This window comes from Micromonospora sp. WMMD998 (genome assembly GCF_029581235.1).
Lineage (GTDB): Bacteria > Actinomycetota > Actinomycetes > Mycobacteriales > Micromonosporaceae > Micromonospora.
On the sequence record NZ_CP120740.1, the window covers coordinates 470,001 to 527,671 of the forward strand.

Here is a 57,671-nt window from a genome sequence, read left to right on the forward strand (position 1 = left end):
CGGCTGCACCAGCGCTACGAGAGCTTCTTCATCATCGCCGACCTGCACATGCTCACCACCAGGAACACCCGCGCCGACATCGAGCAGGTCGCCGGCAACGCTCGCGAGATGGTCACCGACGTCCTGGCCGCGGGCGTCGAGCCGGAGCGCGCCACGTTCTATCTCCAGTCGGCGATCCCCGAGGTCGGTGACCTGAACACGCTGTTGCAGAACCTGGTCACGGTGCCCCGCCTGGAACGGGTGCCGTCGCTGAAGGAGATGACCCGGGACGCCGGCAAGGACGAGATGCCGTACGGCCTGCTCGGTTATCCGGTCCTCCAGGCGGCCGACATCCTCTGCGTGAAGGGGCAGGTCGTGCCGGTGGGGAAGGACAACGCGGCGCACGTCGAGGTGACCCGGGAGATCGCCCGTCGGTTCAACCACCTCTACGGCGACGTCTTCCCGGTGCCCGACCTGATCATGTCGGAGACGCCGACGCTCGCCGGCACGGACGGCGCCGGAAAGATGAGCAAGAGCAGGGGCAACGCGATCGCGCTCTCCGACGACGCGGCGACCGTGCGGCGCAAGGTGATGGGGATGTACACCGACCCGAACCGGGTCCGCGCCGACGTGCCCGGGACGGTCGAGGGAAACCCGGTCTTCGCCTACCACGACGTGTTCAACCCGGACCGGGCGCAGGTCGAGGAGTTCAAGACGCGCTACCGGGCCGGGCGGGTGGGCGACGTCGAGGTCAAGGAGGCGCTCGCCACGGCGCTCAACCGCTTCCTCGACCCGGTCCGCGAGCGCCGGGCCCGCTTCGAGGCGCAGCCCGGCCTGGTCGACGAGCTGATCGTCGCCGGCACCGAACGGACCCGGGCGCAGGTGCACGCCACGCTCGTCGAGGTCCGCCGGGCGATGGGCCTGACCAGCGCGTACACCCAGGTGCGGCGGCGGGCCGAGCGTTACCGCAAGACCGCCGCCACGCCGGCCTGACGATCGGGGTACGCCGACGGCCGGTCCGGGTACGCGCTTGCGCCGGACCCGGGCCGGCCGGTTACGCTGCCGGCATGAGCAGTTCGCAGGCGTACCCGACGGCGTACCCCGACGTCCGGCTCGGCGCGCTGCGACGCCGGCGGTCCCGCGACCGCCTGCGCTGAGCTTTCCTCTCCTGCGACCGGCGGATCGAGCCGCCGGTCGTCGTCGATCGTCCTCGCTCCGCCGCCTTCCCAACCGGTGATCCGCGCGGCGGATCGAGCGAGATCGGCGTACCCATGGATCTTGAGAAGTTGCTTGCCGACCGGCTGGCGCCGGCGTTCGCGGCGGTGGCCGGCGGACCGGTGGACCCGGTCGTGCGGCGCTCACAGCACGCGGACTTCCAGTCCGACGCGGCGCTCGGGCTGGCCCGGCGGCTCGGCCGGCCGCCGCGGACGATCGCCGCGGAGGTACGGGACCGCGCGGAGCTGGCCGACCTCTGCGCGGCGGTCGAGGTGTCCGGGCCGGGTTTCCTCAACCTGACCGTCGCGGACGGGGCGCTCGGCGGTCTGGTCTCCGCGCTTGCCGCGGATCCGCGGCTCGGGGTGCCGGTGGCCGCCGGGCCGGAGACCGTGGTGGTCGACTACTCGGCGCCGAACGTGGCGAAGGAGATGCACGTCGGCCACCTGCGGTCGGCGGTGATCGGGGACGCGGCGGCCCGGGTGCTGGAGTGGCTGGGGCACCGGGTGGTGCGCGCCAACCACCTCGGCGACTGGGGCACGCCGTTCGGGATGCTGATCGAGCACCTGGCCGACCTCGGTGAGGCGGAGGCGGCGCAGGAACTGTCGATGGGTGACCTGGACGGGTTCTACACGGCGGCGCGGGCGAAGTTCGACGACGATCCGGGGTTCCGGGACCGGTCCCGGCTGCGGGTGGTGGCGTTGCAGGGCGGCGACCCGACGACGCTGCGGCTGTGGCGGCTGCTTGTGGCGCAGTCCGAGAGCTACTTCCTGACCGTGTACGACCTGCTGGACGTGACCCTCTCCCGGGACGACTTCCGGGGCGAGAGCAGCTACCACGACCTGCTCGCGCCGACGGTCGACGAGCTGGACCGGCTCGGGTTGCTGCGGCGCAGCGAGGGCGCCGACTGCGTCTTCCCGCCCGGTTCGGTGGGGCGGGACGGCGAGCCGCTGCCGCTGATCGTGCGCAAGTCCGACGGCGGGTACGGCTATCCGGCGACCGACCTGGCCGCGCTGCGCCACCGGACCGGCACGCTCGGCGCGACCCGCCTGCTCTACGTGGTCGGGTCGCCGCAGCGGCGGCACTTCGAGATGGTCTTCGCGACCGGCGCGCAGGCCGGCTGGTTGACCCCACCGGCCCGGGCCGAGCACGTCGGGTTCGGGTCGATCCTCGGGCCGGACGGGCGGATGCTGCGCAGCCGGGCCGGCGGGGCGGTGAAACTGGTCGGGTTGCTCACCGAGGCGGTGGAGCGGGCCACCGCGCTCGCCCGCGAGCGCAACCCGGAGCTGGGCGAGGCGGAGGCGGCCGAGGTGGGGCGCGCGGTCGGCATCGGCGCGATCAAGTACGCCGACCTGTCGAGCGATCGGCACCGGGACTACGTGCTGGACTGGGAGCGGATGCTGTCGCTCGACGGCAACACCGCGCCGTACCTCCAGTACGCGCACTCCCGGATCCGGTCGATCTTCCGGCGGGCCGGCGCGGCGGCGCGGCCGGAGGCGGACATCTCGCTCGCCGAGCCGGCCGAGCGGGCGCTCGCGTTCGAGCTGGTCGGCTTCGCGCCGGTGGTCGAGGAGGTCGCCGGCAGTCTGGAGTTCCACCACCTGGCCGGGTATCTGCACCGGGTCGCGGTCGCGTTCAGCGCGTTCTACGAGCGGTGCCCGGTGCTGCGGGCCGAGGAGCCGGTCCGGGACAGCCGGCTGGCGTTGTGCGACGTGACCGCTCGGGTGCTCCGGCAGGGCCTCGATCTGCTCGGCATCCGGACGCCGGAGCGGTTGTGAGCCCGCCGGTCGTGCCCGGTCAGCGGGGCAGCCAGGACTGCACCTCGACCAGGTTGCCCTCGGGGTCACGCAGGTAGGCGGAGCGGACGCCCCAGCCGGGTCGGTCGGCGGGTTCGACGACGACCGTCCCGGCGGGCAGCGCGGCCACCGCGGCGTCCACATCGGGCACCGGCACGACGACGAGCACGCCGCCGTCGCCCCGCCCGACCGGGAGCACGGCTTCGGCCGCCCGCCGGCCCAGCAGCGCGAGCACGGTCCCGCCGGCCGCGTCGAAGCCGGCGTACTCGAAGTCGTCGACCACCTTTTCCGGCTCGCCGAGCAGCGCGGTGTAGAAGGCCAGGGTGGCCGGGAAGTCGTCGGCGACCACGCGGGGATGCACGCTCATGACCGGACCCTAGCGGGCCGGGGTCGGCCGGATGGCCCCGTAGCGCGGGCACGGGACCCCGGCGGCGCGGTCGAGCGGCTAGCGTGACGTCCGGCGGGGTGGGAGGGAGGCGATCATGACGGATCGGCGGGCGGTGCTCGCCCCGGGACGCGGTTACGACACCCGGGGCCCGCTCTTCGTCTACGTCGGGGAGGCGCTGCGCCGGCTCGGCTTCGACGTGCACGAGGTGAGCTGGCAGCGGCTGGACGAGCTACGCCTGGACGCGGCGCCCGGCTGGGTGGCCGAGCAACTGACGCCGGTCCTCGACGCCGGCGTCGACCTGCTGGTCGGCAAGTCGCTCGGCAGCTTCGCCGCTCCGCTCGCCGCCGACCGGGGCATCCCGGCGGTCTGGCTGACCCCGCTGCTGCACGAGGCGGCCGTACGCGACCCGCTGGGCCGGGCCACCGCGCCGTTCCTGCTGGCTGGCGGCACCGCCGACCCGTCCTGGGACGCCGAGGTGGCGCGCCGACTCAGCCCGTACGTGGTGGAGGTGGCCGACGCCGACCACTCGATGATGGTGCCCGGCCCGCTGGCCCGCTCCGCCGACGCGCTCGGCCGCGTCTGCACCGGGGTGGAGGAGTTCGTCCGGCGCCCCGACCGCTGACCCCTCCGAACGGCGCCAGCCTGTCTGCTGGCCGATCGGCCAGCGGTGCCGACCCGACCGTCCTGATCGGAGGAGACGGGTGTCCTCGATGCCGGCCACCCGTGCGATCCTTCCTCGGCGGGCGCTCACCGTGTTGCCCGCCATCATCACGGGGAGGACGTCATGCGTGCCCACGCGCGCGCTTTTCGGCGTATTTTCGCTATCACCCTGACTCTCGCGGTCGGCTGCGGCACGGCGGTCGGCGTACACGCCGCCCCGGCCGCCGCCGACGTTGGCGGGCCGACCGCACTCACCACCGCCGGTCAGGCCTGCGCTCCGCAGGCGCCGGGGCCCTACCTGAGCCCGGTGCGGCTCAACGACGCCAACGCCGTGGTGCTTCAGGGCACCTACAGCGGCACTCCGAGCAGCACCGACCCGCAGGCCGACTTCCAGGTGTGGGACGTCACCAGGCCGGACGAGCCGCAGCAGTGGCGCGACGGGGTCGACCAGCGGAACAACCGGGTGTACATCCAACTTGAGGACCCCGCGCGCCAACTGGACGGTGTCACGTACGCCTGGCGGGTCCGCGTCCTCGACGGCGACGACACGTCGCCGTGGAGCGACACCTGCTACTTCACCGTCGACCGCACCGGCGGTCCGGCGCCGGCCGTCGCGTCGGCGAAGTATCCGACCGGGGACTGGGACAACGCCGGCGGCGCGGTCGGCGACACCGGAAGCTTCACCTTCACCTCGTCCTCCGACGACACCGTGAGCTACCAGTACCGGTTCTACTCCGGCGAGGCGGGCGGCGGCGACGACTACGCCACGGTCCCGGCGACGGGCCTCGGTGGGCCGGCGACCGTCACCTGGACGCCGAGCAGCGCGAGCTACCACGCGGTTACCGTGTACGCCGTCGACCGCGCCGGGAACTGGTCGGAGTCGACCCACTACGAGTTCTGGGTACGGGAGACGAGGCCCTCGGTCTTCTCCGCCGCGTACCCGGACTGGGGCACCAACCTGGACTACGGCGTCGGCGTACCCGGCGCGTTCGAGTTCAGCGCCAACGTCGCGGGCACGGAGTCGTTCGCCTGGCGCATCGACGACGACGGCCCGTCCGGCTCGATTGCGGCCGACGCCGACGGCAAGGCCACCGCGATGATCGCCCCGACCCGGACCGGGCGGCAGACGCTGTACGTGCGGAGCGTCACCGGTGACGGCACGACGCACCCGGAGCGGGCCTACACGTTCGTCGTCGACAACGCGCCCCGGGTCACCGGCGACGTCGACCGGGCCGTGATCATCGGATCGTCGCTCCGGTTCCACCTGGCCCCGCGCATGCCCGACGTCGTGGCCTACCTCTACTGGGACCGGGACAGCAGCGGCGACGAGCCCGACCAGAAGAACGTCCTGTCGGCCCGCGCGGACGGCACCGCGGACCTGACCTGGACCGCCACCAACGAGAACATGAACACGCGGGCGCTGATGGTGCAGAGTCGCAGTGCCGACGGCACCCTGTCCGAGCCGAGGTTCGTCTCCATCTCGGTGTGGGACGCCAAGCCGTGGGTGACCCGCACCGGCGGGGAGGTGGTGGGTTCGACGGCCACCTTCACGGCGGGCACCGAGATGGCGAATGCCGTGGAGTACGAGGTGGTCCTCAACAGCGACCCGGCGACCCGGCAGGTGCTGCCGGCCGCCGCCGACGGCACGGTGGCGTTCCACTACACGCTCACGAAGCGCGGTTACACGTGGGTCACGGTGGTCGCCCGGAACGCGGCCGGCGTGCGGACCGGCGAGGGCAGCACCACCTGGTCGGTCACCGACTCCCCGGTGGTCGTCTCCACCGACTTCCCGTCGTCGGGCTCCGGCCGGATCGCGCCGGGCACCTTCACCTTCAAGCCCCGGCAGCCGGGCGCGGTGAAGTACGCCTACCAGCTTCCGGGCGCGGAGGGCACCGTCGCGGCGGCGGCGGACGGCACCGCGACGATCACGTGGACGCCGCCGAACTCGGGCTACCACACGCTCTACGTGACGAGCCTGACGGCGGACGGCGTCGCGTCGTTGCAGACCTACTACTCCTTCTACGTGGCCCCCGATCCGCTGACCGTGATGTCGGTGTCGCCGACGTCGGTCGCGGCGGGCGGGGTACGCACCATCACCCTCACCGGCACCGGTTTCCACGAGGAGGACCGGGTCACGGTCACCCCGGCCGGCGGCACGGCGCTGACCGCGACCGTGCGGAGCGTCTCCGCCGACCACCGGACCCTCACCGCCGAGGTGGACCTGACCTCGGCCGCCACGGGCAAGGCGTCGGTCTCGGTACGGCCGGACGACTGGAGTGACGCGGTGTCGCTCGCCGACGCCTTCACCATCACCGGCTCGCAGGCCGTCCGGCCGGTGACCGCGCCGAAGATCACCGGCACGGTGGCCGTGGGGTCGACGGTCCGCGCCTCGACCGGGCGGTGGAGTCCGGCCGCCACCGCGTACACCTACCAGTGGGCGGCCGACGGCACCGCGATCAGCGGGGCGACCGGTGCGTCATACGTGATCCCGGCGTCCCGCCTGGGCAAGCGGTTGACCGTGACGGTCACCGCGACCAGGTCCGGCTATGCGCCGGGCCAGGCGACGTCGACGGCCACCGCGCCGGTGGCCAAGGGCGCGGCGCCGCGGGCCACGGCCAAGCCGACGATCACCGGTACGGTCCGGGTCGGTCAGACCGTGCGGGCGGGCACCGGCACGTGGACGCCGGCTGCCGACTCGTACCGCTACGAGTGGCGAGTGGGCGGGGTGGCGAGCGGCACGACGAAGACGTTGAAGCTGACGGCCGCGATGCGCGACAAGGCGGTCACCGTGACCGTGATCGCGGTGAGGGCGGGCTACGCCGACGGTCGTGCCACGAGCGCGCCGGTGACGGTGCGCGCGTAGTGCGACGGCTGACCGCCGCCACCTCGTCGGCCCGTCCCGTGGGTCGGCGAGGTGGCGGCGGTCAGAGCTCGATGATGGTGTTGCCCGCTCAGGCCCACCGCGGCCAGGGCGATCATGATTCGGGTTGGCATGGGGAGAATCCCGGCCGCACCCGCCGTCCGTACGCATACTCAGTCGTTGGGGTGCAGCAGCACCTTGGTCCAGCCCTGCTCGCGCCGGTCGAAGCGGGCGTACGCCTCGGGCGCCTCCGCCAGCGGCAGCTCGTGGGAGACGAGGAACGACGGCCGCGCCCGGCCGGCGATGATCAGGTCGCGTAGCTGCCGGTTGTAGCGCATCACCGGGGCCTGGCCGGTGCCCATCCGCTGACCCTTGGTGAAGAACGTGCCGTACTGCCAGCCGATCCGGCCCTCCCGCGCCTGCTTGTCCGGACCGTTGGGGTCCTGCGGCACGTAGACGCCCACCACGCCGATCCCGCCGGTGGAGCGCACGACGTCGACCAGGTTGTCCAGCACCAGCTCCGGGTGCTCGTCGCCGGACGGGTCGTGGGCCTGGTAGCCGACGGCCTCCACGCCGCAGTCCGCGCCGACGCCGTCGGTGGCGTCCATGATCTGCTGCACCGGGTCGCCCTCGGCGAAGTTGATCGGAATCGCGCCGATCTTGTCGGCCATGGCCAGGCGGTCCGTCTCCTTGTCCACGACGAACACCCGGTCCGCGCCCTTGATCAGCGCGCTGTGCGCGGCCATCAACCCGACCGGACCGGCGCCGAAGACGGCGACGGTGTCACCGGGGCGCTGCCCGGCCAGCTCGGTGCCGTGCCAGCCGGTGGGGAAGATGTCCGACAGCATGGTGAAGTCGTTCTCGTGCTCGGTGCCCGGCGGCAGGCGCAGCAGGTTGAAGTCCGCGTACGGCACGCGCAGGAACTGCGCCTGCCCGCCGTCGTACGGGCCCATGTTGGCGTAGCCGTACGCCGCGCCGTCCATCCCCTCGGTCGGGTTGGTGCGCAGGCAGAAGCTGGTCCAGCCGTGCAGGCAGTTGCGGCAGGTGCCGCAGGCGATGTTGAACGGAGCCGAGACCCGGTCACCGACCTTGATCCGGGTGATCGCGTCGCCGACGGCCTCGACGACGCCCATGTTCTCGTGGCCGAGGATCTTGCCTTCCTCGACCGAGGTGCGGCCCTCGTACATGTGCAGGTCGGAGCCACAGATGTTGGTGGTGGTGATGCGGATGATCGCGTCGGTGGGACGCTGGATGGTGGGGTCGGGCCGGTCCTCGACGGCGACGTCGCGCGGACCACGGTAGACAACAGCCTTCACGGTGAATCTCCAGATCGGTCGGAGGCGGATCAGCCGAGGGCGCGGAGGCGGTCGGCGAGGGTGTCCCGGTAGAAGTCGATGAAGCCGTCCGGGTCCGGGCCGGCGTTCTGCAGCACGAGGTGGTCGAAGCCCGCGTCGACGTACTTCCGCAGGGCCGCGACGTGCGTGTCCGGGTCGGGTCCGACCGCGAACTGCTGCCGGATGTCGTCCTCGGTGACGGTGCGGGAGGCGGCCTCGAAGTTGACCGGGTTGGGCAGTTCGCTCATCACCTTCCAGCCGGTCACCGCCCACCGGCTGGTGTCCCAGGCCGCCCGCACCGCCTGCTGCTCGTCGGGCGCCCAGGCCACCGGCACCTCGGCGTAGCGCGGGCCGGCGCCACCGCCGGAGAGGTACGCCTCGACCAGGTCGGGCTTCGGCTCGGTGGCGAACAGTCCGTCGCCGAGTTCGGTGGCGATGGCCACCGACGCCGGACCGCTCGCGGCGACGGCGATCACCGGCGGCTCGTCCGGCAGGTCGAACACCCGCGCGTCCTCCAGGTGCAGGTGCCTGCCCTCATAGGACTGGTAGCCACCCCGCCAGAGCAGACGGATGATCTCCAACGCCTCGCGTAGTCGCTCGTGCCGTCCGCGTACGCCCGGGAAGCCCCGACCCACGACATGCTCGTTGAGGCGTTCCCCCGCGCCCACGCCGAGTGTGAACCGGCCGTTCGAGACGATCGCCAGGGTGGCCGCCGCCTGCGCGATGATCGCCGGGTGGTAGCGCACGGTCGGGCAGGTCACGCCGGTGGCGAGGCCGATCCGCTCGGTGCGGGTGGCGATCGCCCCGAAGACGGTCCAGGTGAACGGGGAGTGCCCCTGACCGTCGAGCCAGGGGTGGAAGTGGTCGCTCATCTCGACGAAGTCGAAGCCGGCCTCCTCGGCCCGTACGGCCTGCCGGATGAGGTCGTGCGGCCCGAATCCCTCGCTGGAGAGCTTGTAACCGATCTGCATGACGTTTCCCGACTCTGCGGAAGTATTTCCTTCTTCTGACCTTTCCATCCAGGCATGGCGGAAACCGCCGGATCGGAAAATCTCTCCACCGCTCCACCCGGACGCATGTGCGGGACAGAAGTCCCTCCCTCTCCGCAGAAGCGATGCAATATCGCCCCTTTGCCCGGCAGGTGCGTCCAGGTAGGGTGCGCGGTATGACGGTGTTTCGGATCGGGGAGGCCGCAGAGTTGCTCGGCGTGAGCGCGGACACCGTGCGCCGCTGGGTCGACGCGGGCCGGCTGGCCGCCGCGCGCGACGAGCAGGGCCACCGGGTGATCGACGGGGTCGAGTTGGCCGGGTTCGTCCGCGAGCAGGCGGGTGAGGCGAACGGCCGGTCGGAGGATTCCTCGGCGCGTAACCGCCTGCGGGGGATCGTCACCGCGGTCGCCAAGGACACCGTGATGGCGCAGGTGGACATCCAAGCCGGGCCGTTCCGGATCGTCTCGCTGATGAGCCGGGAGGCGGTCGAGGAGTTGGGCCTGCGGGTCGGGTCGGTCGCGGTCGCGGTGATCAAGTCGACCACGGTGGTGGTGGAGCGGTCCGCCCCGACCCACCGGGCACGGGTCGGCGCGTGACCGCGATCCGGGTCCCGGGAGGCGTACGTCTCGTCCGCGCCGCGCTGGCCGGCGTGACGGCCCTGGCGGTGGCGGGGCTGGCCGGCTGCGCGGGCGGCGGCACCGACGCGGCCGGTTCCGCGCCCGGCGGCTCGGCCTCCGGTTCCGGGCCGACCGGGACGGTGACCGTGTTCGCGGCGGCGTCGCTCACCGAGTCGTTCACCCGGATCGGCAGGGACTTCGAAGCCGCCAACCCGGCTGTGCGGGTGACGTTCAACTTCGCCGGCAGTTCCGCGCTGGCCAACCAGATCAACCAGGGCGCTCCCGCCGACGTGTTCGCCTCCGCCGCGCCGAAGAACATGCGGTCGGTCGCCGGCGACGGCCCGCCGACCACGTTCGTGAAGAACCAACTGGTCATCGCGGTGCCCAAGGGCAACCCGAAAGGCATCGGGGCGTTGGCCGACCTCACCGGGCCGGGCCTGAAGGTGGCCCTCTGCGCCGCGCAGGTGCCCTGCGGCGCGGCGGCCATCCAGGCCCTGACCGCCGCGCGGGTGAAGCTCACCCCGGTCACGCTGGAGCAGGACGTCAAGGGCGCGCTGTCGAAGGTGAAACTCGGCGAGGTGGACGCGGCCCTGGTCTACCGCACGGACACCCGGGCGGCGACCGCCGACGTGGACGGGGTGGAGTTCCCCGAATCCGCCGGCGCGATCAACGACTACCCGATCGTCGTGCTGAAGAACGCCCCCAACCGGGCCGCGGCGCGGGCCTTCGTCGCCCACGTGCGGTCCGACCAGGGCATGGCCGTCCTGACCGCCGCCGGCTTCCAGGCTCCGTAGTGGCGATGACCTCGACCGGCGGAAGCGGCACGGCGGTACGGCCCGAGCCGGCCGGTCCGTCGCGCCGCGGCCGGGGGCAGCGGGTGCCGGTGGGTCTGCTGGTGCCGGCCCTCGTGGGCCTGCTGTTCCTGGTGCTGCCCCTGGCCGGGCTGGTGGTCCGCGCCCCGTGGGCCAGCCTGCCGCAGCGGCTCGCCGAACCCGGTGCGCTGACCGCGCTGCGGCTGTCGTTGCAGACCGCCACCGCCGCCACCGCCGTGTGCCTGCTGCTCGGCATTCCGCTGGCGTGGCTGCTGGCCCGCGCCCGGTTCCCGGGCCGCCGGTTGGTCCGCGCGCTGGTCACGGTGCCGCTGGTGCTGCCACCGGTGGTGGGCGGGGTGGCGCTGCTGCTGGTGTTCGGACGCCGCGGCCTGGTCGGCGAATGGCTGGACGCCACGTTCGGGTTCACGCTGCCGTTCACCACCACCGGGGCGGTCGTCGCCGAGGCGTTCGTCGCGATGCCGTTCCTGGTCATCGCCGTGGAGGGCGCACTACGCGGGGCAGACGCCCGCTACGAGGAGGCCGCCGCCACCCTCGGCGCCGGACGTTGGACCACCTTCACCCACGTCACGCTGCCCCTGGTCGCGCCGGGCGTGGCCGCCGGAGCGGTGCTGTGCTGGGCGCGCGCGTTGGGCGAGTTCGGCGCCACGATCACCTTTGCCGGCAACTATCCCGGCATCACCCAGACCATGCCGCTGGCCGTCTACCAGACCATCGAGGGTGGGGACCTGGACGGGGCGGTCGTGCTCAGCCTGATCCTGCTGGCCGTGTCGGTGACCATCCTCGCCGGCCTGCGGGACAAGTGGATCACCAGCGCATGAGCCCGGTCGTGGACGCGCACCTGGTCGTCGACCGGGGCACCTTCCGCCTGGACCTGCCGCTGCGGATCGAGGCCGGCGAGGTGGTCGCGCTGCTCGGCCCCAACGGCGCCGGCAAGACCACCGCCCTGCGCGCCCTCGCCGGCCTGCAACCACTGGACGCGGGCCACCTCGCGCTCGCCGGCCGCCCCGTGGACCGGCCCGACGAGCGCCTCTGGACACCCCCCGAGCACCGCCCGATCGGCGTGGTCTTCCAGGACCATCTCCTCTTCCCGCACCTGAACGCGCGGGACAACGTCGCCTTCGGACCGCGCCGACACGGCGCCGACCGGCGTGCCGCACGGCGTCTCGCCGACGACTGGCTGCACCGGGTCGGTCTGGGCGACCATTCGCGCCGCAAGCCGAGACAGCTCTCCGGCGGGCAGGCCCAACGGGTCGCGCTCGCCCGGGCCCTTGCCGTCGACCCCGTACTGCTGCTGCTCGACGAGCCGCTCGCCGCGCTCGACGCGCGCACCCGGCTCGACACCCGCGCCGAACTCCACCGGCACCTCGGCGACCATTCCGGCGCCACGTTGCTGGTCACCCACGATCCGCTCGACGCGCTGGTCCTGGCCGACCGGCTCGTCATCGTCGAGGACGGCCGGGTCGTGCAGGACGGCGACGCCGCCACCATCACCGCGCAGCCGCGGACCGACTACGTCGCCCGCCTGGTCGGCCTCAACCTCTACCGCGGCACCGCCGACGGGCACACCGTCCGCGTCGACGACCGGTTCGTCCTCGCCGTCGCCGAGGCCCTGCACGGGGAGGCGTTCGTCGCGTTCCCGCCCTCGGCCGTGGCGCTGCATCCACACCGGCCGGACGGCAGCCCGCGCAACACCTGGCCCGCCGTCATCGCCGGCCTGCAACGCCACGGCGACAACCTGCGGGTGCAGCTCGACGGCCCGATCGCGGTCGCCGCCGACGTCACCCCGGCCGCCGCCAGCCACCTCGACCTGGTGCCCGGCCGCTCCGTGTGGGCCGCCGTCAAGGCGACCGAGACCCGGGCCTATCCCGCCTGACTCGGCCTCCGGCCGCCCGCCGGGCCGTCAAGGCGACCGGGACCCGCCTGAAGGGCCGGTCTCCCCGTTCGGGGAGGCCGGCCCTTGGTTGTCAGGTGTGCGGTGTGGTCAGCGTTGGAGGGTGAGCAGGCCGGGGCGGTAGGGCAGGAGGCCGTAGTCGCCGCCGGAGTTGGGGGAGCGGCCTTGGTAGAGCAGTTGGAGGTTGCAGGGGTCGACGGTGAAGGTCTGGTCGGCGGTGGTGCGGATGAGTTCGCCGTGGCTGATGTCGTTGGTCCAGGTGGCGCCGCTGTTGGCCTTGCCGGCGAAGGGGTTGTTTTCGCTGGTGGCGTTGGGGGTCCAGGAGCCGTTGAGGCTGGTGGCGGTGAAGGAGCGGAAGTAGCGGCCCTGGGAGCCGATGGCTTCGACGATCATGAGGTAGCGGGTTTGTCCTTGGAGTTTGTAGACCTGGACGGCTTCGAACAGGTTGTTGGTGCTGTCGCTCATGATGGTGGTGTAGTTGGAGCCGAAGTTGCCGGGGAAGTTCCCGATGGGCATGCTGGCGCGGTAGATCTTGCCGTTGTCACCGGCGAAGAACAGGTACATGTTCTGGTCGTCGGCGATCAGCGTCTGGTCGATGGGGCCGGTGCCGGAGCCGGAGATGCTGCCGGTGAACAGCGGCTGTGCCGAGGACCAGCCGTTGGGGTTGGTCGGGTCGGACGAGGTCTTGTAGGAGAACGCGGTGCCGCCCCACTGGTAGGCCAGGACCCAGATGTTGCGGGGGGCGAAGTAGAACAGGGTGGGTGCGACGGTGCCCTGGTTCATGCCGTTCTGGCTGGCCGAGGCCATGTCCGACCAGTTGGTGAACGGGCTGAAGTTCATCGAGCCCCACGACGAGCCGAAGTCGTGCGTGGTCGCGTAGACCAGGTGCCTACCGTTGTAGGGCACCACCGTGAAGTCCTTCAACGACGCCCAGCCGGACTTGGGCTGCGCCAGCGCGCCGGTCGACGACCAGCGGTACGACGTCGGCAGGTTGCACGTACCACCCGGCGGGGGCGTGGTCGGCGGCGTGGTGGGGTTGCCCCCGCCGTCGACGCGGACGAGCTGCCACTGCTGGTTGCTGCCGTTCCAGTCGTCGTACTGGACGATGCTGCCGCCGTCGGCGGTCGAGGCGCCCTGCACCTCCATCACCCGGTTGCTGTTCCGGTTGATCAGCCGGACGTAGCCGCTGTCGGAGTCGGCCAGCCGGAACTGCTGGTTCGTGCCGTTGTGGTCGGCCCACTGCACAATGTTGGCGCCGTTGGCGGTGGAGAAGTTGTAGACGTCGAGCACCTTGCCGGACAGCCGCGACCGCAGCCGGTAGTAGCCGCCGCCCGAGTCGACGAACTGCCACTGCTGCTGGTTGCCGTTGTTGCGGGCCCACTGCACGATCCGCGCGCCGTCGTTCGTGGCCAGGTTGTAGACGTCCAGGGCCTTGCCGCTGTTGCGGTTGACGAGCACATACCAGGCGCTGGTGTCGACCGAGGCCGCGGCGGCGGGGGTCGACATCACCGCCGTGGCGCCGACGCCGGCCAGCACGGCCGTCACGCCGGCCGCGACGACCCTCGGCATCCATCTGCGTCGCCGCGGCGGGGCATCCGACGGGGTTCTACCAAAGGCGAACATGATCCTCCTCGATGGCCTGGAACCGGACGGAGACGCCCGGTGTTAGCGCTAACAAGATCTCGTGCACGCGGAGTGCGCATGCGATCTCGACAAGGCAGACCTGCCCGGAAAGCCCCAGCCTCGTCCTTGACCATCGAATGTGGGCGATAACATGGCGTTCGTCAAGTCGTAACTTCCCCGAATCATCGAGTGAACCCCGGCGGAAGCCCCGCTTCCGCGAGCATCACCCCTGCCCGCCGGCACCGGACACCGGCACATCACCCTGATGATGGCGTTAACATCGACTGCCGCACATGTTCCGACGGACGGGCGGAGGGGCGGACGGGCGACAAACAGCTTCCTGACAGACGCGATGGCCGCGCTCGTGGTGGCGGTCACGGTCGGCGGCGCCGGGTGCTCGACCCCCGGCGACGACCGGGCGGACACCGGCGCGGGCCGGGGGTGTCGCCGCACCCCCGGCCCGGGTCGGGTCAGCCGCAGCGGTGGCCGTTCAGCGTGAAGGCGGTCGGCGCCGGGTTCGTGCCGCTCCACGAGCCGTTGAAGCCGATGCTGGTCGACGCGCCGGGGGTCAGCCGGGCGTTCCAACTCAGGCTCTCCGCGGTCACGCCCACCCCGCTCTGCTTCCACGTCGCCGACCAGCCCTGACCGACCTTCTGGGTGGCGGTCGGGAAGTCGAAGCCCAGCTTCCAGCCGTCGATCGTGGTGGTGCCGGTGTTCTTGATCGTGACGGTGGCGGTGAAGCCGCCCGGCCAACTGTTCGCCGTCCAGCCGACCGAGCAGCCGCCGGCCGGGGTGGCGGGCGCGGTCCGCACCGCCAGCCCGGGCGAGGCCGCCGAGACGTTGCCCGCCGCGTCGCGAGCGGTCACCACGAAGGTGTACGGGGTGTCCGCGCTCAACCCGGTCACGGTGTACGAGGTGCCGGTGGCGCTGCCCACCTTCACCGTGCCGGTGGCGTCGACCCGGTGCACGTCGTACCCGGTCACGCCGGTGTCGTCGGTGGACGGCGCCCAGCTCAGCGCGACGCTGTCGGCGGTGACCGTGCCGGCGTTCGGCTTGCCCGGGGCGGTCGGCGGCTTCGTGTCGCCGGGCGCGGCGCCGCGCGGCAGCACCAGGTGGGTGACCGAGTTGGCCGGGAACGTGGCGGTGAAGCCGTCGGCGGTCACCGGCTGGTCGTCCTCCCGGGTGATCCCGGTGAGGTTCGCCGCGCTGTAGCGGTACACCTCGGCGCTGCTGGCGGTGACGCCGGTGAGCGCCACCGGGCTGGTCAGGTCGTCCCCGCTCTTGTTCACCACCACCAGGGTGGTCGCCTTGTCGGAGGCGCGCTCGGCCGCGTACACGGCAAGTTTGTCCTGGTCGGCGCTCGTCGCTCGGACGGACGTCTCGCCGAACGCGCCGCCCTTGCCGTCGTAGTTGCGGTAGATCCGGAAGGCGTTGGCCACCGGCTGGTCGGCCGTCGGGGCGGTCCAGAGGCTGGCCAGGTCGAGTCCCTCCCGGCCGAAGATGCCGAGCACGTCCGCCTCGGCGAGCGCGCCGTTGAGCGACCCGTACCCGCCCCAGCTGTACTCGGTCATGGCGATCTTGGTGCCCGGGTAGTGCTGGTCGGCCAGCTCCCGCAGCCGGGGGATGAACCGGACCGGCTGGTTGATCCAGCTCTCGTCCACGTACGTCGGATCCCAGAGCTGGCGGGTCGAGCGCAGGCGCAGCGCCTGGGTGGCGGCGTCGCCGGCGTCCGATCCGCTGACGCCCGACTGCTGCGGATAGAGGTGGACGTCGAAGTAGTCGAGGATCCGGGTGCCGTGCTCCTGCTCGTACTCGCGCATCCGGTCCAGATACCACGGGCCGAGGTCCTGGCCGCCGTGCGCGGCCTTGTCCGGCGGATTCGACCAGCAGCCGGTACGGCCGCAGGTGTCCTGGTCCAGGCCCGAATAGAAGATCGAGTTCAGGCCCCAGCCGACCGGGCCGAGCGTCTTCGCCCCGGGATCGGCCTCCTTGATCGCCGCGGCGTACTCGTAGGTGCGGTCGCGCAGTTCGTCGTAGCCGAGCCCGGCCGGCCGGACGTCACGGTGGGTGGCGTGCCACAGGTCCGGCTCGTTGTCCAGGTTGTAGAACCGCACCCCGCCGTTCCCGGCGGCGCCGAACCGCTCCTTGAGGTGGGTGACGAAGTCGGCGACGTACTGCGGCCCGACCGCCACGCTCGTGTCCTCCGGGTCGTTGCCGGTGATCAGGCTGCCGTCCGGCTTCTTCCCGTTGCCGCAGTCCGGCGCCCACGGGTCGGTGGACTCCTGCGGGCCGTACTTGGCGACGCTGAAGCCGCACGCCCTCGACCGGTCCTTGGCGACCCAGCCGAGCATCGGCACGGTCATGATGGTGTCGGTGCCGGTGGCCTTGTTCCGCTGCACGAACCGGTCGCTCTCCGAGCCGTCGGGCAGGCTGTCCGGGTCCGGGTTGTCGTTCGGAATGTTCTCGAAATACCAGTCCGAGGCCCGGTTCGTGGTGTCGTTGCGGAAGTTGTACCGGGTGGTGGCATTGCCGCCGTACCTGTGCACCGGCAGCCGCAGCTCCCGGGCGAGGGCCTCGTCGGCGAAGTTCATGCCGTAGACGTACGGACTGATCGCGTGCCGGCCGGCGGTGGTGTCGACGGCCAGCGCCGGGCCGGCCGCGGCCAGGGCGGGCTCCGGCAGGGCCAGGCCGCCGAGGGTGGCGGCCAGCACGACCGGGAGCAGTGCTGTGGTGGGACGCACGAGCTCTTCCTTCCTGAGGAAATCGAAGCTCGCCGTTGGGAGCGCCGCCACAGCCTGGCGTGATTCGCCGGCCGCGTCAACACGTCGGCGGCCGGCGAACCACGCCTCCGACTTCTTCGGGCGTATCGCGGGCGTATCGAAAAATCCATACCGCACCGCGACGGCTCGCCGTCTTCACTGAAGACCGGCCGGTGCCCACCGTCCGCGGAATCTCGACCGGAGGAAGGCCGTACGCATGGAACCGGATACGGCGCGTGCTGCCGGCCGTACGCGCAAGATCGTGCTCGTCGTCCTGGCGGTCCTCGGCCTGGCGGGGGCCGCGTTCGCCGTGCGGCGACCGCTCCTGATGGCCGCCCCGGCGTGCCGGGCCGGGCGCTGGCACGGCTGCTACGACACGGAGAACGGCGTCCTGCTCATGATGCTGGTCGGGCTGCCGGTGGCCGCCCTGGTGGCGGCGGCGTTGGCGCTCCGACGGCGGGCCGCCGGCGCCGCCCCGGCGTGGCGGATGTCGCTGGCCGAGGTGGGCCTGGTGTACGGGACGGCGCCGTTCGTGTGGCTGACCATGATGCCCGGCCCGGGCGCCGGCGTGGTGCCGGGCCGGCTGAGTCTGGTCCCGCTGCGGGACCTCGTGAGCATGGGGCCGCTCGGGATCGTCGGGAACCTGCTGGTCTTCGCGGCGCTGGGGTTCTTCGCCCCGATCCGGTTCGCCGCGGTGGCGTCCGTGCCGCGCCTCCTGGCGCTCGGGGCGGGCTGCTCGGCCGTGGTCGAGACCCTCCAGTACGCGCTGCGGCTGGACCGGGTGTCGTCGGTGGACGACGTCCTGGTCAACGCCGCCGGCGCGGCGCTGTTCGGGTTGGCGTCGCGACGCCTGTGGCGCGCCCCGGCCGAGGCAGACTGAGTCGCATGCGCGTGCTGATCGTGGAGGACGAGCCCTACCTGGCCGAAGCCGTCCGGGACGGTCTGCGCCTGGCGGCCATCGCCGCGGACATCGCCGGCGACGGCGACACCGCGCTGGAACTGCTGGGCGTCAACGCCTACGACCTCGCGGTGGTCGACCGCGACATCCCCGGCCCGTCCGGCGACGAGGTGGCCCGGCACATCGTCGCCTCCGGCAGCGGGATGCCGATCCTGATGCTCACCGCCGCCGACCGGATCGACGACAAGGCGTCCGGGTTCGAACTGGGCGCCGACGACTACCTCACCAAGCCGTTCGAGCTGCGGGAACTCGTCCTGCGGTTGAGGGCGCTCGACCGCCGGCGCGGGCACGCCCGGCCTCCCGTGCGTCAGATCGCGGGCCTGCGGCTCGACCCGTTCCGCCGGGAGGTCTTCCGCGACGGGCGCTACGTCGCGCTCACCCGCAAGCAGTTCGCCGTGCTGGACGTCCTCGTCGCCGCCGAGGGCGGGGTGGTCAGCGCCGAGGACCTGCTGGAACGGGCCTGGGATGTCCACGCCGACCCGTTCACCAACGCCGTCCGCATCACCGTGTCCGCACTGCGGAAACGGCTCGGCGAGCCGTGGATCATCGCGACCGTGCCCGGCGTCGGCTATCGCATCGGCAGTCCGCCGGCCGAGGAGGACCGTGGATAGGTCGCCGGGGCTGAGCGTCCGCGTCAAGCTCACCCTCAGCTACGCCGGTTTCCTCGTGCTCGCCGGCGTGCTGCTGCTCGCGGCGGTGTGGGTGTTCCTCCTGCGCTACGTCCCCGACCGGGCGATGCTCATCGTCCCCGATTCCGTCGACACCCTCACCCCCGGCGTCTTTCCGGTCCGCTCCAACCTCCTGCGCGTCTTCGCCCCCAGGGCGGCCGGGACGCTGGCGTTCCTGCTGGCGTTCGGCCTCGTCGGAGGGTGGATCCTCGCCGGTCGGATGCTCGCGCCCCTGACCCGGATCGCGGACGCCACCCGGACGGCCGGGACCGGATCGCTCTCGCACCGCATCCGCATGCCGGGCCGGCAGGACGAGTTCCGGGAGCTGTCCGACGCGTTCGACACCATGCTCGACCGGATCGAGTCCCACGTCGCCGAGCAGCGGAGGTTCGCCGCGAACGCCTCCCACGAGCTGCGTACCCCGCTGGCGATCTCGCGGACGCTCCTCGACGTGGCCCGCGCCGACCCCACCCGGGACCGGGACGAACTCGTCGAACGCCTGCACGCGGTCAACCGGCGGGCGATCGACCTCACCGAAGCGCTGCTGCTGCTCAGCCGCGGCGACCGCGGAAACGTCACCCGGGAGCGCGTCGACCTGTCCCTGCTCGCCGAGGAGGCCGTCGAAACGCTGCTGCCCCTCGCCGAGGCGCGGCGGATCACGCTCGACGTCACCGGCGGGCCGGCCCCGGTCACCGGCTCCGCCGAGCTGCTGTCACGGATGGTGGCGAACCTCGTCCAGAACGCGATCGTGCACAACCTGCCCGCCGACGGCGCCGTGACCGTCCACACCGGGACGCACGGAGGCACCGGCGTGCTGCGGGTGGAGAACACCGGACGCCGGCTCCCACCGGAGGTGGTGCCGACCCTCACCGAGCCCTTCCGGCGGGGAGCGGACCGGGTACGCGCCGACGACCACGCCGGTGTCGGCCTCGGCCTGACCATCGTGCAGAGCGTCGTCCGGGCGCACGACGGGACGCTGGGCCTGCTTCCCCGCCCCGACGGCGGTCTCTCCGTCACGGTCCGGCTCTCCGGGCCGCTTGAGCCGAAATGGTTGGACGGGATGGTCGCCGGCTTGTAGCTTGTGGCTGGCCGTGACCACCTGAGGAGGTGAGACCCATGAACGTCGTATCGAAGTGGGTGCTCCCCCCTGTCGTCACGGTCGGGCGACTGACGTAGGTGTCGCCGGGAGCGCCCCGCCCACCGGGCTCTCCCGAAAGGCAACACCATGCACCCTCTGACGTCCCCCGCGTTCGACGTGGTCATCGCCGGATGCGGACCCACCGGCGCGATGCTGGCCGCCGAACTCCGGCTGCACGATGTGCGGGTCCTCGTCCTGGATCCGGAAACCGAGCCGGTGTCGTTCGCCCGCATCGTCGGCCTGCACGTGCGCAGCATCGAGCTGATGGCGATGCGTGGGCTCCTGGCGCGCGTCCGCGCACACGCGAGACAGCGCCCGGCCGGTGGCTTCTTCGCCGCCATCGACAAGCCCGCGCCCAGCGGACTGGACACCGCACACGCCTACCTGCTGGGCATCCCGCAGCCGGTCATCGTCCGCCTCCTCGAAGAACACGCGATCGCGCTCGGTGCGCAGGTCCGGCGCGGTTGTGCGGTGACCGGTCTCGCGCAGGACGACGGCGGGGTGACCGTCGAGTTGGCCGGCGGGGAGCAACTGCGTACGCGCTATCTCGTCGGCTGCGACGGCAGCCGCAGCACGGTGCGCAAACGGCTCGGCGTCGGCTTCCCCGGCGAACCCGCGCGGACCGAGACGCTGATGGGCGAGATGCGGGTGGGCGTGCCGCCCGAGGAGATCGCCGCCAGGATGGCGGACCTGGGCCGGACCCATCGGTCGTGCTGGCTCAGGCCGGTGGGCGACGGGGTCTACAGCGTCGTGGTCCCGGCGGCGGGCGTCAGCGACCGCGCCCAGCCGCCCGTGCTGGAGGACTTCGCCGAGCAACTGCGCGCCACCGTCGGAACCGATTTCGGCGTGCACTCCCCACGCTGGCTGTCCCGCTTCGGCGATGCGAGCCGGCTGGTCGAGCGGTATCGGGTCGGCCGGGTGCTGCTGGCCGGCGACGCGGCACACATCCACCCGCCCATCGGCGGGCAGGGCCTCAACCTGGGCGTGCAGGACGCGGTGAACCTCGGCTGGAAGCTGGCCGCGCAGATCCGCGGCTGGGCGTCGGCGACGCTGCTGGACACCTATCATGCCGAACGCCATCCGGTCGCCGCCGCCGTGCTGGACATCATCCGCGCCCAGACGGAACTGTCGTCCACCGAACCCGGCCCGCAGGCCCTACGCCGGCTGCTCACCGAACTGATGGACCTCGACGAGGTGAATTGCCTGCTGACCGAGAAGATCGTCGGTATCACCGTCCGATACGACTTCGGCGACGGCCCCGACCTGCTCGGCCGCCGGCTGCGGGACATCGACGTGCGACCGGGCCGCCTCTACGACCTGATGCACCGCGGCCGTGGCCTGCTGCTGGACCGCACCGAACGCCTCACCGTCGGCGGCTGGTCGGACCGGGTCGACCTCGTCCCGGACCCCACGGCGGCGCTCGACGTTCCGGCCGTCCTGCTCCGCCCGGACGGCCACGTCGCGTGGATCGGCGACGATCAGCGGGATCTGCACGCGCACCTCACCCGCTGGTTCGGCGAACCCGCCGCCTGACGCCGGCGTCACCACTGCGGTGACGCCGGGCGTGCCGGGGGTGTGAGAAGGGGCCCCTTCTCTACCGGAGACGTTAAGAAGGGGCCCCTCCTTCGGTCACATGCACCATGGGCATAGCCCTTTGGGCAGCTTGTGGGCCTGATTCGTCCGAACCTATGTTCGGTGCGTCACCGCGAGCCGCGAGCCCAAAATGGGGGTGGGTCTCATGCCCGTACGTCCGACTGCCGGTGAATCGGCGGTGGCGCACTCGTGAGCACCACCGAGGCACCGACCCCGGTCGTCTGGGACGGCCCGGCCCGGATCCGCCGCCTCGCCGGCACGATCGCGCTCGGCGAGACGGCCGGCGTGCTGGTGCCGGTGATGGTTATCGCGCTGATGGCCCGGATCAGCGTCGAGGCGATGTACGTGCGCTCCCTCTACGTACCGCTGGCGTTGCTCTTCGCCGCCCTCCAGGTGGGTTTCGACGTGAGCAACCAGGTCTCCGCCTCGGTGAGCCGCGGCGCGGGCCGGCCGGGGGACGTCCTTCCGGTGGCCGCCAGCATGGCCCGCGTCGGCGCGGCCGTCTGGGGCACCGTCAGCCTCGCGCTGATCCTGGCGGCGCCCTGGCTGGCGGTCCTGCTGAACGTCCCGGACGGGTCCGTGGGGGATTTCGTCGCCTTCACCCGCTGGGCCTGCCTGGCCAATCTGATCTTCTTCCCGACGGTGCTGCTCTCGTCGAGCCTGCGCGGCTACGGCCGGCCGGGCTCTGCGGCGGCCGTGGTGCTGACCGGCGCGACCCTGGAGGTCGGCGGCGTCGCGGTCCTCGGCTTCGGCACCGACCTCGGGGTGTACGCGCTTCCGGTCGCGATCGCGGTCGGCGGCGTGGCCGCGCTGACGGTCGGCATGGTGCAGGTGTACCGCTGCGGGCTCTGGACGGCGAGCGGGCCGCTGACCTGGCGTCCGGAGGCGATCGGGCGACTGACCGGCACCGGGCTGCCAGTCACGGTGTCGTTCGTGGTGATGGCCGTCGCGAACGCGGGCCTGTTGTGGGCGCTCAGCCCGTTCGGTCCGGACGTGGTCTCCGGATACTCGGCGGCCGGCGCGTTGCAGAATCTCCTCATCGTGCCCGCCTCGGCGCTCGGTTCGGCGACCGCGATCGTGCTCAACCAGTCGCGGGGCGCGGGGCGGCCCGGCGACGGGCCGGCCACGCTCGGTGCCGGGCTGCGCCTGACCGCCGTGGTGTACGCGGTGCTCGCCGCCGCGATCTGGTTGTGCCGGGAGCCGTTGGCGGCGGTGCTGGCCGGTGACCCGACGGTGTCGGCGGAGACCGGGCGGTTCCTGGCGATCGTCGGCCTGACCTACTTCGGCCTGGGTTTGAACGTGATGACGCTGCTCCTGCTGGAGCAGGTCGGCGGGGGCCTGATCGCGCTGCTGCTGAACGTGCCCTACTTCGGGGGCATGGTGGTGGTCGGCAGCGCGCTCGCCCGGACCCAGCAGGATCCATCGGCCCTGTACTGGACGATCGCGGTGCTCAACGCCTGCGGCATGTTCGTCGTTCCGCTGTTGACGTGGCGGCACGTCCGCCGGATCAGCCGGGCGGACGCCCGGTGAGCCGTCCCGAGTGGCGGCCGGAGGACGTACGCCTCAGCGTGACGATCATGCACCATCCGGCGCGGGACGTCGTCCTGGACACCCTCGTCGAGGCGTGCCGCCCGCTGTCCGCGCGCATCGTGCCGGACCCGGCGCCCGACGCCGCACGCAGCCCGTTGCGCACCGCGAAGGTCGCCTGGGCCTCGATCGCCGAGGGCGCCACGCACCACCTGGTGCTCCAGGACGACGCCCGGGTCTGCGACGACTTCGCCGCGCACGTGGTCGCCGCGATCGCACACCGGCCGGCACACGGCATCGCCCTGTACACCGACTGGAGCAGCCCGCAGAACAGCTTCCTGTCCCGACTGGCCGCCGTCGTCGGATCGCCGTGGGCGCCGCTGTCCCCGATGGAGTGGACCCCGGCGCTGGCGTTCCTGCTGCCGGCCGGCGTCGCCGCGGACCTGGCCGACTATCTGCGGCCGATCCCGGACGAGGTCACCGACGACGACCAGATGATCGCCCGGTACTGCCGGGAACGCGGCGTGCCGCTGCTGACGACCGTGCCCCACCTGGTCGACAACCGCGGGCTGCCGACCCTGATCGCCGGGCACGGCGGCCGGCACCACGCCACCGTGTGGACGCCACCGGTGCCGTCCGCCACGCACTGGGCGCTCGACCCTCGGATCGAGACGGCCCTCGCCCTGGGTTCCCGCTACCGGTCCCACGACGAGTACGTCGTGCAGGTCAAGGACTCCCGCTGCCTGATCCGGCTGCTCCGCCCGCACACGGGTGAGCCCGCCGGCAACGAGTTCTGCTGGTACTGGGAGGACTGGTGCGACCTGATCGGGGTCAGCGCGGAGCAGGTGACGAACGCGCTGGCCGCGTACCTGGACCACCGGCCGGGACCGCAGCCGCCGGCGCGGGCCGCCCTGGAGATCTGGGCCGCCGGATACCTGCTCGGCTTGGAGGCCGCGGCGGTACGCCGTGACCTGCCCGCCCCACTCGACCCCGCCCACCCGGCCCGGATCCGTGCGGCCGTGTCGTCCTGGGTGGACTCCGGCCTGACCGGCGCGGACGGCACGGCCCTCGGCGCCGCCGGCCGCATGGCGCTCATCGACCTCGGCGCGGCGGCGGTCGCCCTCGGCCTGCACGGTCGGAGCCCCGGCACCTTCGTCGCGGCCGGCGTTCCGGCCGGCGCCCGTGGAGAGGACATCCGACATGACCACGCTTGCCACGACTCCTGACCCGGCTCTGGGCACCCTTGTCGAACGGATGGCGCGCCGCGAGGTCGCGGCGCACTTCCTCATTCCGGCCGATCAGCCGCCGGGGGTGATCCGCCCGCCCGCACCGCCGATGACGGTCCGGGTGATGGCCTGCCCGGACTGCGGCGCCGATGCGGCCACGTTCCGGTCCGCGGGCATCGCGCTGCCCTTCGCGGAGTGGCGGACCGTCGCGGCGGACGACCCCGACACCGGCGGCCTGCCCACGCTGACCGTGCTCGGCTGCGAGTGGTTCGCGCCCCGGGCGATGCTGCCGGTGGCGATCGCGATCGAGCGGTTCGGCCCGGCGTCGGCGACCGGCTTCCGCAGCCGTGCGGTGGCGGTCACCGAGTTGCGGGGCCTCCCGTTCGACGCCGTGCTGGCCGCCCTCGACGAGCAGGAGAGCTGGGCCGATGCGGTGGCCGCCGGCAGCGACCTGCCGGTCGAGCCGGCGCGGACCGTGCCGGCGGCCAGCCGGCTGGTCAGCCCGGCGGCCACCTGGGCCGCATACCGCGCCTCGGTCACCGCCCGGTTCCTCGGCCCGCACGCGTCCGACGTGGCGCTGGGCCGGTGGAACGAGCTTTACCTGGAGAACCGTCGGGTCGCGGCGGTCCAGACGCTCGACGGCTACGCATCGTGTCCGGCCTGACCGCCGACGTGCGCTGGCAGCCCGCGCACTTCACCGGTTCCCGGGCGGTCACCGAGCACCTGACCTGGGGGCAGGTGCTCGTGGAACGCGACATCCGCCGGATGCCGCCGGGCACCGCCTACAACGTCACGGTGCCGGTGCTGATCCCGGCGGGAGTGGACCTGGCCATGGTGTGCGCCGCGGTGGGTGCGCTGGCCGGCCGCTTCGAGGCACTGCGCACGCGATTCCCGCGACGGGACGGCCGGCTGGTCCAGGAGGTGCTCGACAGCGGCAGCATCCCGGTCGGGGTCTTCTCCGGCACCGGTACGGCCGACCAGTTCGCGGCGACCGCCCGGGAACTGGACGAGCAGCTTGAGGCGACACCGTTCGATCACGATCGGGAACTGCCGATGCGCGTTCTGGTCTACGTGCACACGGGTGTGCCCCGGGCTCTGGTGCTCTGCATCTCCCACCTGGCGGCCGACCTACAGAGCAGTCGGCTGGCGGCACGGGTGCTGGCGGAAATGCTCGCCTGCCGGGCGGCGGGACGCCCGGATCCGCCGGCTCCGGAACTGGTTCATCCCGCCGACCTCGCCGCCTTCGAGCGTTCCCCCCGCGGCCAAAAGGTCAGCGCCGCCGCCGTGGCCCACCTGCGCCGGCAGTTGGACGCGGTGCCGCTCGACAACTTCGCCGGGATCCGGCCGGTGGACCCGGCCGAACCCCGGTTCTGGCGCGGTGTCCTGGACTCGCCGGTCTCGGCGCCGATGCTGGGGGTGCTCGCCGACAGGTACCGCACCAGCACCGCCACGGTCGCGCTCGCGGTGACCGCAGCCCTGCTGGGCGTGGTCGCCGAGACCGACAGGTGCGGGCTGCTGCTGGTCACCGGCAACCGCACCACCGCGCCGCTGCGGGCCTCGGTGGGCACGCTGACGCAGCACATGCCGGCGGTCGTCGACCTGACCGGGCCGGCCTTCTCCGACCTGGTCCGGCACTGCTGGATCACGGCTGTGCGGTCGTTCCGGCACGGCCGGTTCGACCCGGCCGACGGGTGGGCGGCACTGGCCGAGGTGAGCCGGGAACGCGGCGCCGAGCCGGAGATCCGGTGCTTCTTCAACGACATGCGCGGCGCGCCGGAGACGCCGCCCGCCGCCGTGTCGCTCGACTCCGACGAGGTGCGGCGGGCCCTGGCCGAGCCGAGCTTCCGGTGGACCGAGCGCCGGCCGGCCGGCTCGTCCTTCTTCATGGAGGTCGGTGACGTGCTCGACGCGCCGGGGCAACTGCGCTGGACGCTGCTCGCGGACACCACCCTGCTCCCCCCGGACCTCATCCGCGCGGTCCTGGTCGGAGTGGATCGGACGCTGCTGCGGCTGCTCGACACGGACCTGCTCCTCTCCGACGTCGGCGAGGCCGCCGGTCTGCACCGCGGCGTGGTGGCCTCGCACTGAACGACCCGATCAACCGGGGCGGGGCAGCAGGGGCTGCCCCGCCCCGGTCTCTCAGCCCTGGGCGGTGACCGTCAGCTCCGGCTGCGCCTCGTCGGCGACCGGAACGGAGGGGACCGACGGCCGGCCGCCCAGGAAGCGAGGCGCCCACCACGCGGCGCGCCCGAGAATCGCCATCGTCGCCGGCACCAGCAGCATCCGGACGATCACCGCGTCGATCAGGACGGCCAGCACCAGACCCAGGCCGACCTCCTTGATCGGGGCGAAGCCCCCGGTCATGAATCCGGCGAAGGTGACCGCGAGGAGCAGGGCAGCCGCGGTCACGATGCCACCGCTGCGCTGCAGGCCCTCCCGGACGGCCTGGTCCGGGCCCGCGCCGGCGAACCGGCGCTCGCGGATCCGGGAGAGGACGAAGACCTCGTAGTCGGTGGACAGGCCGAACGCGATCGCCGCGACCACCACCGGGACGGTCAGGTCGATGCCGTCGAGCCGCTCACCGCCGAGCAGGCCGACCAGGTGCCCCTCCTGGAACACCCAGACCACCACACCGAGCGCGGCGAACAGGCTCAGCAGGTTGGTGAGCACGGCCTTCAGCGGGATCAGCACCGACCGGGTGAAGGCCAGCAGCAGGACGAAGGTGGCGAGCAGCACGATGCCGCCGGCGATCGGGAGGCGGTCGCGCAGTTCCTGCTGGTAGTCGCTGAGGCGGGCCGCGTCCCCGGTCACCTGCACCGTGAAGGGGGCGTTCAGGGCGCGGATGTCGCGTACCGCCTGGATGGTGTCCGGGTCGCTCGTCGGGTTCTTCGGGGTGGCCTGGAGGACGGCCAGCCCGCCGCCGCTGCGCCCCGGGTTCACCACGGACACACCGGGCACCGCGGCGACCCGCTGCCGGAACTCGGCCAGGGCGGGGTCGTCGGCCGAGGTCCGGGCGACGATCGTGATCGCGCTCGGGCCGGCGAGCGCCGGGAAGTGCTCGCGCAGTTCCTCGGTGAGCTGGCGGGTGGCGCTGTCGGCCGGCAGCGACTTGGGGTTGCTGGTGTCCAGCCGCAGGTTGGTCACCGACAGGCCGGCCACGATCAGGCCGGCGAGGACCACCAGCAGGGTCAGCACCGGCATCTTCTGCACCCCACGGGCGACCGCGGCGAAGGACCGGCCGCGCTCCTTCTTCACCCGGACCGGCTTGATCTTGTTACGCAGCAACTGGAGCAGCGCGGGAAGCAGGGTGATCGCGGCGAGCATGTCGATGAGCACGACGGCGGCGCCGGCCACGCCGATCGACCGCAGGAACGGATCGGTGAAGACCACCAGGCTGGCCAGGCTGACCGCGATGGTCAGGCCGGAGAAGACGATGGTACGGCCGGCGCGTTCGGAGGCCCGCACGAGCGCCTCCGCCGCATCCTCGGTCAGCGCCCGTTCCTCCCGGAACCGGCTCACCATCAGCAGCGCGTAGTCGACGCCGAGACCGATGGCGAGCATCGTGGTGACCTGGATCGAGTAGATCGACACGTCGGTGAAGAAGCTCATCACCAGCAGCGTGGTGAAGGTCCCACCGACGCCGACCAGCGCGATCAGCAGCGGCAGCCCGGCGGCGATCAGCGACATGAAGACGAGCAGCAGCAGGAGCAGCAGCAACGGCGCGGAGATGATCTCGGCTCGCCGGGTGTCCGACGTGGCCTGGTCGTTGAACTCGCGGTCGGTGAGCGGCCCGCCGGCGACCACCGCGGTCGTCCCGTCGATCCCGGTCAACTGGTTGCGCACCTTGTCGGCGAGCAGGTCGCCCTGGTGTGCCAGTTCCACGTTCACCACGACCGCCGCGCCGTCGGTGGCGACCGGGGCCCCGGGACCGAACGGGTCGTTCACCGCGAGCACGCCGTCGGTGGCGCGCAGCTCGGTGAGCGCCGTGGAGACCTTGGTGCGGAAGGCGGGGTCGGTGGCCGAGCCGCCGGAGATGACCGCGTTGATCACGGGTGGCGCGAGCTTGGCGTCACCGAGCGCCTTGGCGCCCTGCTGCGACTCACTGCCGGCGATGGCGCCCACCGTTGTCGTCATGCGGGCGAAGACGCCGTTGCCGACCGTGAACCCGGCCGCGGCGATCACCAGCCAGATGACGAGCACGACGGCGGGGCGCCGGCGAGCGAAACGCGTAACGACACGGATCATCACACAGCTCCTCAGGACATAAAAACCGATGTGATCTCATCCTGATGAAGCGAGCGCCCCAGCAGATCGCCGCCGAGAGCGAAATCCGCACTCACCCGTGCGGGGGAGAACGATCAGTCCAGATCCTCACCGGGACTGATCAGGCCGGCCTCGTAGGAGAAGACCACCGCCTGCACCCGGTCCCGCAGGCCCAGCTTGGCCAACACGTTGCTGACATGGGTCTTGACGGTGTGGTCGCTCACCGTCAGCCGGGCGGCGATCTCCGCGTTGGAGAGCCCGCGGGCGACCAGGGACAAAGTCTCCCGTTCCCGGCCGGTCAACTCGTCCAACCGGGCCGCCGGGCGGACCGCGCCCCGGGGCCGACGCAGCAGGTCGGCGATCACCCGCCGGGTCACCGTCGGGGCGAGCAGGGCCTCCCCCTTGGCGATCACCCGGACCGCCTCGACCAGCTCGGCCCGGCGCATGGTCTTGAGCAGGAAGCCGTTCGCGCCGGCCCGGAGCGCGTCGTGCACGTGCTCGTCGACGTCGAACGTGGTGAGGATGAGCACCCGGGCGTCCGTGGTGGCGCAGATCCGGCGGGTGGCCTCGATGCCGTCGATCGGGCCCTCCATCCGGATGTCCATGACCACCACGTCCGGCTGCTTCTCGGCCACCACCCGCAGGGCCTCCAGGCCGTCCGCCGCCTCGCCCACCACCGTCAGATCCGGCTCCGCGTCGAGGATCATGGCGAAGCCGCCCCGAACCAGGTCCTGGTCGTCGACGACCACAATGCGCACCATGGGGCGCCACTCCTCGATACGTAGCAACTCACTCGGCGGGCAGGACGGCGCTCACCGTGAAGCCGCCGCCGTCGGGACCCGCTCCGACGGACAGCTCACCGCCGCAGGCGGTGACCCGCTCCCGCATGCCCATCATCCCGTATCCGCCACCGACATCCACCGCGCCGACACCGTCGTCGGTGACAGTGACCCGGATGTCGCGCGGACCGAACTCGATCAGCACGTCCACCATCGACGCCCGCGCGTGCCGGATGGTGTTGGTCAGGGCCTCCTGCACCACCCGGAAGACCGTGGCGTCCACGTCGGCGGGCAGTGACCGCTGCTGCCCGCGCCAGCGCAACGCCGCCTCCAGGCCGCCCCGACGCGCGTCCCCGAGCAGTTGCGGCACGTCACCCACCCCGAGCACCGGGGCCGGCGGCTCCTCACCCTCCGCCGAGCGCAACGCGGCCAACGACCGCCGGAGCTGGGCGATCGCGGACCGGCCGCTCTCGGCGATCACCTCGAAGGTCTTCTCCACCCGGGCCGGGTCGGTGCGGGCCACCACCGGCCCGGCCTCCGCCTGGACCACCATGATCGCGACCGTGTGGGCGACGATGTCGTGCACCTCGCGGGCGATCCGGTTGCGGTCGCGCGCGGCGGCGGTGGCTCGTTCCTCCTCCTGGCGGGCCGCCCGTTCCTCGAGCACCGCGATCCGGTCGCCGCGCCCCCGGGAGGCGATCCCCATGCTGTACGCCGCCACGTACGCCATCCCCACGTAGCCGAAGGTGGCGGCGCTCTCGCCGGGGACCACGAGCGAGACGACCACCCCGACGGCCTGCACCCCGATCGCGATCTGCCGCCAGGGCGACGGGCTCAGCAAGGCGAACGTGTACGTCGCGACGAGCGGCCCGAAGGGCAGCGGCGGCAACTGGTGCGACAGCCCGAGGACGCTGATCGCCAGGCCCACGGTCACCGTGGTGAGTAGCGGAGCCCGCCGACGCCAGATCAGCGGCAGTGAGGCTCCGGCGGCCACCAGGATGTGCCAGACCTTCCCGTCCTGGGAGAACGTCACCGGCAGGGCGGTGCCGACGAACACGGCCAGCGCGATCAACCCGTCCAGCCAGAGGGTGGCGTTGCGGGGCAGCCGCGCGGGCCGCACCCGCGACCGGACGGTGGCCGGAAGGGACATGGACAACGGCACGATCTGCTCCTCAACGCACGGCGGTCCCCAGTATGCGGCCCCGCAACCGTCCGGCCGGGACCCACGCGACCGGGGTCGCCGTCGATGTCCTGTTCAGGACATCGAGGTGGAGACCGGAACGAGCGGATCGGTTGAATGGAGTTCAGTCGAAGAGAGAAGGAGGCACCACGTGGGCGCAGTCCGCGTCGCCATCGCCGGGGTCGGCAACTGTGCCGCGTCGCTGGTGCAAGGCGTTGAGTACTACCGGGACGCGAGGGTCACCGACACCGTTCCCGGCCTCATGCACGTCGCCTTCGGCGGCTATCACGTCGGCGACGTCGAGTTCGTCGCGGCCTTCGACGTGGACGCCAAGAAGGTGGGCCGGGACCTCTCCGAGGCCATCGTCGCGAGCGGCAACAACACCATCAAGATCTGCGACGTCCCGCCGTCCGGGGTCGTCGTGCGGCGTGGCCCGACGTTCGACGGTCTCGGTGACTACTACCGGGAGATGATCGAGGAGTCCGACGAGCAGGCCGTCGACGTGGTCCGCACCCTGCGCGAGTCCGGGGCCGACGTCCTCGTGTCATACCTTCCGGTGGGATCGGAGGACGCCGACCGGTTCTACGCACAGTGTGCGCTGGAGGCGGGGGTGGGGTTCGTCAACGCGCTGCCGGTGTTCATCGCCTCGGACCCGGCGTGGGCGGCCCGATTCACCGACGCCGGTGTGCCGATCATCGGCGACGACATCAAGTCGCAGGTGGGCGCCACCATCACCCATCGGGTGCTGGCGAAGCTCTTCGAGGATCGCGGGGTCCGGCTGGAGCGCACCTACCAGCTCAACTTCGGCGGCAACATGGACTTCATGAACATGCTGGAGCGGAAGCGCCTGGCGTCGAAGAAGCTGTCCAAGACCCGGGCGGTCACCTCGCAGGTGCCCCGCGAGATGGCCGCCAGCGACGTGCACATCGGTCCCAGCGACTACGTGCCGTTCCTGGAGGACCGCAAGTACGCGCTCGTGCGCCTGGAGGGGCGGGCGTTCGGCGACGTGCCCCTGCAACTGGAGTACAAGCTCGAGGTGTGGGACTCCCCCAACTCCGCCGGCGTGATCATCGACGCGGTCCGGGCGGCCAAGATCGCCCTGGACCGGGGGATCGGTGGGCCGATCCTCTCCGCCTCCTCGTACTTCATGAAGTCGCCGCCCGAGCAGTACGACGACGCCGCCGCCCGGGACGCCGTCGAGCGCTTCATCCGCGGCGAGGTCGAACGCTGACCGACCGACGATGACGGGGGAGCCGGAGGTCGGCTCCCCCGTCGTCGTCGGTCAGGGTGCGCGTCGGAGATCGCGGTGGAACTCGCGGTGGCGGCAGGGGGCGGGATCCGTGCCGGCCAGCGCCACGGCGCCGCGGAAGGGGCCGTGGTCGGGCAGGTCCCGGAGGAAGTAGGCGCCGGGCAGCCGGCCGGACGGATCGCGCACCACCGCCCCGCCCGCCGCGCCGGGGACCGGCAGCCGCAGTCCGAGCGCCAGGCGCGCGCCGGCGGCCTTGACGCACGCCTCCTTGCGGGTCCACAGCCGCAGGTACGCGGCGTAGGCCCCGGCACCCGCCGCCGACACCCGGGCGGCCTCCGCCGGGGTGAAGAACCGTGCGGCCATCCGTCGCGGATCCAGCCCTGGCCGGGGATGGTCGAGGTCCACGCCGACCTCCCGGCCGGCGACCGCGATCAGCGCGCGCTCCCCGGCGTGCGCCAGGCTGAAGTGCAGCGACCGGCCCGGCAGGTACGGCCGTCCGCGCGGGTTGCGCCGCAGCGGCAGCGCGGTGGGACGCAGGTCCAGGCGGTCGGCGAGGATCGCGTTCAACGCGGCGTGCGCCACGACGAAGCGGCGGCGTCCGTCCGGGTCGCCGATGGCTGCGGCCCGCCGCAGCTCGGCCGCGCTCAGCCAGCGGGCGGCGTCGACGTCCTGGTCCAGGGGTACGGTCCAGACGTCGACGCCGCCCGGCTCAGTCACGGCCGAGTTTGCCCTGCACCAGGCCCTGGAAGGTGTTGAGGCGCTGGATGTTGCCGGTGCCCTCCATGAATTCCACCCCCCGGGCGTCGCGGATCAGCTTGTCCAACATCGGCTGCGTCAGCCGTGCGCCCGGGCCGAAGTAGTCGAGCGCCTCAAGCGTCACCTCTTCGGCCAGCCGGGCCGCCCGGGCCTTCGCCGCCGACGCCAGGTGGCCGTTCGCGGGCTGGGCGTCCACGATCGAGGCCGCCTGCCAGATGAGCTGCCGCACGCCGTCGATCCGCCGGCCGGTCCGCTCCCAGCGCAGCCGGTCGGCCTTGGACAGCGAGCCGCGCTGCTCGATGACGTAGTCGTGCGCGGACCGGGCGATGCCCAGGGCGATCGCCGCCACGCCCGGCCGGAGCCGGTTGAACATCTGCACGCCGCTCCACACCCCGCGTCGGGTGGGACTGAGGTGATGCCCGAGCACCCGACCGGCCGGGACCGGCACACCGTCCAGGGTGATCGCGCTGATCTGGGCGCCGCGCAGGCCGATCGTCGGGATCGGCTCGGCCTTGAAGCCGGGCGCGTCGGTCTCGACGAGCACCGCGGTGGCGCCGAGCGGGCCGGGCCGGTCCCGGGCGAAGACGACGCCGACCTGGGCCCGGGCGCCGTTGCCGATGTAGCGCTTGGCGCCGCGCAGGAGCAGGCCCCCCTCGCCGTCCGGGTCCAGCGTGGTGCCCATCGCCGCCGCGTCCGAGCCGTGGTCGGGTTCGGTAAGGGCGAAGAAGGTCCAGGTCGGCGCGGCCAGCAGCCGGCCGTAGAACCACTCCTTCTGCTCCTGGTCGGCGAGCAGGTCGATGAGCACCCCGGACAGCGAGGCGCCGGGGGACGCGAGCATCATGCCGGCGTCACCGGCGGCGATCTCCTCGGCGAACACCACCCGCTCCATGGCGGTCATGCCGTCGAACCGGTACCCGCCGATCAGCGTCCGGTCCGGCATCCACGGTGCCGGGATGAGCATGGTGGACAGGTGCCGTACGGCCGGGTTGTCCAGGCACCGGTACACCGTGTCCGGGTCACGGTCCAGTTCCAACGTCGTCGAGCGCAGGTCGCGCGCCCAGTCCCGGGCGTGCGCCCGGGCGGTGCCGAGCCGGTCGTCGAGTTCGATCACGGCGTCCACCCCTCTCCACCGATCCAGGCGTCGGCCAGCAGTTCCGACGCGTTGACCGCCAGGCCCGGGCCGTCCGCGACGAACCCGCTGGCCCCGAGCAGGCGCAGCAGCATCCGGTCGGCCGTGGTGATCTGCCGGTGCAGGGCGGCCAGGGTTCCGGCCGGTGGCGGCGTGCCGGTCAGCCGGACCTTGATCTCGATCTGCTCGGTGACGGCGTCCGCCAGAGCACCCTTGATCATCTGTTGCAGTAGCAGCGGGGTGTCGCCGACGCGGCGGTCGCCGAGGTGGGCGACGGTGAGGTCGAGCAGTGCCTCGGACAGCCCGAGCCGGAGCCCGGCCAGCACGGCCAACCACTCCGGCCAGGGCGCCGGCACGCCGGCCGGGCCGGCGGCGCCCCGGTAGCGGACCGCCGCCAGCCGGCCGTCCGGCGTCTCGACCGTGCCGAGCCGCTCGACGGCGGCCGGGTCCAGGGCGGCGACCGTGTCCCCGGTCCAGACCCGGCCGGCGTCGTGCAGCGCCGGCTCGGGCAGCACGCAGCACCCGGTCGGGCCGCACGGCAGGACCCGGTCGGCGAGCGTGTCGTGCATCGTGGTGAGCGCGGCGGTGAGCCCGCCGGTCCGGGCGTCACGGCGGGCCTGGTCGGCGATCACGACCGTGCCTCCGGGTCCGAGCCGGCGAAGACCGCCGCGCAGAGGGTGCCCGACACCGGGTCGTGATCAGCCACCGCGATCGGCCCGGCGGTGCCGGCCCGATGCCTGGCGAACTCGGCCCAGACACCGGCCGCGCCCAGGTCCGGCGCCCGGACCACCGGACGGCCGGGGCCGGCGGTCAGACCGGGCCCGGCGATCAGGACGGCGTCGGCCGGCACCAGCTCGTCGAGCAGCGTCCCGACCGCCGCGGGCGAGACGTCCGGGCGCTGGTGCACGGTCGCCCCGTCCGAGCCGGCCGGTTCGAGCAGCACGGCCACCCCGACGTCGTGTCCGGGCACCGGATAGCGGGCCCCGACCACCTCGTACGACATCGTCGTCTGCTCCAGGACCAGCAGCAACGCCCGGCAGCCCGGGAAGTCGCCGGAGTAGGTCCCGAGCAGCCGCAGGGCGGTGAACGCCGCCACCGGTCCCTGGTCGGACACCGCGAAGGCGAGGGGATCGCCGTGCACCAGCTCACTGAGATAGCAGGCGGTGACCCGGCGCGGGTCGGCGTCCGGGGTGGAGTGCGCGATGGCGATCAGATCCACCGGCACCGCGAGGTCGAGGTCGCGTACCAGACGGTCCGCCATGTCGGTGAACGAGTTCCGGCCGGCCGCCGCGTGCCGGTCCCGGTCGAACCGGCGGCCGTACAGTTCGGTCATGTCCGAGAGGTATTCCTCGAGCAGCGGATCGCCCCGGTACGGCTCCGGGTCGGGGCCGAACCGGCGGGCGATCACCTGAGTCGGCCGGAGCCGACCCGTACGGGTCGACGGGGCCGGAGCGATGGACAGGAACATCGGCGTCAGGCCAGGCCCTGCTCGAGGATGTAGTCGGCGAGGGTGCCGACCGACTCGAAGTGGTGCTGCTCCAGCGTGTCCGAGTCGATCACGACGTCCAGCCGGTCCTCGATGTGCATCAGCAGCTCGAGAACGTTCGTGGAGTCCAGGCCCAGCTCGTCCATCAGCCGGGTCTGCTCGGTCACCTGGACCGAGTCGCGGTTCAGCACCGCGACAACGGCGTCGATCACGTGGTCGACGACCGCGGCGCGGTCGACGGTGGCTTCCGAAGCCATGGTCATGGCGGTCCTCCTGTGTGCCGGTCGGGATGGGTGGTCAGTCGAGGATCTGCGGTCCGAGCAGGTCCTCGACGGTGTCGCGGCGGCGGACCAGGCGGGCCCGGCCGCCGTCCACGAGCACCTCGGCCGGGTGGCCGTGGCTGAGGAAGAGCACGGGTGAGGCGCTCGGGCCGTACGCGCCGGAGCGCAGCACGCCGACCAGGTCGCCCGGCTGCAACTCGGGCAGCTCCACGTTGCGGCCGACGGTGTCGTTCGGCGTGCACAGCGGGCCGGTGACGTTCCACGGCGCGGCGTCCGTGCCGGCCCGGTTGAGCAGCCGCATCGGAAAGTTGCGCTTGACGTAGGAGCCGATGCCGACGGCCGCCATGTGGTGGTTGGTGCCGCCGTCGGTGACCGCGAAACGCTCCCCCATGGAACTCTTCACGTACCGCACCCGGGTGACGTAGGTGCCGCACGGCGCGGTCAGGTAGCGGCCCAGCTCCAGCAGCAGCCGGGCCCCGGGGTGCGCGGCGTGGAACGCCTCGACCACCGGGTTGAGCAGGCCGGCGACCGCGGCCGGGTCGAGGTCCGGTTCGCCGGGGAAGTAGGCCACCCCGAGGCCCCCGCCCACGTCGACCGCCTCCAGGACGAAGTCCAGCCGCTCGGCGAGCCGCTCGGCCAGGTCGATGATCCGGCGGGCGTTCTCGGCGACCACCTCGGGATCGAGGATGCGGGTGCCCAGGTAGGCGTGCACGCCCAGGACGCGCACCCCGGGATGGTTCTTGACCAGGTCGGGCTCGTCGAAGAGCTGCTGCTCGTCGATCCCGAACTGGCGCGGCTTGCCGCCCATGGTGAGGCCGGAGCCCTTGACCGCGAAGCTCGGGTTGACCCGCAGCATCACCGGGGCGATGACGCCCCGCTCCCGGGCCATCTCGTCGATCAGCGCCAGTTCCCCGAACGACTCGCAGACGAGCGCGAAGACCCCCTCGGACAGGCACGCCTCGAGTTCGGCGCGGCTCTTGCCGGGGCCGAGGAAGATGATGTCGCCCGGGGCCACCCCGGCGGCGAGCGCGGTGCGCAGCTCCACCATGGACGACACCTCGGCCCGGGCGCCCTGCGCGCCGAGCAGGGCGCAGACGGCCACGTTCGGGTTCGCCTTGAGCGAGTAGAAGATCTCCATCGCCGGGTGCAGCCGCTCACGCAGCCCCAGGTACTGCCCGCGCAGGCTGTCCCCGTCGTACACGTAGAGGGGCGTGCCGAACCGCTCCGCCAGTTCGGACATCGCAACGCCCTGGATCGCCACTTCTCCGGTCACCGTCGTGTTCCTTCCGCCACGGCCGCCAGGCGGCCCGCGATCTCCCCGTCCATCGCCATCAACTCGTCGGTCGTCGGCGCGGTCAGGAAGCCGTACAGGCGGCCGTCGGCGGCCCCCGCGCCTTCCCGCACCAGGGCGTTCACCGTCGAGAAGTTCTGCACCACCATCCCGGCCCGGCCGGGGTCGCTCAGCAGCCACGGCCCGAGCCCGTCGCGGACCTCGCCGAAGCGCAGCGGCCGGGCCAGGCGCAGCGGGTACTGCCGGGCCAGCGCGCACCAGCCCGCCGGCACCAGGTGTTCCTGGAGGCCGACCTGGTAGGTCGACATGTTGTGCCGCGCGTTGATCTCCACGACCGGGTAGACGCCGCCCTCCGGGTCGAGCATCGCGTCCACCCCGACCACGCCGTGGTAGCCGTCGCGGGCCAGCCGGGCGCCGAGCGCCGCGGCGCTGTGCGTCACGGCCGCGAGCTGTGGCCCGGTCAGCTCCGCCGGCATCCGGTGACCCTTGTGTACGCCGTTGGCGGTGACCGCCTCCTTGACGAAGTCGAAATGCACCCCGCCGTCGCGAAACACGGTGAACTGGTAGTTGAGGTCGGTGGTCTTGGCGACCCACTCCTCGACCAGCAGCGCCAGCCGGTGATCGCCGGAACGGTCGGCCCGGCGACGCAGCGTCCGGTGGATCTGGTCCAGGCGTGCCTCGTCCCGGACCAGCAGCAGGCCCTTGCCGGACACCCCGTACGAGTCCTTGAGCACCACCGGCCGCCCGGCCGCGAGCAGAGCCCGTGCGTGTTCCACCGCCTCGTCCAGCTCCTCGACGGTGTCGCAGGTCCAGCCCGCGGACTGGCGCAGCCCCAGCTCGGTGGCGATCCGCCGGCTGTAGATCTTGCCGTTGACGGCCTTGCAGACGGCCGCCGGCGACCCGGCCAGCGCCACCCCGGTGCGCGCGGCGAGCGCCTCCTCGTCGGCGGAGACGCCGTGCGGGACGATCGCCGCCGCCCCGGCCAGGGCGGACAACCGGGCCAGCAGGGCCGGGCTGTCAAGCGCGTCCTGGGTGACCGTGTGGTGCGGGTCCTGCCGGTCGGTGACCAGCAGATGCGGCAGTGCCGTCCCGAGTTTCTCCAGGTGGGCCAGGTGCTCGGGGTCCGGCTGGTCCTTGAGCACCACGTGGTCGTCCGGGCCGGCCAGCAGCAGGGCGAACTCGTCCATCCGGTTCACCATCGCGTCACCCGCGGTCAGCGCGACCCGGGGCAGGCCCGGCTCGTCGCCGCCCCACCGCTGCTCGACCTCGAAGTTGCCGAGGAACACCAGGGGGGTCCGGTCGGTGCCCAGCAGCGCCGTCCGCAGCCGTCTGACGAAAGGTTCCTGTGTCGTGGTCATAGCGTCCTATCAGTGCTCGAAGACCGCGGCGGCGAAGGTCGAACCCAGCCCGACCGCGGCCATCAGGTAGCGGTCGCCGGGCCGCAGCCGGCCCAGGTCGCGGGCCGCCACGTAGTTGAGGAAGGAGTCGGCGCAGAAGCAGTGACCGGTGACCGGCATGTTGTCCAGGAACAGGCGCTCCACCGGGATCCCGACCTTGCGCGCCACCCGCACCCAGGACACCCGGTTGACGTTGTGCGGCAGCACCAGGTCCAGATCGGCGACGGTGATCCCGGCGCGCGCCACCGCCGCGAGGATCACCTCGGCGAGCGCGTCCGGATAGCGCTGCTGGAACTCCAGGGACATCTCGGCGGTCAGGGACAGCCCGGCGTTGAACTCGCCGTGCATGGCGGCGGCGTACGACAGCAACCGGTCACGCCGGCCGGTGCCGACCAGGACGGCGGCGCACCCCTCCCCCATCAGGGCGGTGCCCGGGATCATCCGGGCCGACGGGGTGAACGCCTTCTCCCCGACGAAGACCAGGGCCAGCGCGTCCGGCTCACCGTCCTCGGCGAGCAGCCGACCGGCCATCTCGACGGCGAGCAGACCCGAGGCGCAGGCATGCTGGGTGACCGCGAACGCCTGGGCGTGCCGCAGGCCGAGGGCCCGCGCCACGTCGTGCAGCGGATCCTCCGGGTACGGCGCGATCGCCTGCAGGGTCCGGGCCTGCACCACGTACCGCACCTGGGATTCGCGGCCCCGCAGCTCGGACAGCTTCGCCGCGGCGTTGAGCATCAGGTCCGCGATCGTGCCGGTCGGTTCCCGCAGCACCTCGGCCAGTCCGTAGTAACGGTGGAACATCCGGATCTGCGTGTCGGTCAGCCCCAGGTCGCCGGCGAACGAGTCGATCGGCACCCGTTCCGGCGGCAGGTAGGCGGAGACCGCTTCGAGGGCGGTCACGTCCCGGCGTCCAGCGGCAGGCCGGACAGGTATTCGGTGAGCGCGTCGATGCTCGGGTGGTCCCACACGATCGTCGGCTCCAGCGGCACCCCGAGGTGGTCCTCGATCTCGCCGCAGAGCGCGAGCGCGTACACCGAGTCGAGGCCCAGGTCGGACAGGGGCGCGGCGGTGTCGATGGTGGCCGGGTCCCGGTCGGTGAAGTCGGCGACGCGGTCCTGGAGCCACGGACGGAGCTGTCCGGCGGCCCGGTGGTTCGGCAAGATGGTCAATTCCGGCTCCTTGGAAGGTCGGGCAGCACGCTGTCGGACAGGTCGAAGGCCCGGCCGGCGGCGTACCGCCGGGCCAGCTCCGCATGGATCGGGCCGGCCAGCGCGGCCGGCAGCGACGGGGACGTGCCGTCCAGCTCGCCGGCCAGCCGCAGCAGGGCCGCCGTCACCCAGGCCGGGTCGGCCAGGAAGGTGCCGGGGCGGCGCTGCTCGGCCAGCCAGAGGTTCAGGCAGGTCGCGGCGGTCAACACCGTGGTGTAGCGGGCGGTCAGGTCGAGCGCCGCCGGGTCCCCGCCGATCGCCAGGTCCGCCGGGCGCAGGCCGAGCGCCGCCGTACGCAGCCCGGCCAGCTCGCCGGTGAACCGCCGGACCAGGTCGCGCAGCCGGTCGTCGCCGGGCGGCATCGCCTCGGCGGCGGTGAGCAGTTGCGCCGTGAGCGGGTCGGCGGTCGAGGCGATCCGGAGCCGGTCGAACGGCAGTGCCGGGAGGTCGGCGTCCAGGTCGTACAGGGCGGGCGGCGGCTCCTGGCCGGTCGCCCAGGAACGCCGGGCCAGCCGGGGAAGCTGCGGGAGGACGGTGGCCAGGCAGGCGATCCGGGCGGCGTGCCCGAATCCGGCCGGGGCCAGGTCGCGCTGCAACTTCTGGAAGATGCCGTACTCGCCGGTGCGCAGGTAGCTCTGCGCGCCGAGCAGCTCGCCGAGCCGGGCCATGGCCCGGATGGACCGGCCGGACACGACGTACTTGACGGCCGAGGCGTACGCGTTGGTGTCCTCGGGCAGCAGGTGCACGGCGCGGGCGACGGTGGTGGACAGGCAGTCGGCGATCAGCAGGTCCACGAACGCCTCGGCCAGGGCGGTCCGGACCACGGGCATGGTGCCCACCGCCCGCCCGCGCAGCCGCCGGTCCTCGCCGAACCGCAGCACCGCGCGCAGGCCGGTGTCCAGCACGCCGAGCGTCATCGCCGGCAGCCCGGTCCGGGTCAGTTGGAACGAGCGCAGCGCGACCTCCATGGCCGAGCCGAGCGGCCCGAGCGCCACGCCCGCGTCGACCGGGCACCGGTCCAGCTCGATCCCGCCGAGCTGCACCCCGCGCATCCCGCTGCTGGGGAACCGCGGCAGATACCGCAGCTCGCCCGGGGGCAGCGCGTCCTTCTCCACGAACAACTGGGTGTGGCTGCGACCACCGGCCGCGTCCGAGGTGCGACTGAAGATCACCATCGCGCTGCACCGCTGCGCGTTGGTGACCACCTCCTTGCGGCCGGTGAGCAGCAGCTCGCCCGGCCGGCCCGGGTCGGCCCGGAAGTCCACCCGGGCGAAGTCGTTGCCGTGCGCCAGCTCGTGGTAGACCGACGCGACCCGCCGGCCGGAGAGCAGCAGTTCCGCGAGCCGCCGCTGCTGGGCCTCGTCGCCGCCGGCCCACACGTTGACCGAGGCGATGAACGAGCTGGCCCCGTATCCGAGGCCCAGGCAGGGGTCCCGCCGGAACACCGCGCGCATCGTCCGGATCAGCCGGTCCAGGCCGGCCATCCGGCCGCCCCGGGCGACCGGCACGAACTCCGCGTTGAGCCCGAAGTCGTCGAGCATCCGCTCGCCGTCGGCGAACATCTCCTGCCGCTCGTCGGCCGCCAGCACGGCCCGGTTCCCGAGGGGGTTCGCCGGGTCCCACGGGTCACCGAAGCGGCTCTCCAACTCCCGCACGGTCGTCATCACGCCTCCTCGGTGCCGTCGAGATCGAGCACGGAGGGGCGACGGCCCGGGGGAAGGGCCGCGTACACCCGGTCGTAGCTCTCGGGATGGTCCGGCGCGACGCCGAGGCGGTGCAGCACCCAGGTCAACACCGCGTCGAGCCACAGCCCGTCGGCCCACAGCGGGTCGGCGCCGGCGCGCTCGTGGTTGTGCAGCCACAGGTGCACCGCGCTCGCGCCGGCCACACACAGCTCGTACCGGTGGGCCAGGTCGTAGGCGGCGGCCTCCACGTCGTGCGGCCGGGGGCGGTACCGGGCCAGCTCGGTGTGCAGCAGCCCGGTCGCGGCCAGGAGCGCCTCGACCCGGGCCGCCGGGCCGCCGGCCGCGCGGACGGCCGCCACCGCCGCGGCCAGCCCGCGCAACGCCAGGCACCCCCGGCCGGCGGCCAGCGAGATCCGGTCCGGATCCAGCTCGGGCACCGGTATCCGCAGGTCGGCCAGCGACCGTAGGCGGGCCACATCCACCGGGTCACCGGGCCAGCCCCGCGCCAGGTGCGGGAACTGGTTGATCAGCGCGTTGCGGTTGACCGGGGTGCTGCCGTCGAAGATCCCGACGATCCGGTGGTCCCGCTCCACCTTCTGGAAGCGTCCGTAGTCCGGGATGCCGGTCAGGAACGCGCGTGCGCCGAGCTGTTCGCCGCACCCGGCGATCAGTTCGTCGGTGAGTGCCGGCACGAGCGCCTTGAGCACCGGGGCGAGCACGCCCAGTTCCTCGGTCTCCGCCGTCACCGCCCGGCTGACCAGGGCGGTCACCGCTTCGGCCAGGAACAGCACGGTGTGCAGCCGGCCCACCCCGCGCCGCAGGTACGGCACGTCGGCCAGCCGCCGGCCGTAGAGCCGGCGTTCGGTGAGGTATCGCCGGACCAGCGCCAGCGCGTGGTCGGCCGCGCCGAGCGACAACGCGGCACACGTGGTACGGGTGAGTTGCAGGGCGCGCAGCACCGTCTCCAGACCGGCGCCGGGCGCACCGACCAGGGCCGTCGCCGGCACCGGCGCGTCGTCGAAGACGATCCCGCTGATGTCGGCGCCCCGGATGCCGTGGGTCGGCTCCCCGGGCAGGCACCGGTACGACTGCGCGGGGAGTTCCCGCTTGTCGGCGAGCAGCACCGTGAACCCCCGTGGCCCGCCGTCCGGGTCGGTCCGCGCCAGCAGGCACACCACACCGGCCCGGGTGGCGTTGTTGATCAGCCATTTCGTCCCGGTCACCCGGTATCCGCCGTCGTGCCGGACCGCCGAGACCTCGCCGCCGAGCAGGTCGCTGCCGTGGCCCGGCTCGGTGAGCGCCCAGCAGACGGGCACCCCGGCCAGGACCGTGCCGGCGAGCGCGCGGGCCTGCGCCAGGTCCGCCTCGTCCCGTGGCGACCGGGCCCAGACCGAGGCCGCGCCGAGGAACGTCTTGCCGTGCCCGATGGCCGTGGTCAGGTCCCGGCGTGCGATCACCCGCAGAACCTGGACCAGGGTGTCGAAGCCGCGCAGCTCGCCGCCGTAGGCCGCCGGCACGTAGTGCGCCGGCAGGCCGAGCCGGTCCAGGTGCGCGCAGATCTCCGCCGGGAACGCCTCGATCTCGTCCGCGGCGGCGACCCGGGCGTGGTTGAAGACGACGTCGGCGTCGTCCGGGTCGCCGAGCCGCTCGTCGAGCTGCCGGGCCACGGTCGCGGCCAGGGGCAGGGTGGGCGCGGCCATCTCAGGCCCGCACCCGGTCGCCGGCCCGGCGCGCGGCCCGCGCGCCGTCGGTGAGTTCCTCGTGCTCGGCGCCGAGGGCGCCGGTCAGGAAGAGCATCCGGGCCAGGCCACGCTGGATCTTGCCGCTGGTGGTGCGGGGCACCGTGCCGGGACGGACCAGCACCACGCTCACCGCGCCGGTCCCGAACTCCCGCGACAGCAGGCGGCGGATCGCGGTGACCACCGCGGCGCGGGCCGCCGGATCGAGGGACCGGGCCCGGCACTCCTGCACCACGACGAGTTCCTCGTGCGGCACCTCCACGGTGAAGGCGGCGCCGACACCGCGGGACAGGCTCTCGTCCACGGCGCGCACCGCCACCTCGACGTCCTGCGGGTACAGGTTGCGGCCGTTGACGATCAGCAGTTCCTTGATCCGCCCGGTCACGTAGAGCTGACCGTCGCGCAGCAGGCCCAGGTCCCCGGTACGCAGGAAGCCGCCCTCGCCGTCGGCCAGCTCGTTGTCGAACACCTCCCGGGTGGCCGCCGGGTTGGCCCAGTAGCCCCGCGCCACGCTGGTGCCACGCATCCATATCTCGCCGATCCGGTCCGGCGGCTGCGGCAGCCGGGTGGCGGGATCGACGATCCGGATGTCGAACTCCGCCGTGGACTCGCCGCTGCTGACCAGGTCGCGCACCGGTTCCGGGTGGCCGCCGTCGACAGGTGTCACGACGTGCCGTTCCAGCTCCTCGGCGTCGACCGTGAGCACCACCGGCGGGCGACCGATGGTGGCGGCGCTGACGCTGAGCGTCATCTCGGCCAGGCCGTAACCGGGGCAGATGGCCTCCGGCCGCAGCCCGGCGGCGGCGAATCGGCGGCCGAACGCGGCCAGGGTGGCCGCCTGCACCGGTTCCGAGCCGTTGACGGCGCGCTTCCACCGGGACAGGTCGAGGCCGGCGATCTGCTCGTCGGTGATCCGTCGGGTGCACAGGTCGTACGCGAAGTTCGGCGCCGGGGAGATCTCGATGTCGTGCCGGTCGATCAGCCGGAGCCAGGTGGCGGGGCGTTTGAGGAACGTGGTGGCCGACATCCCGACGCTGCACCCGCCCCGCGAGAGCGGGGCCAGCAACTGTCCGATCAGGCCGAAGTCGTGGTACATGGGCAGCCAGCCGCCGACCCGTACGCCCTCCCCGCCACCGAGCAGCTCGTGGAACGCCCGCAGGTTGGGCAGCAGGTTCGCGTGGTCCACGACGACGCCCTTGGGGTCGCTCGTGGAGCCGGAGGTGTACTGCAGGAAGGCGATGGTCGACCCGTCGACGGCCGGCCGCCGCCACGCCGCCGTCGGCTCGGCGGGAACGTCGTCGAAGGCCAGGCACGGCACGTCGGACAGCCCGCACTCGGCCGCCCATTCGCGGACCGTGTCGAGGGCCGCGGCGTCGGTGACCACGGCGGCCACCTGGGCGTTGTGGGCGATGCCGGCCAGCCGGTCCCGTTGCCGACGGTAGCCGTCCGGCAGCGGGGCCGGGACCGGGATCGCCCCGGCGTGCTGGACGCCGAGGAAGTTCTCGGCGAAGGCGGTGCCGGGCTCGTTCAGCACGAGCACCCGGTCACCGGGACGGACGGTGCCGGCGAGCAGCGTGGCGATCTGCCGGGCCCGGGCGGCCAGGTCGGCCCACGACACCGTGCGCACCGCGACGTCACCCGGTCCGGGGTCGGCGTCGAAGATCAACGCCGGTCGCTCCGGGTGGATGGCGGCACGCTCCTGGAGCAGGTCGACGAAGGTTTCGTGGTCGGGCATCAGGCGCTCCCCCGCGGGTCGGTGACGTGCCGGACCAGCGTCCCGCCGGATCCGGCAGATGCAGAAGGCTCGATCGAGCGGGCGGTTGGGGTAGCCGAACAGGTATGCCAGGCCGTCACGGTGTCTCCTGCCAGCCACCGAGCCAACCCTGCGACACCCCGGCCAGGCCGACCGCGACCAGCGCCGCCCGTTGTTCGTCGGTCAGACCGGTGACGTCCGGCTCCGCCAGGCCGGAGGTGATCCAACTGGTCATCGCGGCCTGGGCGAGCCCGGCCCCGACCGACGCCGGGGGCCAGACCCCGTCCGCCTCCCCGCGGCGGACCGTCACCGCGTCCGCGCCGAGCAGGTAGCCGGCCGCCCACACCTCCAGAGCGAGTCGCCAGTGCAGGCCCGGTGGCAGGCCGGTGACCTCGAGCAGCCGGTCGAACCCGTCCACCACCTGGCTCACGGCCACCCCGACCAGGCCGCAGTGATCAGCCCAGTACCAGCCGAAACCGTGTTCGACGGGTTCCCCGGTGCCCGGCCGCAGCGGTCGCAGCAGGCACCGGTTGCGATGCAGTTGCACGGTGTAGGGCAGCTTCTCGTCGGAGCGGCACCGCCGCCCGAGGGCCTCCTCGGCGCTCGCGCTGAACTGCCAGTATGCCGGCGACAGCGCCGGGGCCGGCAGGAACACGGTGGCGTGGAACCGGCCCGGATGCCCGACGATCGTCGGATCGAACCGGTGGTCGACCAGGTGCGGCACGGTCCCGACGACCGGGATGCCCGCCTCCCGGCAGAACATCACCACCATCTCGTCGTCGTCCTTGACGTCGTCCGGAATGCCGGCCAGATAGTCGGCCAGCTCCCGGGCCAACGTCACCGGCAGGACGAACCCCTGGGTGGGGGTCCACTCGAACCGCGACAGCGGCGCGAACGGCCAACCGGCGATCACCGCGCGGCGGACCAGGTACGAGTTCTGCGGGCTGTCCCAGTGCGAGTAGAGCGAGATCCCGTGTTCCGGACGGGCCGCGATCGCCCGGTGCACCTGGGTGGCGAAGCCCCGGATCAGCCGGATGTCGTCCTGCAACACCAGGTGGTGGGTGGCGCCGTCGGCGACCGAGCGCCAGGCCACCTTCGCGGTACGCAACGGGCTGGGCACCCCGTCCGGATCCGGGTCGGTCACCACCCGGGCGGCCAGCGGGGCGCAGTCGCGCACCAGCGGTGGGATGCGCTCCCGTCGGCGCGGGTGGTGCATGATCGCCACGCTGAGCCGGATCTCGGTGGCCGTCACCGCGCTTCCGCGGCCGAGAGGCCGGCCGGAACGACCGGCTCCCCACCACGGCCGGCCGACCGGTAGGCCGCCTCGATCAGCGCCGTCGTGGTGACGACCTCACGCATCGGCCGCTCCCAGCCGATGCCCGTGGCGACCAGGCCGGCGAAGTCGGCGAACATGCCGCCGAACCACTCCTGGTGGGTCTGGTCCCGGTTCGGCGGGGCCAGGTCGGTGCGCTCCACCCCGTCCGCCGTGCGCACCTCGGCCACCCCGTCGTGCACGTCGGCCGTGCCGTCCGGCCCGCTGACCAGATAACGGTTGGACCGGGTGTCACTGACCCAGCTCAGGTCGATCTCACAGGTCCCGCCGTCGCCGAAATCCAGGTCCAGCCGGGCGGCCACGTCCATCCCGTCGGCGGCGTCGCCGCCCGCCCACTGCGCGACGCAGGAGACCGTCCGCGGCGCGTCGCCGAAGATCTGGGTGGCCATGTACGCGCAGTGCGTCCCGTGGTCGAGCATGATCCCGCCCCGGGCCACCGCGATGTCCCGACGCCAGTCCGGTTGCCATCCGGGCACGCCGCGGGCGTGCGAGTCACGGGCGATCCGGAACCGGGCCCGCAGCGGACCACCGAGCCGCCCGCCGGCGACCGCGCCGGTGAGCACCCGCATCATCGGCGAGAACCCGTAGTTGTGCGCGGGATAAAGCAGCAGGCCCCGGTCCCGGGCCAGGCTGATCAAATCGAGTGCCTCGTCGGTGCGCACCGCGACCGGCTTCTCGCAGATCACGTGCAGACCGGCGGCGAGCGCCTCGCGTTCCAGCTCGACGTGGTGGTTCGGTGGGGTGCAGATGTCGACCGCGTCCACCGGTTGGGCGGCGAGCAGCTCGGCCAGCGTCGTGTAGGTGGCCAGGCCGGGGTCGAGCCGCCGGGCCCGGGCCCGCCGATCCGGCGACGGGTCGAGCACCGCGACGACCCGGCCGGCGGTGACCGTACGGTATGCGTGCAGTCGCCCCTCTCCCGCGGTGCCGAAGCCGATGACGGCGATCCTCATGCCGGTCCCTCCTCAAGGTGCTGTGGCGCCGCGCCGTCGATCAACACGCGGCGAATGATCTCGACGGCCTGCTCGGCCAGTTCCGCGTCGACGTTCAGCGGCGGGTAGAGGCGCAGGGTGGTGCCCCCGGTCATCACCAGCACCCCGGCGTCGAGCAGCGCCAGGAACGTCTCCCGGAAGGCGCCCTTGTCCAGCGGCCGGCGGGACTGCTTGTCGGCGACCAGTTCGATGCCGATCGCGAACCCGGCGCCCCGGACGTCACCGACGATCGGGGACTCGTCGACGAGCGGTTCGAGCGCGGCGAGCATCTCCGCCCCGAGCTTGCCCACCCGGGTGGGCAGGTCCTCGTCGACCAGGACGTCCGTGGTGGTGGCGACCGCCCGGCAGGCCAACGGGAACGCGCCGAAGCTGGACGAGCTGGCGCTCGGGTCGGAGAACGGGCTGGCGGCCATCAGCTCCGCCGTGGAGATCACCCCGGTGACCGGGTATCCGGCGCCCATCCCCTTGCCCACCGTGACGATGTCCGGCACCACCTCGTCCCGCAGGAAGGCGAACGACTCACCGGTACGGCCGAAACCGGTCATCATCTCGTCGACGATCAGCAGCGCGTCGAACTCGTCGGCGACCGAGGCGAGCGCGTTCAGGTAGCCCGGTGGCGGCACCACGTTTCCCGACCGGCCCTGCACCGGCTCGACGACGAGCGCCGCCAGCGCGCCGGTGGAGTTCTCCTTGATGGTGTCCCGCACCGTCTCCACGCACGCGAAGCCGCAGCTCGGGAACGTCATCTTGAGCGGGCAGTGGTAGCAGTTGGCGTACGGCGCGCTGAAATAGCCGGAGGGCAGCGGCCCGAGACCGGTCCGCGCGCCGGCGGTGAGCGCCAGGCTGCCGAGCGTCTTGCCGTGGAAGCCACCCCAGAACGACAGGAACTCGTGCTTGCCGGTGACCGACTTGGCCAGCCGCAGCGCCGCTTCCACCGCCTCGGTGCCGCCGCTGTAGAGCTGGATCCGGTCCAGCGGCGGCGGCAGGAACGCACGCAGCGACTCGGCCATCGCCCGGCGGCCGGCGGACCCGAACGCCCCGGCCGGCGCGGTGGCCAGCTCGGCGGTGAGGGCGGCGATCAGGCGCGGGTTGGCGTGGCCGATCGAGTTGACCCCGCCGGCGCCCTGGAAGTCGATGATCTCGTTGCCGTCCGCGTCGACCAGGACCGCGCCGGCGGCGGACTCGACGCACAACTGCGCCCAGAGCATGACGGCCTGTAGGCCGGGGCCGATCACTTCCTGCTCAGCGGCCCAGTGCTGAGCACCACGCGGCCGGTCGGGAGAACGCCCGAAACGTCGGCCGTCGCCTGAACTTTCTGCCATCGCTCCGCCTCTCGGGTGCGGCCGATGCACCGGTCACGCCGACCGCGGGCCGCTTCCGCCCATGCTCGGGATCCGGCGGCGAGCCCGGGAGCCTCGATCGGCCACGACGAATGGGCATGCCCGGACGGCTGACACGTCCGGGCAGCGCGGCACCGTGGGGGACGCGGTTAGCGTGGCGCCGTGACCAGCACCGTGCAGGACCTCATCGACGTGGCGGCGCAGTCCGCGGTCGACGCCGGCCGGCTGCTCCGGCAGCGGTTCGGCGCCCCGATGCAGGCATCCACGAAGGAGGCGGCCCACGACGTCGTGACCGAGGCCGACCTGGCCGCCGAGGAGTTGATCCGCGCCGCGTTGCACGGTGCCGACGCACGCTCGACGGTGGTGGGTGAGGAAGGCGGCCGGCAGCACGGCGCCACGGTCGGGGCGGATGAACCGGTGTGGCTCGTCGACCCGATCGACGGCACCTACAACTTCGTCCGGGGCATCCCGTTCTTCTGCGTGTCGATCGGGCTGCGGATCGCCGGTCGTACCGTGGGCGGCTGCGTCTACGACCCGGTGCACGAGGAGTTGTTCACCGCGGCGGACGGCTGCGCGTGGCTGAACGGCGCCCGGCTGCCCGCGCGCACGTCCGCGCCGTCGGCACCACCGCTTGTGCTGTGCGACATCCCGAACGCCGGCGGGCCGCCGCCCACCGCCGAGACCGACCTGCTGGCCGCGCTGCTCACCGCCGCCGCGGACGTGCGACGGCTCGGTTCGTCCGCGCTGGCACTGGCGTACGTCGCGGCCGGTCGCGCCGACCTGGCCGCCAACGCGGACGTCTACGACTGGGACACCGCCGCCGGTCGCGCGCTGGTCACCGCGACCGGCGGCGGCTACCTGAGCCACCCCGATCCGCTGCCGACCCGGCGGCGGGGCAGCTTCGTCGCGTGGGCCCCGGCGTACGAGACCCTCGGCCGCGCGGTCGGCGAGGCCCTGCACACCGACAGCCTCGCGGAGACCAGGTGACACACGGGCGCTTTCTGTTCATGGGCGGCATGCACCGCAGCGGCACCACCCTGCTGGCCGCGCTGGTCGGCACGAATCCGCAGGTGGCCGGGTTCCGGCAGACCGGCGCGCCGATGGACGAGGGTCAGTACCTGCAGACCGTCTGCCCCTACGACGAGCAGCACGGCGGTCCGGGACGGTTCGCGTACGCCCCCGGGGCGCACATGACCGAGCACCACGAGCTGGCCACCCCGGCCACCGCCCGCCTGCTGCGTGAGCAGTGGGGCCGCTATCTCGACCCCGACCGTCCGGTCGTGCTGGAGAAGTCGCCGCCCAATCTGTTGCGGTTCCGGTTCTTCCAGCGGCTTTTCCCGGGATCGCGGTTCGTGCTCGTCACCCGGCATCCGGTGGGGGTGGCGATGAGCACCCGGAAGTGGACGCCGGCACTGACCGTGCGGCAGCTCGTCGAGCACTGGCTGCACGCCCACGAGCTGGCCCGGGCCGACGCCACGCACCTCGACGCGCTGCTCACCGTCCGCTACGAGGACCTGATGGACGACCCGGGCCGGACGCTTGACGCCATCGCGGCCTTCGCCGGGATTCCACCGGCCTTCGACGCCGGTGACCTGGACCGGGACACCAACACCCGGTACCTGCACGCCTGGCGGCAGGGCCCGGGAGCCGAGGACGACCTCGCCGACCTCGCCGAGCGGGTCGAACGGCACGGCTACCGGCTGCCCGCGACCGCCTGAACCGGCTTCGTCTGAGAGGAGAGCACGAATGTCCCGGTTGCTCATCGTGCACGGCACCGGCGGACCACGACGCTCCGACGACTCGGTCCGCCGGGAGTGGATCAGCTCCATCGAGGACGGTCTCGCGCTGGCCGGTTATCCGGCGGTGGCGCCGGACGCCACCCTGGTCAACCTCGACGCCCCGGACCGCGTGCCGGCCTTCGGGGACGGCGATCCGGCCGCCGAGGCGGCACTGCTGCGGCGCTGCTGGCGGGCCGCCACCTTCGACGGCGATGCCGGTGCGGAGCCCGTCGGCGAGGGCGCGTTGGCCGCCCGCCTGGCCTGGTCCCGTTACTTCTGCGGCCTGACCGTCGAGGAGCTGACCGGGACCCTGCGTCAGGTGCGGGCGTTCGCCACCGGCCCGGCGGCCGGGCATCCGGCGATCGGCGACGTACGCGCGGCGCTCGGCCCGGACACCGAGATCGTGATCGGCCACTGCCTGGGCGGGGTGGCCGCCGCGCTGGCCCTGACCGGTGCCGGTGCCGCCGCGCCGGCGTTGATCACCCTGGGCGCACCGCACCCCCCGGCCGTGGGACCGCCGACGTCCGGGCCGGCCACCTGGGTTGATCTCACCGACGTACAGGACACGCTGCTCCTGGCGGCCGGGACCGCTCCGGCCGGCGTCACCGGGAGGGTGTCGCTCGACTGCGATCCCCGGGTGCGCGGCGCACGTAATTATCTGGCCTCGCCGGAGTTCGGCAAGGTGCTCGGCAGCCTGCTGGAGACCTCTCAGGGCGGGTGATCCCCGGTGCGGGAGCATGTCCGGAACGAGACATGGTCCTGGATGGAGCGTGCCGTCGTCGGTTTCGATGATTCGTGTGACTCCGAGTGAGAGGAGCGCGGTCATGACCGCGACGATCGTCGAACACCATCCGCACCGAGAGTCGGCAAGCCTGCGCATCGGACTGGTAATGATCAACGACATCCTGCGGGACGGCCTCAGCGTGGCGCTCCGCGGCCTGGCCATGACCACGTCCGTCCGCGCCTACCGCTCGATGCCCGAATTGCTGACCGAGGCCGTCGACAAGCGACCGGAAGTGCTCGTCGTCAACGCGGCCGACGGCGTCGCCGGCATCGCGGCAGCCGCGCTGATCGCCCCGAACAGCAAGATCGTCATGCTGATCCACGACGCCCGTGCCGCCGAGGCGGTGCTGGCCGACGGCATCGTGGTGGACGGCTTCCTGCTCCAGCAGGATCTGTCCGGTCGCACCCTGGAGAACGCGCTACGAGCGATCATGACTGGTGAGGTGCCGATGCCCGCGGTCCTGGCGCAGCAACTGCTGGCCCGGGCGGGCATCCGCCGTACGCCCTCGTCGATGGCACCCATCAAGCTGACGCCGCGTGAGCACGAGACGTTGTTGCTGCTCGTCGAGGGGCTGAGCAACAAGCAGATCGCGCGACGCCTCAAGATCTCCGACCACGGGGCGAAGCGGCTGGTGGCTGGGGTGCTGCTCAAGCTGGGGTGCACCAATCGGACGTCGGCGGTGGTCACCGCCATCCGCTCCGGCCTGGTGGAGTGCGCGTAGGGCGGGCGCCGGGCGGTCGTGCCGGCGCTCGGGAAACACGAAGGTGGCGACGCCCCCCGGCGCCGCCACCTTCGACTCTTTCTCAGACCGCCTGTGGTAGCGGGGGCCGCTCGTAGAGCCCGTGCGCGGCCAGCTTGATGCCGAGCTCGAGCCGGCTCCGGGCACCCAGCATCTGCATGATCTGCGTGACCTGCCGTTGCACGGTGCGGGTGGACACCGCCAGCGCCCGCGCGACCACGTCGTCGGTGGCCCCGCCGGCCAACCGCCGCAGCACGTCACGCTGCAACGGGTTGAGCCTGCCGTGCAGGTCGTGCTCGTCCGCCCGAGCTTCGGACCAGTGATGCTGGAAGATCGTCACCAGCGCCTGCACCGCGGTGGGCGAGCGAACCGCCAGCGGTGCCGCGGCCCCACCCCGCGACACGATCGCCAGATTGCGGTCCAGCACGACCATCAGGGTCGGTGAGTGCTTGCCGCTCCGCACGTCGGCCCGGACGCCCAGCAGGGCCTTCAGCCGGGCCCCCCGGTCCAGCAGGGTCTCCCCGGCCACGACCGCGCGCACCTGGGCGGCCCCCGACCATCCGACCCGGATCGGCGAGGTCCGGACCGGGTCCGGTTCGGACATCAGCGCACAGTTGGCCGGAATCAGCGCGAGCACCTCGTCGCGCGCGGCCCTGATCACCCGCGTCGCCAACCGCCACCCCGCACCCTCGGCCCCGGTGGCTGTCGGTTCGAACCCCATGGCTCCGTTCTGCGTCATCTCTCCCCCGAGTTGCCGTCGCACGCGCCCCTGCGCGTGCGACGCGGACAGTGATTGAAACGTAGCGATCGGCGAACGGCGCGGGTACCGGGGAATCCCTGGCCCGGGAGTCGGATTTCCACCCGCTCGACCGCCCTACGCCCCCCAGCCGGCGGAACTGTTGGACCGGAGGTACATCAACACCGCCCGCACCCGCCGGTGCACGCCCTCCGCCGCGTCGATCTGCAGCCGCTCCAGGATGCTTGTCACGTATGACTCGATGGTCTTGCTGCTCAGACGCAGGCGGTCGGCGATCGCCCGGTTGGTGAGCCCCTGCGCCATCAGTGCCAGCACCTCCTGCTCCCGGACGGTCAGGCGGTCGATCCGGCCGCCGGTGCGGTGTCGGGCCATCAACTCCTCGACCAGGGCCGGATCGATGACCGCGCCGCCGTTCGTCAGCTCCCGTAAGGCGGTGACCACCTGCTCGACGTCGAGGATGCGCTCCTTGAGCAGGTATCCGACGCCTCCCTCGCCGGAGTTGACGATCGCCAGCGCGTACTCCGTCTCGATGTGCATGGAGAGGACCAGCACCGCGATGCCGGGGTAGTCCCGCCGGATCCGCTCGGCGACGGCCAGGCCCTCGGTGGTGTAGGTCGGTGGCATCCGGATGTCGACGATCGCCGCGTCCGGACGGTGCGCGGCCACCGTGTCCAGCAACTCGTGCGCGTCCTTCACCGCCGCGAGCACGGTCATCCCGGACTGCCGGAGGAGGGCGGACAAGCCCTCCCGGATCAGCACCGCGTCGTCTGCGATGACAATACGCACGGAATCACCGTCCGTAGCGTCGTGCCGACCCCGGGTCGGCTATCCAGTTCCAGCCGACCACCCAGCGTCTCGACGCGGCGGCTGAGGTGGCTCAGGCTGTCTTGGTCGTCAAGGGGTCGGGTCGAGCCGGAGCCGTTGTCGCACACCTCCAGGTGCAGGCGGTTCTCCTCCATGCGCATCCGGATCACCACCGTCGTGGCGCCACCGTGCCGAACCGCGTTGGTCAACGCCTCCGCCACGACGAAGTAGGCGGCTTCCGCCACCTCCCGGGGAACCAGACGAGGCCGCCCTTCGATCCGCACCGTCACCGGCGTGTTGACGGTCAACGCGGCCAGCGCCTCGTGCAGCTCACGCCGATCCAGGGCGGGGGGACGCAGCCCTCGGCTCAGCAGCCGCAACTCGGTCAGCGCCATGGTCAGCTCGGTGACCGCCGTGTCCAGGTGGGCGTCGGCCTCGGCCGTGTCCCGGATGGTCTTGCGCGCCATCTGCAACAGCAGCGTCGCGTTGATCAGCCGGAGTTGCGCGCCGTCGTGCAGGTCCCGTTCGATCTCGCTGCGCGCCCGGTGCCGGCCGTTCCGCGCCTCCTGCTCGTACCGACGTTCCCAGAGCGCGGCGTCGGCCTGCCACCCACGCGCGTTGGCGAGCAGGATCAACGGCGGTATCAGGATCTGCAACACCACGGCGGCGGCATTGCCCACCAGCCACGCCACATGCGACGGGGTGGTCAACACGGGCACCACCGCCGCGGCGCTCACCTGCAGACAGATGAGGATGCCCGGGACCGCCACGATCCGCTGCGCGCCCTGCCATCGCCGGATCAGGTGGACGGCGAGCCAGATCGCCACCACCGAGACCACCAGCCGCGCGGCCACCGGCTGGTACGGCTCGGCGGCCCAGCCCGGCGCGGGCAGGCAGGCCAGGCACGGGTCGATCGCGCTGGCCGGCGCGGCACGGTTGTCGACGACCAGCAGCGGCAACCCGCCGAGCGCGGCCACCAGCAGGACGCGGTCCGCCCGGGTGAGTGTCCGGCCGTGCGGCTGGGTGACCAGGATGACCACCAGGAGAGTCCAGACCAGCGAGTGCGCGACGGCGGCCATGCCGGTGCCCGACACGCCCTGCAGCGGCCCGGTGCTACGGGCCAGCCAGACCATCGCGACGCCGAAGAACAGCATGCCGGTCAGCGGGTTGGCGGTCGACCCGATCAGGATCAACCCGGCGGTGCCGTAGGAACAGACGAGCGCCAGCGCGGTCGCGACGAAGAGCGTGGTCTCCGGGTCACCGGACTGGATCACCCGGACCGTGGCGACCAGGCTTCCGCCCAGCATCACACAGACCAGCATGGCGACAGCCGCGCTCCGCAGCGCTGGTCCCGCGTCCACTCGGCTGACCCTGGCAGGCATCGGAAGCCGGACCAATCGTCCCTCCGCGGTCGGTAGCCGATGGGAGCCGACCACTGGAGGGTGGCGAAACCGACGAACGTTCGCTCGACGGTCGCGACGCGATCCCTGAAGATGATCAATCCGCTTGGATCGGGTCTCCGCGATCGACATCAATACTATCGCATCGTCGATTAATCGGGAGCCCATAAATTGCATAGGCGTTTCCGCAGAAGCGGCCCTTACTCACCCACAGCCGCCGTAGCGGCCCCAAGCGCTCGAACCGGACAGCTCACCGAGCCGTCAACCGATGTCACCCACAAGTTCGATGGAATTCATCCTCCCATTCGGGTCACCGGTTCGGGCATAACCCCTTATCCGCTCCACTCCATCCATACGGCATCGAATTCCATCCCGCGCAAGCGTCTGCGATCGCCGACCGGGTCGGGCCGGCCGCCGGCACGGGCGGCGGGAATCAGTTGGTCACCAGGCCCGATAAAGCCACCCAGGGGAGGGCGAGTCCGCGCATTCCGGCATTCAGGATAATCGTTGTCCATGCCCAGGAAGCAGGTTCGCGTATACCTCCGGCAGCTCCTCGCCGGGTCCTGAACAATAGAGGTACGACTGACGTGATCCCCGCACGACGCCATCGGCCCGAAGCCCAATACACCCGACCTGATTCGGCTGGTGCGCCCGAACGGTGACCTGGACGTCCGAATCAGGCGGTCGCCCGCGCGCAGACCATCGGATGCAGCAGCCGGGACAGTTCGGCGACGTCGGCGACGGGCCGCTCGAAGGCGACCCGGATCCGCCGGGTCGCGCCGGGCCGCCCGTACGCGACGAGCAGCCCGTACCTGTCGATGCGGACCACCCGTGGCGATTCGGCGACCGGCAGCTTCAGCCGTCGGCACAGGTGGCCGGCGACCTGCTCGCCGTGGTGGTCGGCGAGGTCGGCCAACAACTCCGCCTCGACCGCGTGCAGCGGGTCGGGCTCGGCCTCCGCGAACGCCGCCGGGTCGATGCGGCGAACACCGCCGGCGCGTTCCCACCGGGCCTCGGCCACCTCGAACCGGTGCAGGCGGAACCGGCGACCCACGTCGAGCAGGTCCCCGGTCGGCTGGGTGACGGCGAAGTCCACCGCGGCCCGGCGCGCCTCGTCCCCGTCCAGCCGCTTCGCCCAGCCGGAGATCCAGGCCCGGCCGAGCGAGGGGGCGCCGGCGGCGGGCGGCAGGTCGAGCACGTCGAGGACGGTGGCGACGTCGGTGGCGTCCGGCGGCGACAGCGCGGCGGCGAGGTCACTGACGATCGGCACCAGCAGCAGCACCCGGCCGTCCGGGTCGGTGGCGTGTCGGACCTGGTGCGGCCCGGCGTGTCGGGCCAGGTGGACGAGGGCGGGCAGCCGGCCCGCGACGAGGGTACGCACGATCTCCGCCGGGCTGGGACGCATGCTCCCGACCTCCTCAATAAAGGTTAGCCTTACCTAACCTGGAGGCTAGACCATGGGACAGCGGTCGTCGACGCGAACCAGCCCGGCTCCGCGCCGCGTCACCGCCGGCGGGCGTGCCCGATCCGGCGCAGCACCCCGTGCCAGGCGGGCGTCTCGCGGGAGTCGTCGAACGCCCGCGCGACCACGACGTCGGTGGAGGAGTGCGCCAGGATCGAGATGACGATGGTCAACGCCACCAGGTGGAACACCTCGTCGCCGGCGGCGATGCCGGATTCGAGGACCAGCAGCCCGTAGACGACCGAGGCGAAGCCCTTCGGGCCGAACCACATCGCGGCGGCCTGCTCCCGCAGGCCCAGTCCGGAGCGCAGGAAGGAGATCCACAGCGCCACCGGTCGGGCCACCACGATGGCCAGGACGGCGAAGACCCAGCCGGCCCAGGAGATCTCCCCGAGGAAGTCCACCGAGATCAGCGCTCCGAACACCAGCAGCGCGGCGAGTTTCAGCAGCTCGGCGACGTTCTCCCCGAAGTGCTCGAACGCGGCGCGCTCGCGCGGCCCGAAGGTGGCCACGGTGATGCCGGCGGCGAACGCGGCGAGGAACAGGTTGCCGTGGGTGACCTTGCCCAGCGCCAACACCAGCAGCCCGATCGCCACCCCGTTGAGCGGCGCGTACGCCGCGGACGCGGCGAACCAGCGGGTGCGCTCCAGCGCGATGGCGGCCAGTGGCACCAGCACGCCGATCAGCAGTCCCACCGCCAGCTCGGTGCCCAACTCCCCCAGGTGCAGGTCCTCGGAGCCGGCCGCGACGGCCAGCAGCACGACCACGAAGGGCAGGGCGAGCCCGTCGTTGACGCCGGACTCGACGTTGAGCAGGTGCCGCAGCCGGGCGGGCACCTTGTCGTTGCCGACCAGCGCGGCGGCGAAGACCGGGTCGGTGGGGGCGAGGATCGCCCCGATCAGCAGCGCCTCCGGCCAGCCGAGGCCGGCGACGTAGTGGGCCAGCACGGCGGTGACGAGCAGGGTCAGCGGCAGCCCCCAGCCCAGTGCGCGCCCGGGCAACCGCCACGCCGAGCGCAGGTCGGCCCACCCGACGCGCATTCCGTCGGTGAACAGCACCGCGAACAGCGCCAACTCGGCCAGTTGCGCCACGATCGGGGAGTCGGCGCGCAGGTGCAGCACGCCGGTGGTGTCCTCACCGAGCAGGAAACCGGCGACCAGGAACAGCGCCGCGGTCGACAGGATGGTGCGGTGGGCCAGCGCGGACACGAGCACGGCGGCCAGCAGGACGGCGGCGAAGCACAGCAGCAGCACGGGGATCCCTCCGGGGCGCGGACGATCACGGTGCCGACCAGTCTTCCCGGCGCTCCACGGATCCCGGTGATCATAACGCCCGGCGCGACGGGCGCGACCGGCCGCGCTGCTCTGTCCGCGCGTGACACGGCGGAGTACGGTGATGGCCGGTGCGCCGGGAAGCCTGGTCGGCAGTCGTGACACGTCGTCGACCGGAGGCACCCGTGGCCGCACCCGCGATCCGCGCGCAACACCTGACCAAACGCTACCGGAGCCTGCTGGCCCTCGACCGGCTGGACCTCGACGTGCCGGCGGGTGAGGTGTTCGGGTTCCTCGGCCCGAACGGCGCCGGCAAGTCCACCACGATCCGGCTGCTGCTCGGCCTGGCCCGGCCCACCGCCGGGCGGGCCTGGATCTTCGACGCCGACGCGGCGGACGTCGCCGCGGCGCACCGGCTGCTGGCGTACGTGCCGGCCGACGTGGCGCTCTGGCCGCAGCTCACCGGCGCGGAGACCCTGGAGCTGCTCGCCGCCACCGGGCCGGGTGTCGACCGGGCCTACCGCGACGAGTTGGTGGAACGCTTCGCCCTCGACCTGTCCACGCCGGCCCGCGCCTACTCCACCGGCAACCGGCAGAAGGTCGCCCTGGTCGCGGCGTTCGCCACCCGCGCGCCGCTGCTGGTCCTCGACGAGCCGACGAGTGGCCTGGACCCCCTGATGGAACTCCAGTTCCGGCGTGCCGTCGCGGTCGCGCGCGACAACGGGCAGACGGTCTTCCTCTGCTCGCACCAACTCGCCGAGGTCGAG

At 72.6% G+C, this 57,671-nt stretch carries 50 protein-coding genes (2 of these 50 cut by a window edge); 22 read left to right on the top strand and 28 right to left on the bottom strand.

Features of this window, described 5'->3' with window-relative positions; all coding sequences use genetic code 11:
- Together trpS and argS are read left to right on the top strand one after the other, a co-directional pair.
- A protein-coding gene (gene trpS, locus O7619_RS02260) for a tryptophan--tRNA ligase (RefSeq protein WP_282285359.1) crosses the window boundary here: on the top strand, positions 1–972 show its 3' portion. Its footprint begins 87 nt before the window's first position; 972 of the gene's 1,059 nt are visible here — the last part of the coding sequence; the start codon falls outside the window, past its left edge; its stop codon occupies positions 970–972.
- A 278-nt stretch (positions 973–1,250) separates the two neighbouring features.
- The gene (gene argS, locus O7619_RS02265; protein ID WP_282285360.1) at positions 1,251–2,969 is read left to right on the top strand and encodes an arginine--tRNA ligase; all 1,719 of its coding nucleotides are present in this window, start codon (positions 1,251–1,253) and stop codon (positions 2,967–2,969) included.
- Positions 2,970–2,988: 19 nt separating this feature from the next.
- Here the strand turns inward: argS and O7619_RS02270 are convergent, their stop codons facing one another.
- Positions 2,989–3,354, bottom strand: coding sequence for a VOC family protein (locus tag O7619_RS02270; RefSeq protein WP_282285361.1), 366 nt, complete (start codon positions 3,352–3,354; stop codon positions 2,989–2,991).
- A 115-nt stretch (positions 3,355–3,469) separates the two neighbouring features.
- Between O7619_RS02270 and O7619_RS02275 the strand changes: the two genes are divergently transcribed.
- Both O7619_RS02275 and O7619_RS02280 read left to right on the top strand, forming a co-directional pair.
- Positions 3,470–3,997 (top strand): alpha/beta hydrolase, encoded by a 528-nt coding sequence (locus O7619_RS02275; protein WP_282285362.1) that lies wholly within the window; start codon positions 3,470–3,472, stop codon positions 3,995–3,997.
- Between the two features lie 345 nt (positions 3,998–4,342).
- Positions 4,343–6,898 carry an IPT/TIG domain-containing protein gene (locus O7619_RS02280; protein WP_282285363.1) on the top strand — a complete coding sequence of 852 codons (2,556 nt, stop codon included), beginning with the start codon at positions 4,343–4,345 and terminating at the stop codon, positions 6,896–6,898.
- A 170-nt stretch (positions 6,899–7,068) separates the two neighbouring features.
- Here O7619_RS02280 and O7619_RS02285 read toward each other — a convergent pair whose 3' ends face one another.
- Positions 7,069–8,211, bottom strand: a complete 1,143-nt coding sequence (locus O7619_RS02285; protein WP_282285364.1) for a glutathione-independent formaldehyde dehydrogenase — start codon at positions 8,209–8,211, stop codon at positions 7,069–7,071.
- 29 nt (positions 8,212–8,240) lie between these two features.
- Positions 8,241–9,200, bottom strand: a complete 960-nt coding sequence (locus tag O7619_RS02290; protein ID WP_282285365.1) for a TIGR03557 family F420-dependent LLM class oxidoreductase — start codon at positions 9,198–9,200, stop codon at positions 8,241–8,243.
- Positions 9,201–9,394: 194 nt separating this feature from the next.
- On the opposite strand from O7619_RS02290, the gene O7619_RS02295 reads away from it, so the two are divergent.
- The 4 genes from O7619_RS02295 to O7619_RS02310 are packed head-to-tail and all read left to right on the top strand — an operon-like array spanning position 9,395 to position 12,541.
- Positions 9,395–9,814 (top strand): TOBE domain-containing protein, encoded by a 420-nt coding sequence (locus O7619_RS02295; RefSeq protein ID WP_282285366.1) that lies wholly within the window; start codon positions 9,395–9,397, stop codon positions 9,812–9,814.
- On the top strand, positions 9,811–10,629 hold the full coding sequence (modA, locus tag O7619_RS02300; RefSeq protein WP_282285367.1) for a molybdate ABC transporter substrate-binding protein: 819 nt from the start codon (positions 9,811–9,813) through the stop codon (positions 10,627–10,629). Before O7619_RS02295 ends, modA begins: the two co-directional genes overlap by 4 nt.
- Before the next feature lie 5 nt (positions 10,630–10,634).
- A complete protein-coding gene (locus O7619_RS02305; protein ID WP_282285368.1) occupies positions 10,635–11,486 on the top strand; it encodes an ABC transporter permease in 852 nt (283 codons plus the stop codon).
- A complete protein-coding gene (locus O7619_RS02310) occupies positions 11,483–12,541 on the top strand; it encodes an ABC transporter ATP-binding protein (RefSeq protein ID WP_282285370.1) in 1,059 nt (352 codons plus the stop codon). The genes O7619_RS02305 and O7619_RS02310 overlap by 4 nt, the downstream gene beginning before the upstream one ends.
- Positions 12,542–12,649: 108 nt before the next feature.
- Here the strand turns inward: O7619_RS02310 and O7619_RS02315 are convergent, their stop codons facing one another.
- Together O7619_RS02315 and O7619_RS02320 are read right to left on the bottom strand one after the other, a co-directional pair.
- Entirely contained in the window at positions 12,650–14,182 is a 1,533-nt protein-coding gene (locus O7619_RS02315; protein WP_282285371.1) for a non-reducing end alpha-L-arabinofuranosidase family hydrolase, read from the bottom strand.
- A 470-nt stretch (positions 14,183–14,652) separates the two neighbouring features.
- Entirely contained in the window at positions 14,653–16,923 is a 2,271-nt protein-coding gene (locus O7619_RS02320; protein WP_282285372.1) for a glycoside hydrolase family 44 protein, read from the bottom strand.
- Positions 16,924–17,158: 235 nt separating this feature from the next.
- Here O7619_RS02320 and O7619_RS02325 point away from each other — a divergent pair, with 235 nt between their 5' ends.
- The 8 genes from O7619_RS02325 to O7619_RS02360 all read left to right on the top strand — a co-directional run bounded on the left by O7619_RS02325 (position 17,159) and on the right by O7619_RS02360 (position 26,139).
- Complete coding sequence (locus O7619_RS02325; protein ID WP_282285374.1) at positions 17,159–17,821, top strand: VanZ family protein; 663 nt, start codon at positions 17,159–17,161, stop codon at positions 17,819–17,821.
- 5 nt (positions 17,822–17,826) lie between these two features.
- Positions 17,827–18,510, top strand: a complete 684-nt coding sequence (locus O7619_RS02330; protein ID WP_282285375.1) for a response regulator transcription factor — start codon at positions 17,827–17,829, stop codon at positions 18,508–18,510.
- Complete coding sequence (locus O7619_RS02335; RefSeq protein ID WP_282285376.1) at positions 18,503–19,645, top strand: HAMP domain-containing sensor histidine kinase; 1,143 nt, start codon at positions 18,503–18,505, stop codon at positions 19,643–19,645. Before O7619_RS02330 ends, O7619_RS02335 begins: the two co-directional genes overlap by 8 nt.
- 147 nt (positions 19,646–19,792) lie before the next feature.
- Complete coding sequence (locus tag O7619_RS02340; protein ID WP_282285377.1) at positions 19,793–21,238, top strand: FAD-dependent monooxygenase; 1,446 nt, start codon at positions 19,793–19,795, stop codon at positions 21,236–21,238.
- Positions 21,239–21,487: 249 nt separating this feature from the next.
- Positions 21,488–22,828 carry an MATE family efflux transporter gene (locus O7619_RS02345; protein ID WP_282285378.1) on the top strand — a complete coding sequence of 447 codons (1,341 nt, stop codon included), beginning with the start codon at positions 21,488–21,490 and terminating at the stop codon, positions 22,826–22,828.
- Positions 22,825–24,051, top strand: a complete 1,227-nt coding sequence (locus tag O7619_RS02350) for a hypothetical protein (RefSeq protein WP_282285379.1) — start codon at positions 22,825–22,827, stop codon at positions 24,049–24,051. The genes O7619_RS02345 and O7619_RS02350 overlap by 4 nt, the downstream gene beginning before the upstream one ends.
- Positions 24,026–24,715 carry a hypothetical protein gene (locus O7619_RS02355; protein ID WP_282285380.1) on the top strand — a complete coding sequence of 230 codons (690 nt, stop codon included), beginning with the start codon at positions 24,026–24,028 and terminating at the stop codon, positions 24,713–24,715. The genes O7619_RS02350 and O7619_RS02355 overlap by 26 nt, the downstream gene beginning before the upstream one ends.
- A complete protein-coding gene (locus tag O7619_RS02360; RefSeq protein WP_282285381.1) occupies positions 24,703–26,139 on the top strand; it encodes a condensation domain-containing protein in 1,437 nt (478 codons plus the stop codon). The genes O7619_RS02355 and O7619_RS02360 overlap by 13 nt, the downstream gene beginning before the upstream one ends.
- A 51-nt stretch (positions 26,140–26,190) precedes the next feature.
- Here the strand turns inward: O7619_RS02360 and O7619_RS02365 are convergent, their stop codons facing one another.
- The 3 genes from O7619_RS02365 to O7619_RS02375 form a co-directional block, all read right to left on the bottom strand.
- Positions 26,191–28,296: an MMPL family transporter gene (locus tag O7619_RS02365; protein ID WP_282285383.1), complete on the bottom strand. Its 2,106-nt coding sequence runs from the start codon at positions 28,294–28,296 to the stop codon at positions 26,191–26,193.
- Positions 28,297–28,409: 113 nt separating this feature from the next.
- Positions 28,410–29,075, bottom strand: coding sequence for a response regulator transcription factor (locus O7619_RS02370; RefSeq protein ID WP_282285384.1), 666 nt, complete (start codon positions 29,073–29,075; stop codon positions 28,410–28,412).
- 28 nt (positions 29,076–29,103) lie between these two features.
- A complete protein-coding gene (locus tag O7619_RS02375) occupies positions 29,104–30,255 on the bottom strand; it encodes a histidine kinase (protein ID WP_282285387.1) in 1,152 nt (383 codons plus the stop codon).
- Positions 30,256–30,424: 169 nt separating this feature from the next.
- Here O7619_RS02375 and O7619_RS02380 point away from each other — a divergent pair, with 169 nt between their 5' ends.
- Positions 30,425–31,504 carry an inositol-3-phosphate synthase gene (locus O7619_RS02380; protein ID WP_282285388.1) on the top strand — a complete coding sequence of 360 codons (1,080 nt, stop codon included), beginning with the start codon at positions 30,425–30,427 and terminating at the stop codon, positions 31,502–31,504.
- A gap of 51 nt (positions 31,505–31,555) precedes the next feature.
- Here the strand turns inward: O7619_RS02380 and O7619_RS02385 are convergent, their stop codons facing one another.
- From O7619_RS02385 to O7619_RS02455, 15 genes are all read right to left on the bottom strand, one after another.
- Positions 31,556–32,239: a 4'-phosphopantetheinyl transferase superfamily protein gene (locus O7619_RS02385; protein WP_282285389.1), complete on the bottom strand. Its 684-nt coding sequence runs from the start codon at positions 32,237–32,239 to the stop codon at positions 31,556–31,558.
- On the bottom strand, positions 32,232–33,389 hold the full coding sequence (locus tag O7619_RS02390; RefSeq protein WP_282285391.1) for an acyl-CoA dehydrogenase family protein: 1,158 nt from the start codon (positions 33,387–33,389) through the stop codon (positions 32,232–32,234). Before O7619_RS02390 ends, O7619_RS02385 begins: the two co-directional genes overlap by 8 nt.
- Positions 33,386–34,039, bottom strand: coding sequence for a hypothetical protein (locus tag O7619_RS02395; protein ID WP_282285393.1), 654 nt, complete (start codon positions 34,037–34,039; stop codon positions 33,386–33,388). The genes O7619_RS02390 and O7619_RS02395 overlap by 4 nt, the downstream gene beginning before the upstream one ends.
- A complete protein-coding gene (locus O7619_RS02400; RefSeq protein WP_282285394.1) occupies positions 34,036–34,875 on the bottom strand; it encodes a hypothetical protein in 840 nt (279 codons plus the stop codon). The genes O7619_RS02395 and O7619_RS02400 overlap by 4 nt, the downstream gene beginning before the upstream one ends.
- 5 nt (positions 34,876–34,880) lie before the next feature.
- Entirely contained in the window at positions 34,881–35,156 is a 276-nt protein-coding gene (locus O7619_RS02405) for an acyl carrier protein (RefSeq protein ID WP_282285395.1), read from the bottom strand.
- 34 nt (positions 35,157–35,190) lie between these two features.
- Entirely contained in the window at positions 35,191–36,447 is a 1,257-nt protein-coding gene (gene lysA, locus O7619_RS02410; protein WP_282285396.1) for a diaminopimelate decarboxylase, read from the bottom strand.
- Entirely contained in the window at positions 36,444–37,823 is a 1,380-nt protein-coding gene (locus O7619_RS02415; protein WP_282285397.1) for an ATP-grasp domain-containing protein, read from the bottom strand. The genes lysA and O7619_RS02415 overlap by 4 nt, the downstream gene beginning before the upstream one ends.
- A gap of 9 nt (positions 37,824–37,832) precedes the next feature.
- Entirely contained in the window at positions 37,833–38,762 is a 930-nt protein-coding gene (locus O7619_RS02420) for a ketoacyl-ACP synthase III family protein (protein ID WP_282285399.1), read from the bottom strand.
- Entirely contained in the window at positions 38,759–39,031 is a 273-nt protein-coding gene (locus O7619_RS02425; RefSeq protein WP_282285400.1) for an acyl carrier protein, read from the bottom strand. Before O7619_RS02425 ends, O7619_RS02420 begins: the two co-directional genes overlap by 4 nt.
- Positions 39,028–40,734 (bottom strand): acyl-CoA dehydrogenase family protein, encoded by a 1,707-nt coding sequence (locus tag O7619_RS02430; protein ID WP_282285401.1) that lies wholly within the window; start codon positions 40,732–40,734, stop codon positions 39,028–39,030. The genes O7619_RS02425 and O7619_RS02430 overlap by 4 nt, the downstream gene beginning before the upstream one ends.
- Positions 40,734–42,455, bottom strand: a complete 1,722-nt coding sequence (locus O7619_RS02435; protein WP_282285402.1) for an acyl-CoA dehydrogenase family protein — start codon at positions 42,453–42,455, stop codon at positions 40,734–40,736. The genes O7619_RS02430 and O7619_RS02435 overlap by 1 nt, the downstream gene beginning before the upstream one ends.
- Position 42,456: 1 nt before the next feature.
- Entirely contained in the window at positions 42,457–44,229 is a 1,773-nt protein-coding gene (locus O7619_RS02440; protein WP_282285403.1) for a fatty acyl-AMP ligase, read from the bottom strand.
- Between the two features lie 115 nt (positions 44,230–44,344).
- Entirely contained in the window at positions 44,345–45,499 is a 1,155-nt protein-coding gene (locus O7619_RS02445; RefSeq protein ID WP_282285404.1) for a hypothetical protein, read from the bottom strand.
- Entirely contained in the window at positions 45,496–46,530 is a 1,035-nt protein-coding gene (locus tag O7619_RS02450) for a Gfo/Idh/MocA family oxidoreductase (protein WP_282285405.1), read from the bottom strand. Before O7619_RS02450 ends, O7619_RS02445 begins: the two co-directional genes overlap by 4 nt.
- Entirely contained in the window at positions 46,527–47,804 is a 1,278-nt protein-coding gene (locus tag O7619_RS02455) for an aspartate aminotransferase family protein (RefSeq protein ID WP_282285406.1), read from the bottom strand. Before O7619_RS02455 ends, O7619_RS02450 begins: the two co-directional genes overlap by 4 nt.
- 267 nt (positions 47,805–48,071) lie before the next feature.
- On the opposite strand from O7619_RS02455, the gene O7619_RS02460 reads away from it, so the two are divergent.
- The 4 genes from O7619_RS02460 (at position 48,072) to O7619_RS02475 (ending at position 51,192) form a co-directional block, all read left to right on the top strand.
- The gene (locus tag O7619_RS02460) at positions 48,072–48,896 is read left to right on the top strand and encodes an inositol monophosphatase (protein WP_282285407.1); all 825 of its coding nucleotides are present in this window, start codon (positions 48,072–48,074) and stop codon (positions 48,894–48,896) included.
- Positions 48,893–49,627 (top strand): sulfotransferase, encoded by a 735-nt coding sequence (locus tag O7619_RS02465; RefSeq protein ID WP_282285408.1) that lies wholly within the window; start codon positions 48,893–48,895, stop codon positions 49,625–49,627. Before O7619_RS02460 ends, O7619_RS02465 begins: the two co-directional genes overlap by 4 nt.
- Positions 49,628–49,655: 28 nt before the next feature.
- The gene (locus O7619_RS02470) at positions 49,656–50,408 is read left to right on the top strand and encodes a hypothetical protein (RefSeq protein ID WP_282285409.1); all 753 of its coding nucleotides are present in this window, start codon (positions 49,656–49,658) and stop codon (positions 50,406–50,408) included.
- Positions 50,409–50,511: 103 nt separating this feature from the next.
- Positions 50,512–51,192: a response regulator transcription factor gene (locus tag O7619_RS02475; protein WP_282285410.1), complete on the top strand. Its 681-nt coding sequence runs from the start codon at positions 50,512–50,514 to the stop codon at positions 51,190–51,192.
- A gap of 82 nt (positions 51,193–51,274) precedes the next feature.
- Here the strand turns inward: O7619_RS02475 and O7619_RS02480 are convergent, their stop codons facing one another.
- The 5 genes from O7619_RS02480 to O7619_RS02500 all read right to left on the bottom strand — a co-directional run bounded on the left by O7619_RS02480 (position 51,275) and on the right by O7619_RS02500 (position 56,886).
- The gene (locus O7619_RS02480) at positions 51,275–51,949 is read right to left on the bottom strand and encodes a helix-turn-helix transcriptional regulator (protein WP_282285411.1); all 675 of its coding nucleotides are present in this window, start codon (positions 51,947–51,949) and stop codon (positions 51,275–51,277) included.
- Positions 51,950–52,084: 135 nt separating this feature from the next.
- Positions 52,085–52,753 carry a response regulator transcription factor gene (locus O7619_RS02485; RefSeq protein ID WP_282285412.1) on the bottom strand — a complete coding sequence of 223 codons (669 nt, stop codon included), beginning with the start codon at positions 52,751–52,753 and terminating at the stop codon, positions 52,085–52,087.
- Positions 52,720–54,132, bottom strand: a complete 1,413-nt coding sequence (locus tag O7619_RS02490; protein WP_282285413.1) for a histidine kinase — start codon at positions 54,130–54,132, stop codon at positions 52,720–52,722. The genes O7619_RS02485 and O7619_RS02490 overlap by 34 nt, the downstream gene beginning before the upstream one ends.
- A gap of 715 nt (positions 54,133–54,847) precedes the next feature.
- A complete protein-coding gene (locus O7619_RS02495) occupies positions 54,848–55,576 on the bottom strand; it encodes a DUF2470 domain-containing protein (RefSeq protein ID WP_282285414.1) in 729 nt (242 codons plus the stop codon).
- A gap of 98 nt (positions 55,577–55,674) precedes the next feature.
- Positions 55,675–56,886 (bottom strand): cation:proton antiporter, encoded by a 1,212-nt coding sequence (locus O7619_RS02500; protein ID WP_282285415.1) that lies wholly within the window; start codon positions 56,884–56,886, stop codon positions 55,675–55,677.
- Positions 56,887–57,089: 203 nt separating this feature from the next.
- Here O7619_RS02500 and O7619_RS02505 point away from each other — a divergent pair, with 203 nt between their 5' ends.
- On the top strand, positions 57,090–57,671 hold the 5' portion of the coding sequence (locus O7619_RS02505) for an ABC transporter ATP-binding protein (protein ID WP_282285416.1). The gene runs 306 nt beyond the window's last position; only the first 582 of its 888 coding nucleotides appear in the window; it begins with the start codon at positions 57,090–57,092; its stop codon lies beyond the right edge, outside the window.

Bases quoted from the DNA above. Each gene is read 5' to 3' on its own strand.
- argS (WP_282285360.1), top strand. From the start codon at position 1,251: ATGGATCTTGAGAAGTTGCTTGCCGACCGGCTGGCGCCGGCGTTCGCG.
- O7619_RS02270 (WP_282285361.1), bottom strand. From the start codon at position 3,354: ATGAGCGTGCATCCCCGCGTGGTCGCCGACGACTTCCCGGCCACCCTG.
- O7619_RS02275 (WP_282285362.1), top strand. From the start codon at position 3,470: ATGACGGATCGGCGGGCGGTGCTCGCCCCGGGACGCGGTTACGACACC.
- O7619_RS02290 (WP_282285365.1), bottom strand. From the start codon at position 9,200: ATGCAGATCGGTTACAAGCTCTCCAGCGAGGGATTCGGGCCGCACGAC.
- O7619_RS02295 (WP_282285366.1), top strand. From the start codon at position 9,395: ATGACGGTGTTTCGGATCGGGGAGGCCGCAGAGTTGCTCGGCGTGAGC.
- O7619_RS02305 (WP_282285368.1), top strand. From the start codon at position 10,635: ATGACCTCGACCGGCGGAAGCGGCACGGCGGTACGGCCCGAGCCGGCC.
- O7619_RS02310 (WP_282285370.1), top strand. From the start codon at position 11,483: ATGAGCCCGGTCGTGGACGCGCACCTGGTCGTCGACCGGGGCACCTTC.
- O7619_RS02315 (WP_282285371.1), bottom strand. From the start codon at position 14,182: ATGTTCGCCTTTGGTAGAACCCCGTCGGATGCCCCGCCGCGGCGACGC.
- O7619_RS02325 (WP_282285374.1), top strand. From the start codon at position 17,159: ATGGAACCGGATACGGCGCGTGCTGCCGGCCGTACGCGCAAGATCGTG.
- O7619_RS02330 (WP_282285375.1), top strand. From the start codon at position 17,827: ATGCGCGTGCTGATCGTGGAGGACGAGCCCTACCTGGCCGAAGCCGTC.
- O7619_RS02340 (WP_282285377.1), top strand. From the start codon at position 19,793: ATGCACCCTCTGACGTCCCCCGCGTTCGACGTGGTCATCGCCGGATGC.
- O7619_RS02355 (WP_282285380.1), top strand. From the start codon at position 24,026: ATGACCACGCTTGCCACGACTCCTGACCCGGCTCTGGGCACCCTTGTC.
- O7619_RS02365 (WP_282285383.1), bottom strand. From the start codon at position 28,296: ATGATCCGTGTCGTTACGCGTTTCGCTCGCCGGCGCCCCGCCGTCGTG.
- O7619_RS02370 (WP_282285384.1), bottom strand. From the start codon at position 29,075: ATGGTGCGCATTGTGGTCGTCGACGACCAGGACCTGGTTCGGGGCGGC.
- O7619_RS02400 (WP_282285394.1), bottom strand. From the start codon at position 34,875: ATGTTCCTGTCCATCGCTCCGGCCCCGTCGACCCGTACGGGTCGGCTC.
- O7619_RS02405 (WP_282285395.1), bottom strand. From the start codon at position 35,156: ATGACCATGGCTTCGGAAGCCACCGTCGACCGCGCCGCGGTCGTCGAC.
- O7619_RS02415 (WP_282285397.1), bottom strand. From the start codon at position 37,823: ATGACCACGACACAGGAACCTTTCGTCAGACGGCTGCGGACGGCGCTG.
- O7619_RS02430 (WP_282285401.1), bottom strand. From the start codon at position 40,734: ATGACGACCGTGCGGGAGTTGGAGAGCCGCTTCGGTGACCCGTGGGAC.
- O7619_RS02435 (WP_282285402.1), bottom strand. From the start codon at position 42,455: ATGGCCGCGCCCACCCTGCCCCTGGCCGCGACCGTGGCCCGGCAGCTC.
- O7619_RS02440 (WP_282285403.1), bottom strand. From the start codon at position 44,229: ATGCCCGACCACGAAACCTTCGTCGACCTGCTCCAGGAGCGTGCCGCC.
- O7619_RS02450 (WP_282285405.1), bottom strand. From the start codon at position 46,530: ATGAGGATCGCCGTCATCGGCTTCGGCACCGCGGGAGAGGGGCGACTG.
- O7619_RS02470 (WP_282285409.1), top strand. From the start codon at position 49,656: ATGTCCCGGTTGCTCATCGTGCACGGCACCGGCGGACCACGACGCTCC.
- O7619_RS02475 (WP_282285410.1), top strand. From the start codon at position 50,512: ATGACCGCGACGATCGTCGAACACCATCCGCACCGAGAGTCGGCAAGC.
- O7619_RS02480 (WP_282285411.1), bottom strand. From the start codon at position 51,949: ATGACGCAGAACGGAGCCATGGGGTTCGAACCGACAGCCACCGGGGCC.
- O7619_RS02495 (WP_282285414.1), bottom strand. From the start codon at position 55,576: ATGCGTCCCAGCCCGGCGGAGATCGTGCGTACCCTCGTCGCGGGCCGG.